The 57,671-nt window shown below is 61.6% G+C and carries 50 protein-coding genes, 1 tRNA gene and 2 pseudogenes (2 of these 53 only partly in view); 34 read left to right on the forward strand and 19 right to left on the reverse strand.

The genetic code is table 11. The features are described 5' to 3' along the window. Nucleotides 1-755, reverse strand: the 5' portion of a protein-coding gene (locus tag JT360_RS18535) for a hydrogen peroxide-inducible genes activator (protein WP_214473176.1). The gene continues 154 nt to the left of window position 1, outside the view; the window shows 755 of its 909 coding nt (coding positions 1-755); its start codon is at nucleotides 753-755; the stop codon falls past the left edge of the window. A 148-nt stretch (nucleotides 756-903) separates the two neighbouring features. Between JT360_RS18535 and katG the strand changes: the two genes are divergently transcribed. Further along, nucleotides 904-3,114, forward strand: coding sequence for a catalase/peroxidase HPI (katG, locus tag JT360_RS18540; protein ID WP_214473177.1), 2,211 nt, complete (start codon nucleotides 904-906; stop codon nucleotides 3,112-3,114). A gap of 67 nt (nucleotides 3,115-3,181) precedes the next feature. Here katG and JT360_RS18545 read toward each other — a convergent pair whose 3' ends face one another. After that, a complete protein-coding gene (locus JT360_RS18545; protein WP_214473178.1) occupies nucleotides 3,182-3,859 on the reverse strand; it encodes an MIP family channel protein in 678 nt (225 codons plus the stop codon). Nucleotides 3,860-4,179: 320 nt separating this feature from the next. Between JT360_RS18545 and JT360_RS18550 the strand changes: the two genes are divergently transcribed. The 3 genes from JT360_RS18550 to JT360_RS18560 all read left to right on the forward strand — a co-directional run bounded on the left by JT360_RS18550 (nucleotide 4,180) and on the right by JT360_RS18560 (nucleotide 6,860). Next, complete coding sequence (locus JT360_RS18550; protein ID WP_214473179.1) at nucleotides 4,180-5,469, forward strand: RsmB/NOP family class I SAM-dependent RNA methyltransferase; 1,290 nt, start codon at nucleotides 4,180-4,182, stop codon at nucleotides 5,467-5,469. A gap of 137 nt (nucleotides 5,470-5,606) precedes the next feature. After that, entirely contained in the window at nucleotides 5,607-6,065 is a 459-nt protein-coding gene (locus tag JT360_RS18555) for a PaaI family thioesterase (RefSeq protein WP_214473180.1), read from the forward strand. A 132-nt stretch (nucleotides 6,066-6,197) separates the two neighbouring features. Continuing rightward, on the forward strand, nucleotides 6,198-6,860 hold the full coding sequence (locus JT360_RS18560; RefSeq protein ID WP_214473181.1) for a 5'-methylthioadenosine/S-adenosylhomocysteine nucleosidase: 663 nt from the start codon (nucleotides 6,198-6,200) through the stop codon (nucleotides 6,858-6,860). Here the strand turns inward: JT360_RS18560 and JT360_RS18565 are convergent. Continuing rightward, nucleotides 6,832-7,158 (reverse strand): hypothetical protein, encoded by a 327-nt coding sequence (locus JT360_RS18565; protein WP_214473182.1) that lies wholly within the window; start codon nucleotides 7,156-7,158, stop codon nucleotides 6,832-6,834. The genes JT360_RS18560 and JT360_RS18565 overlap by 29 nt on opposite strands. Nucleotides 7,159-7,291: 133 nt before the next feature. Here JT360_RS18565 and JT360_RS18570 point away from each other — a divergent pair, with 133 nt between their 5' ends. Continuing rightward, the gene (locus tag JT360_RS18570) at nucleotides 7,292-7,738 is read left to right on the forward strand and encodes a MarR family winged helix-turn-helix transcriptional regulator (RefSeq protein ID WP_250888895.1); all 447 of its coding nucleotides are present in this window, start codon (nucleotides 7,292-7,294) and stop codon (nucleotides 7,736-7,738) included. Between the two features lie 58 nt (nucleotides 7,739-7,796). Next, nucleotides 7,797-9,359 (forward strand): glutamine-hydrolyzing GMP synthase, encoded by a 1,563-nt coding sequence (gene guaA, locus JT360_RS18575; RefSeq protein ID WP_214473184.1) that lies wholly within the window; start codon nucleotides 7,797-7,799, stop codon nucleotides 9,357-9,359. Nucleotides 9,360-9,833: 474 nt separating this feature from the next. Here the strand turns inward: guaA and JT360_RS18580 are convergent, their stop codons facing one another. Beyond that, a complete protein-coding gene (locus tag JT360_RS18580; RefSeq protein ID WP_214473185.1) occupies nucleotides 9,834-10,313 on the reverse strand; it encodes a VOC family protein in 480 nt (159 codons plus the stop codon). 471 nt (nucleotides 10,314-10,784) lie between these two features. Here JT360_RS18580 and JT360_RS18585 point away from each other — a divergent pair, with 471 nt between their 5' ends. Further along, entirely contained in the window at nucleotides 10,785-11,414 is a 630-nt protein-coding gene (locus JT360_RS18585; RefSeq protein ID WP_214473186.1) for a LysE family translocator, read from the forward strand. A 14-nt stretch (nucleotides 11,415-11,428) separates the two neighbouring features. On the opposite strand, the gene JT360_RS18590 is transcribed toward JT360_RS18585, so the two are convergent. Next, nucleotides 11,429-12,355 (reverse strand): LysR family transcriptional regulator, encoded by a 927-nt coding sequence (locus JT360_RS18590; protein ID WP_214473187.1) that lies wholly within the window; start codon nucleotides 12,353-12,355, stop codon nucleotides 11,429-11,431. Nucleotides 12,356-12,465: 110 nt separating this feature from the next. Here JT360_RS18590 and JT360_RS18595 point away from each other — a divergent pair, with 110 nt between their 5' ends. Further along, nucleotides 12,466-12,843: a hypothetical protein gene (locus tag JT360_RS18595; protein ID WP_214473188.1), complete on the forward strand. Its 378-nt coding sequence runs from the start codon at nucleotides 12,466-12,468 to the stop codon at nucleotides 12,841-12,843. A 1,033-nt stretch (nucleotides 12,844-13,876) separates the two neighbouring features. Here the strand turns inward: JT360_RS18595 and JT360_RS18600 are convergent. From JT360_RS18600 to fdnG, 9 genes and pseudogenes are all read right to left on the reverse strand, one after another. Beyond that, a complete protein-coding gene (locus JT360_RS18600; RefSeq protein ID WP_214473189.1) occupies nucleotides 13,877-14,317 on the reverse strand; it encodes a hypothetical protein in 441 nt (146 codons plus the stop codon). Nucleotides 14,318-14,372: 55 nt separating this feature from the next. Then, nucleotides 14,373-14,468: transfer RNA gene (locus tag JT360_RS18605), tRNA-Sec, on the reverse strand. Nucleotides 14,469-14,594: 126 nt separating this feature from the next. After that, nucleotides 14,595-16,421: pseudogene (gene selB, locus JT360_RS18610) on the reverse strand (selenocysteine-specific translation elongation factor); the annotation flags it as partial. Further along, nucleotides 16,418-17,206, reverse strand: a complete 789-nt coding sequence (locus JT360_RS18615; RefSeq protein ID WP_214473190.1) for a tetratricopeptide repeat protein — start codon at nucleotides 17,204-17,206, stop codon at nucleotides 16,418-16,420. The gene JT360_RS18615 and the pseudogene selB, both read right to left, overlap by 4 nt. Then, nucleotides 17,193-18,611: an L-seryl-tRNA(Sec) selenium transferase gene (gene selA / locus JT360_RS18620; protein ID WP_214473191.1), complete on the reverse strand. Its 1,419-nt coding sequence runs from the start codon at nucleotides 18,609-18,611 to the stop codon at nucleotides 17,193-17,195. Before selA ends, JT360_RS18615 begins: the two co-directional genes overlap by 14 nt. Nucleotides 18,612-18,618: 7 nt before the next feature. Continuing rightward, complete coding sequence (gene fdhE, locus JT360_RS18625) at nucleotides 18,619-19,536, reverse strand: formate dehydrogenase accessory protein FdhE (RefSeq protein WP_214473232.1); 918 nt, start codon at nucleotides 19,534-19,536, stop codon at nucleotides 18,619-18,621. 106 nt (nucleotides 19,537-19,642) lie between these two features. Then, nucleotides 19,643-20,347: a formate dehydrogenase subunit gamma gene (locus tag JT360_RS18630; RefSeq protein ID WP_214473192.1), complete on the reverse strand. Its 705-nt coding sequence runs from the start codon at nucleotides 20,345-20,347 to the stop codon at nucleotides 19,643-19,645. Then, nucleotides 20,334-21,284, reverse strand: coding sequence for a formate dehydrogenase subunit beta (gene fdxH / locus JT360_RS18635; RefSeq protein ID WP_214473193.1), 951 nt, complete (start codon nucleotides 21,282-21,284; stop codon nucleotides 20,334-20,336). The genes JT360_RS18630 and fdxH overlap by 14 nt, the downstream gene beginning before the upstream one ends. A gap of 13 nt (nucleotides 21,285-21,297) precedes the next feature. Beyond that, entirely contained in the window at nucleotides 21,298-24,384 is a 3,087-nt protein-coding gene (gene fdnG / locus JT360_RS18640; RefSeq protein WP_214473194.1) for a formate dehydrogenase-N subunit alpha, read from the reverse strand. Nucleotides 24,385-24,605: 221 nt separating this feature from the next. On the opposite strand from fdnG, the gene selD reads away from it, so the two are divergent. Further along, a complete protein-coding gene (selD, locus tag JT360_RS18645) occupies nucleotides 24,606-25,655 on the forward strand; it encodes a selenide, water dikinase SelD (RefSeq protein ID WP_214473233.1) in 1,050 nt (349 codons plus the stop codon). A gap of 744 nt (nucleotides 25,656-26,399) precedes the next feature. Here selD and JT360_RS18650 read toward each other — a convergent pair. Beyond that, nucleotides 26,400-27,359 carry a LysR family transcriptional regulator gene (locus JT360_RS18650; RefSeq protein ID WP_214473195.1) on the reverse strand — a complete coding sequence of 320 codons (960 nt, stop codon included), beginning with the start codon at nucleotides 27,357-27,359 and terminating at the stop codon, nucleotides 26,400-26,402. A gap of 137 nt (nucleotides 27,360-27,496) precedes the next feature. On the opposite strand from JT360_RS18650, the gene JT360_RS18655 reads away from it, so the two are divergent. After that, a complete protein-coding gene (locus tag JT360_RS18655; RefSeq protein ID WP_214473196.1) occupies nucleotides 27,497-28,147 on the forward strand; it encodes an FMN-dependent NADH-azoreductase in 651 nt (216 codons plus the stop codon). Nucleotides 28,148-28,558: 411 nt separating this feature from the next. Here the strand turns inward: JT360_RS18655 and JT360_RS18660 are convergent, their stop codons facing one another. Together JT360_RS18660 and JT360_RS18665 are read right to left on the reverse strand one after the other, a co-directional pair. Next, the gene (locus tag JT360_RS18660) at nucleotides 28,559-29,158 is read right to left on the reverse strand and encodes an NADPH-dependent F420 reductase (protein WP_214473197.1); all 600 of its coding nucleotides are present in this window, start codon (nucleotides 29,156-29,158) and stop codon (nucleotides 28,559-28,561) included. Nucleotides 29,159-29,311: 153 nt separating this feature from the next. Continuing rightward, nucleotides 29,312-30,046: an SDR family NAD(P)-dependent oxidoreductase gene (locus JT360_RS18665; protein ID WP_214473198.1), complete on the reverse strand. Its 735-nt coding sequence runs from the start codon at nucleotides 30,044-30,046 to the stop codon at nucleotides 29,312-29,314. 281 nt (nucleotides 30,047-30,327) lie between these two features. Between JT360_RS18665 and JT360_RS18670 the strand changes: the two genes are divergently transcribed. The 19 genes from JT360_RS18670 to JT360_RS18760 all read left to right on the forward strand — a co-directional run bounded on the left by JT360_RS18670 (nucleotide 30,328) and on the right by JT360_RS18760 (nucleotide 50,233). Further along, on the forward strand, nucleotides 30,328-31,224 hold the full coding sequence (locus tag JT360_RS18670) for a LysR family transcriptional regulator (protein WP_214473199.1): 897 nt from the start codon (nucleotides 30,328-30,330) through the stop codon (nucleotides 31,222-31,224). A gap of 278 nt (nucleotides 31,225-31,502) precedes the next feature. Then, nucleotides 31,503-32,924, forward strand: a complete 1,422-nt coding sequence (locus tag JT360_RS18675) for an LLM class flavin-dependent oxidoreductase (protein ID WP_214473200.1) — start codon at nucleotides 31,503-31,505, stop codon at nucleotides 32,922-32,924. Next, nucleotides 32,924-33,691: an ABC transporter ATP-binding protein gene (locus JT360_RS18680; protein ID WP_214473201.1), complete on the forward strand. Its 768-nt coding sequence runs from the start codon at nucleotides 32,924-32,926 to the stop codon at nucleotides 33,689-33,691. The genes JT360_RS18675 and JT360_RS18680 overlap by 1 nt, the downstream gene beginning before the upstream one ends. 7 nt (nucleotides 33,692-33,698) lie before the next feature. Continuing rightward, complete coding sequence (locus JT360_RS18685) at nucleotides 33,699-34,580, forward strand: branched-chain amino acid ABC transporter permease (protein WP_214473202.1); 882 nt, start codon at nucleotides 33,699-33,701, stop codon at nucleotides 34,578-34,580. Between the two features lie 11 nt (nucleotides 34,581-34,591). Further along, nucleotides 34,592-35,641 carry a branched-chain amino acid ABC transporter permease gene (locus JT360_RS18690; RefSeq protein ID WP_214473234.1) on the forward strand — a complete coding sequence of 350 codons (1,050 nt, stop codon included), beginning with the start codon at nucleotides 34,592-34,594 and terminating at the stop codon, nucleotides 35,639-35,641. Between the two features lie 97 nt (nucleotides 35,642-35,738). Further along, on the forward strand, nucleotides 35,739-37,076 hold the full coding sequence (locus tag JT360_RS18695; protein WP_214473203.1) for an ABC transporter substrate-binding protein: 1,338 nt from the start codon (nucleotides 35,739-35,741) through the stop codon (nucleotides 37,074-37,076). A 28-nt stretch (nucleotides 37,077-37,104) separates the two neighbouring features. Continuing rightward, the gene (locus tag JT360_RS18700; protein WP_214473204.1) at nucleotides 37,105-37,875 is read left to right on the forward strand and encodes an ABC transporter ATP-binding protein; all 771 of its coding nucleotides are present in this window, start codon (nucleotides 37,105-37,107) and stop codon (nucleotides 37,873-37,875) included. A 47-nt stretch (nucleotides 37,876-37,922) separates the two neighbouring features. Continuing rightward, a complete protein-coding gene (locus JT360_RS18705) occupies nucleotides 37,923-39,152 on the forward strand; it encodes an acyl-CoA dehydrogenase family protein (RefSeq protein ID WP_214473205.1) in 1,230 nt (409 codons plus the stop codon). A gap of 131 nt (nucleotides 39,153-39,283) precedes the next feature. Then, complete coding sequence (locus JT360_RS18710) at nucleotides 39,284-40,111, forward strand: transporter substrate-binding domain-containing protein (RefSeq protein ID WP_214473206.1); 828 nt, start codon at nucleotides 39,284-39,286, stop codon at nucleotides 40,109-40,111. Further along, nucleotides 40,101-40,949, forward strand: coding sequence for an amino acid ABC transporter permease (locus JT360_RS18715; RefSeq protein WP_214473207.1), 849 nt, complete (start codon nucleotides 40,101-40,103; stop codon nucleotides 40,947-40,949). Before JT360_RS18710 ends, JT360_RS18715 begins: the two co-directional genes overlap by 11 nt. Before the next feature lie 35 nt (nucleotides 40,950-40,984). Further along, nucleotides 40,985-41,911 carry a homocysteine S-methyltransferase family protein gene (locus JT360_RS18720; RefSeq protein ID WP_250888896.1) on the forward strand — a complete coding sequence of 309 codons (927 nt, stop codon included), beginning with the start codon at nucleotides 40,985-40,987 and terminating at the stop codon, nucleotides 41,909-41,911. A gap of 44 nt (nucleotides 41,912-41,955) precedes the next feature. Further along, complete coding sequence (locus JT360_RS18725; protein WP_214473208.1) at nucleotides 41,956-42,381, forward strand: OsmC family protein; 426 nt, start codon at nucleotides 41,956-41,958, stop codon at nucleotides 42,379-42,381. 331 nt (nucleotides 42,382-42,712) lie between these two features. Beyond that, nucleotides 42,713-44,305, forward strand: coding sequence for an ABC transporter substrate-binding protein (locus JT360_RS18730; protein WP_214473209.1), 1,593 nt, complete (start codon nucleotides 42,713-42,715; stop codon nucleotides 44,303-44,305). Between the two features lie 63 nt (nucleotides 44,306-44,368). After that, complete coding sequence (locus tag JT360_RS18735) at nucleotides 44,369-45,379, forward strand: ABC transporter permease (RefSeq protein WP_250888897.1); 1,011 nt, start codon at nucleotides 44,369-44,371, stop codon at nucleotides 45,377-45,379. Next, complete coding sequence (locus JT360_RS18740; protein ID WP_214473210.1) at nucleotides 45,376-46,236, forward strand: ABC transporter permease; 861 nt, start codon at nucleotides 45,376-45,378, stop codon at nucleotides 46,234-46,236. The genes JT360_RS18735 and JT360_RS18740 overlap by 4 nt, the downstream gene beginning before the upstream one ends. Further along, nucleotides 46,229-47,059, forward strand: coding sequence for an ABC transporter ATP-binding protein (locus JT360_RS18745; RefSeq protein ID WP_214473211.1), 831 nt, complete (start codon nucleotides 46,229-46,231; stop codon nucleotides 47,057-47,059). Before JT360_RS18740 ends, JT360_RS18745 begins: the two co-directional genes overlap by 8 nt. Further along, on the forward strand, nucleotides 47,056-47,775 hold the full coding sequence (locus JT360_RS18750; RefSeq protein ID WP_214473212.1) for an ABC transporter ATP-binding protein: 720 nt from the start codon (nucleotides 47,056-47,058) through the stop codon (nucleotides 47,773-47,775). The genes JT360_RS18745 and JT360_RS18750 overlap by 4 nt, the downstream gene beginning before the upstream one ends. A gap of 236 nt (nucleotides 47,776-48,011) precedes the next feature. After that, the gene (locus JT360_RS18755) at nucleotides 48,012-48,848 is read left to right on the forward strand and encodes an alpha/beta fold hydrolase (RefSeq protein WP_214473213.1); all 837 of its coding nucleotides are present in this window, start codon (nucleotides 48,012-48,014) and stop codon (nucleotides 48,846-48,848) included. 17 nt (nucleotides 48,849-48,865) lie between these two features. Further along, a complete protein-coding gene (locus JT360_RS18760; protein ID WP_214473214.1) occupies nucleotides 48,866-50,233 on the forward strand; it encodes a tetratricopeptide repeat protein in 1,368 nt (455 codons plus the stop codon). On the opposite strand, the gene JT360_RS18765 is transcribed toward JT360_RS18760, so the two are convergent. Together JT360_RS18765 and JT360_RS18770 are read right to left on the reverse strand one after the other, a co-directional pair. After that, nucleotides 50,194-50,955, reverse strand: a complete 762-nt coding sequence (locus JT360_RS18765; RefSeq protein ID WP_214473215.1) for an acyl-CoA dehydrogenase family protein — start codon at nucleotides 50,953-50,955, stop codon at nucleotides 50,194-50,196. The genes JT360_RS18760 and JT360_RS18765 overlap by 40 nt on opposite strands. Nucleotides 50,956-51,144: 189 nt before the next feature. Next, nucleotides 51,145-52,617: an APC family permease gene (locus JT360_RS18770; RefSeq protein ID WP_214473216.1), complete on the reverse strand. Its 1,473-nt coding sequence runs from the start codon at nucleotides 52,615-52,617 to the stop codon at nucleotides 51,145-51,147. A 403-nt stretch (nucleotides 52,618-53,020) separates the two neighbouring features. On the opposite strand from JT360_RS18770, the gene JT360_RS18775 reads away from it, so the two are divergent. The 5 genes and pseudogenes from JT360_RS18775 to JT360_RS18795 form a co-directional block, all read left to right on the forward strand. Further along, a complete protein-coding gene (locus JT360_RS18775) occupies nucleotides 53,021-54,070 on the forward strand; it encodes an isopenicillin N synthase family dioxygenase (RefSeq protein WP_214473217.1) in 1,050 nt (349 codons plus the stop codon). 31 nt (nucleotides 54,071-54,101) lie between these two features. Beyond that, entirely contained in the window at nucleotides 54,102-55,427 is a 1,326-nt protein-coding gene (locus JT360_RS18780) for an O-acetylhomoserine aminocarboxypropyltransferase/cysteine synthase family protein (RefSeq protein ID WP_214473218.1), read from the forward strand. Nucleotides 55,428-55,484: 57 nt separating this feature from the next. Continuing rightward, nucleotides 55,485-56,513, forward strand: coding sequence for an ABC transporter substrate-binding protein (locus tag JT360_RS18785; RefSeq protein WP_214473219.1), 1,029 nt, complete (start codon nucleotides 55,485-55,487; stop codon nucleotides 56,511-56,513). A 13-nt stretch (nucleotides 56,514-56,526) separates the two neighbouring features. Beyond that, the gene (locus tag JT360_RS34085; RefSeq protein WP_352127798.1) at nucleotides 56,527-57,528 is read left to right on the forward strand and encodes an ABC transporter permease; all 1,002 of its coding nucleotides are present in this window, start codon (nucleotides 56,527-56,529) and stop codon (nucleotides 57,526-57,528) included. Next, nucleotides 57,522-57,671, forward strand: a pseudogene (locus JT360_RS18795) (ABC transporter ATP-binding protein); it runs 642 nt beyond the window's last position. Before JT360_RS34085 ends, JT360_RS18795 begins: the two are co-directional and overlap by 7 nt.

Here is a 57,671-nt window from a genome sequence, read left to right on the forward strand (position 1 = left end):
CCGGCTGGCCCCGTGGCCATTTCGGGGATGAGCGTGACGCCGAGCCCATGCGCCACCATCTGTAGGAGCGTGGTCAGGCTGGTGGCGCCGTAGCTCGCCATCGCTACCGGACGCACATTGCCGCAGACGGCCAGCGCCTGTTCGCGCAGGCAATGCCCTTCCTCCAGCAGCATCAGCCTTTCCAGTGCCGGGCTTTCGGGCGGAACCGGCGGCGAGGCAAAGGCCGGATCGCCTGCCGGCACGGCGAGGAAGAACCTGTCGGGAAACAGCGCTTCGGTGATCAGCCCGGGATGATCGAGCGGAAGTGCGGCGATGAAGGCATCGAGCTTCCGCGATGCGACGTCCTCGACCAAGGAAGTGGTGACCGCCTCGCGCAGTTCGAGCAGCAAGGCCGGAAAATGCTTTTTCAGTTCGGGCAGGGCGCGCGGCAGAAGGTAGGGCGCGACGGTCGGGATGATACCCAGCCGGAAGCGGCCCTCCATGGCCGTGCGGCCGCGCCGGGCCGTCGTTTCGACATCGCGTATGTCGGCAAGGATGCGTTCGATGCGCGGCAGGAGCGCGACCGCATCGTCCGTCATGCGGACCGACTTGCCGCCGCGTTCGAACAGCCGGCAGTTCAGCCGTTGCTCCATTTCCGCGATTTGCGAGGACAGCGCCGGCTGGCTGACCCCGGCGAGCTTTGCCGCCCGCCCGAAATGCAGCGTCTGCGCCAGCGCGTCGAAGTAATGCATCTGCCGGACAGTCAAGCCTATCATAAGAAAATCCTATCGAAATGAACAGGAAAGGCAATTTGTTTTTATCGCGAATGCGGCCTAGTCTGGAACCATTCCAGATTGGTGCGGTCGCTTGGCCGCCCGCAAAAATCTCGGCAAAATCAAACCTCGGCAAAATCGGAGCAGTAAGATGGACGCGAAAACCGACGACAACAGCGCGGGCAAATGCCCTGTGGCGCATGGATCCGCCGGCAGGACCAACCGCGACTGGTGGCCGAACCAGCTCGATCTCGGTGTTCTCCACCAGCAGTCCAGCCTGTCGGACACTATGGGTGAGGACTTCGACTACGCCAAGGAATTCAGGAGTCTCGACCTCGATGCGGTGATCAAGGACCTCCACCAGGTGATGACGGATTCCCAGGATTGGTGGCCGGCCGATTTCGGCCATTACGGTCCTCTGTTCATCCGCATGGCCTGGCACAGCGCCGGCACCTATCGCATCGGCGACGGCCGCGGTGGCGCCGGAGCGGGCCAGCAGCGTTTCGCTCCGCTCAACAGCTGGCCGGATAATGCCAATCTCGACAAGGCGCGCCGCCTACTTTGGCCGGTCAAGCAGAAATATGGCCGTAAGATTTCCTGGGCCGACCTGCTGATCCTCACCGGCAACGTCGCGCTGGAATCGATGGGCTTCAAGACCTTCGGCTTCGCCGGCGGGCGCGCCGACGTCTGGGAGCCGGAACAGGACGTGGATTGGGGCTCCGAAACGAAATGGCTCGGCGACGAGCGTTACTCCGGCGACCGCGAACTTCAGGGCCATCTCGGCGCCGTGCAGATGGGCCTGATCTACGTCAATCCTGAGGGGCCGAACGGCAAGCCCGATCCGCTGGCCTCGGCGCGCGACATCCGGGAAACCTTCGGCCGCATGGCGATGAACGACGAGGAAACCGTGGCGCTGATCGCCGGCGGCCACACCTTCGGCAAGACCCACGGCGCCGGCGATGCCTCACTGGTGGGCGCCGAACCCGAAGGCGCCGGCATCGAGGCACAGGGTCTCGGCTGGTCAAGCAAGTACGCCACCGGCATTGCAGGCGACGCCATCACTTCGGGTCTCGAGGTGACCTGGACGACGACGCCGACCAAATGGAGCAACAACTTCTTCGACAATCTCTTCAACTACGAATGGGAGCTGACGAAGAGCCCGGCCGGCGCCCATCAGTGGACGCCCAAGGGCGGCGCCGGCGCCGGCACGGTGCCGGACGCGCATGATCCCTCGAAGCGCCGCGCGCCGGCCATGCTGACCACCGATCTCGCGCTGCGCTTCGACCCGGCCTATGAGAAGATCTCGCGACGGTTCCATCAGAATCCGGATCAGTTCGCCGACGCCTTCGCCCGCGCCTGGTTCAAGCTGACCCACCGTGACATGGGTCCGGTGGTGCGCTATCTCGGCCCGTTGGTGCCGAAGGAAGAGCTGATCTGGCAGGACCCGATCCCGGCGCTCGATCATGAACTGGTCAGCGAGCAGGATATCGCATCGCTGAAGGCGAAGATCCTGGCCTCGGGTCTGTCGGTCTCCGAACTGGTCTCGACCGCCTGGGCGTCGGCCTCGACGTTCCGCAATTCCGACAAGCGCGGCGGCGCCAACGGCGCCCGCATCCGCTTGGCGCCGCAGAAGGACTGGGAGGTCAACCAGCCGGCCGAGCTGTCGAAGGTGCTTGCCAAGCTCGAAGCCGTCCAGAAGGAGTTCAACGCGGCACATGCCGGCGACAAGAAGGTCTCGCTCGCCGACCTGATCGTTCTCGGCGGCGTTGCCGCGGTCGAGAGGGCAGCGAAGGACGGTGGCCATGAGGTGAAGGTGCCGTTCACGCCAGGCCGTATGGACGCTGCGCAGGAGCAGACGGACGTGCACTCCTTCGCGGCACTCGAGCCGAAAGTCGACGGCTTCCGCAACTATGTCAGGGGCAAGCAGCCCATGTCGGTCGAAGCGATGCTGGTCGACCGGGCACAGCTGCTGGCATTGACTGCCCCGGAGATGACGGTGCTGGTCGGCGGGTTGCGCGTTCTCGGCGCCAACACCGGCGGGTCAAAGCACGGCGTGTTCACCGACAGGCCGGGCACTTTGACCAACGACTTCTTCGTCAACCTGCTCTCGATGAGCACGGTCTGGGATCCGGCAGCCGGCTCTGTTCCAGGTTCGGAAGAGGTGTACGAGGCTCGGGACCGCAAGACCAAGGCCGTGAAGTGGACCGGTACCCGCGCCGATCTGATCTTCGGCTCGCATGCGCAGCTGCGCGCGCTTGCCGAAGTCTACGGATCCGGCGACGCCGGGCAGAAATTCGTCAAGGATTTCGTCGCGGCGTGGACCAAGGTGATGAACGCCGACCGCTTCGACATCGCCGGCTGATCCGAGCCAAGGACCAACAAAAAGGCGCGGACCCGTGGTCCGCGCCTTTTGCATTCGGGTTTTAGAATCAATCCTTTTCGAAGATGCGCGCCTTGGCGACGACGCCGGCAATGGCGCCGCCGATCAGCGGAGCGACGATGAACAGCCAGAGCTGGCTGAGTGCAGCACCGCCCGAAAACAGCGCCGGACCAATGGAGCGCGCCGGATTGACCGAGGTGCCGGTGACCGGGATCATGGCGAAGTGGATGCCGGCCAGCGTCAGGCCGATGACCAGCCCGGCAAACGCCGTCGAGTGCTTTTCAGCGGTAACGCCGAGGATCACCGTGACGAAGGTGAAGGTGCCGATCAGCTCCCACAGGAATGCCGAGCTCATGCCCCATTTCGTCACATCCCAGCCATTGGCGCCGAAGCCGCCAGTGTGGCCGCCGGCTTGACCGGAAACGATGATCCACAACGCCAGCGAAGCCAGGATGGCGCCGATGATCTGCGCGATCCAGTAGGGTATGACGTCCTTGGCCGGCAGCCGGCCGGCAAGGAAGACGCCGAGCGTCACCGCCGGATTGAGATGCGCGCCCGAAATCGGGCCGATCGCATAGGCCGCGGCGATAAGGCCGATGCCGAATGCCAGACCGATGCCTTCCTGGCCGAGCGGCAGCGCGCCGCCGAAGCCGCCCGTCACCACCGACGCCGTGCCTATGAACACCAACAGAAATGTGCCTAGAACTTCCGCCAGATAAGTTTTCATTGCCCTCTCCTCGTAGCGATCCGCCGGTCCGCGTTTTCCGCGCCGCGAATCATGGTGTGGAGAGTATTCCCAACGGAAAAACTTGGAAAGCAGAGCGGTTGCGTCACAAACCATGGTTGCAGTCGCCAGTTACGAACATTAGAGATCTTGCATCTATTTGCCGATCTGCTGTTAACCGGACAGAGAGATATTTAGTCGTCGGGTGGATTCGCTTGCCTCGGTCGGGATTGCCGTCGTGGGATGGAAGCGGGGTTCAATCCGGACGTGAAAGGCTCTAAGAGCAGCCGAGAGATGATGTGCTCGATTTGATGGAATGACGAATGCGACTGGGCGGACGGCTGGCTGCGGCCATCGAAGTGCTGGAGGACATTGGCAGGCGTCACCGGCCGGTGGCCGATGCGCTGAAGGATTGGGGCCTGTCACATCGCTTCGCCGGTGGCGGTGATCGCGCCGCGATCGGCAACATCGTCTACGACGCGCTGCGCCACAAGCGCTCCGCCGGCTGGTTGCTCGGCGACGACACACCACGCGCCGTCGGCTTCGGCGCTCTGCTGCTCGAATGGAGCCAGACGGCGCAGTCGCTCAACAACGCGCTTGATGGCGACAAATTCGCGCCGCCGCTGCTCAGTGCCACCGAGCTCCAGGCAATCGCCGGACGCCGGCTTGCCGACGCGCCGCCCGCGGTGCGGGCCGACATCCCCGACTGGTGCGAAAAGCTTTTCGAACGGGCTTTCGGCGAGACATGGGTCGAGGAGGGCGCGGCACTGGCGAAACGTCCTCCGCTCGACATCAGGGTCAACACGCTGCAGGCCAATCGCGACAAGGTGCTGGCCGAACTGGCGGATACCGGCGCGAAGGCGGCGCGAATCGCGCCAAATGGCATCCGCATTCCGCCCATCGATGGCGACGGCAGGCATCCGAATGTGCAGGCTGAGCCCGCCTTCCAGAAGGGCTGGTTCGAAGTCCAGGACGAAGGCTCGCAAATAGCGGCCGCCCTTGCCGGCGCCGAGGCTGGCATGCAGGTGCTCGACTTCTGCGCTGGCGCCGGCGGCAAGACGCTGGCGCTGTCGGCCGCGATGGACAATACAGGCCAGGTATTTGCCCATGACGCCGAAAAGGCGCGGCTGGCGCCGATCTTCGACCGCATCCGCCGCTCGGAAAATCGTAATGTGCAGGTGGTCACCAAGCCGGCCGAACTTGCCCCGCTGGCCAACCATATGGACGTGGTGTTGGTCGACGCACCCTGCACCGGCAGCGGCACCTGGCGCCGCCGCCCCGACGCCAAATGGCGGCTGACGCAGAGACAGCTCGACGCCCGCAAGGGCGAACAGTCGGCGATCCTTGATGCCGCACGAGCCTATGTCAAACCCGGCGGCCTGCTGGCCTACATCACCTGCTCTGTCTTCGACGAGGAGAATGGCGAGCAGGTCGCGGCGTTTCGCGAGCGCCACAGCAGCTATGTGCCCGTTGACCACCGCGCGTTGTGGAATGGCCATTTTCCAGGCCACGAGGCGGCCGCACGGATCGGCTCCGCCGGTGACATTTCACTGTCGCCATTGCTGAGCGGAACAGACGGTTTTTATTTCTGCGCGCTGCGCCGGACCAACTGAGCCCTGCCGGACCCCAGTAATCTCCGGCCCCCCAACCATGACTGCCGACGAGACGGATTGTTGCAGTGCAGCAAATGAGATTGCCTGCCGCCTATCCCTCTGCAATAAGCTTTGCCAGGCAAACGAAGGCAAAGGCGATGGCAGCAAAGATCGTACCGGCTCCGGATTATGAGGATCGCGTCAGGTCGTCTTTCGCGCGCCAGCAGGCGATGGCCACGATCGGCGCCGAACTGACATTGGTGACCCCCGGCATCATCGAGATCGAGATGCCTTATTCGGCCGCACTGACCCAGCAGCACGGCTTTCTGCATGCTGGCGTCATCTCGACGGCATTGGACTCGGCCTGCGGTTACGCGGCCTTTTCCTTGATGCCGGAAAATTCGGGCGTGCTGACCATCGAGTTCAAGGTCAACCTGCTGGCGCCGGGCCGCGGCGAGCGTTTCCTCTTCCGTGGATCGGTGACCAAGCCCGGCCGCACCATCATCGTCGCCGATGGCCAGGCCTATGCCTTCGCCGCCGACGGCGAGGCCAAGCTGATCGCCACAATGACCGGCACGATGATGACGGTGGTCGGCCGTGACGGGATCGCGGGGTGAGAGCCGGGTTCGCCGAAGGCGAATTGAAAGGTCCGGTGGACCTTTCAAAGGGCTCGAACCGGGGAGCTGCCGGAGGCAGCGGGTCCCCGGCTGCGCCGGTGGCAATAGCATAGGCAAGCAGGAGGGATCGTCGTGACCGGCAACGTTGTGCGAATCGGCGGCAAGGGCGTCCTCTTCGTCATGGCGGTGCAGGCCGAATACGGCCCGCATTTGCAGCGGCTGTTCTCGCCGCTGATGACGGGCGTCGGCCCGGTCGAGGCAGGTGTGCGGCTCGGCGCCGAACTCTCCCGGTTGAAGTCTGAAAAAGCCTTGCCGGATATCGTCGTATCGCTGGGCTCAGCCGGCAGCCGGATGCTCGAACAAACCGAAGTCTATCAGGCCGTCTCCGTCAGCTATCGCGACATCGATGCATCGCCGCTCGGCTTCGAGAAAGGCGCGACGCCGTTTCTCGACCTGCCGGTGACCGTGCCGCTGCCGTTCAGGATTCCGCGGATCAAGCAGGCCACCCTATCGACCGGCGGTGCGATCATCACAGGCGTGGCCTATGACACAATCGCGGCCGACATGGTCGACATGGAAACCTTCGCCTGCCTGCGCGCGTGCCAGCTGTTCGATGTGCCCCTGATCGGACTGCGCGGCATTTCCGACGGCGCGGCTGATCTCAGGCACGTCGGTGACTGGACCGAATATCTGCATATCATTGACGAGAAGCTGGCCGGGGCGGTCCAACTGCTGGAACAGTCGATCGCCTCCGGCGCAATCGATTTCAGACCCGCTGACGCGGCAGGTTTTTAGCGTTACCGAACAGCACCCCGATCATCTTGAAGCGAACGGCGTTGTCGCGGTTGACATAGGTGACGGATCCCGGCTCATGGTCCAAGGTCCAGCGCCCTGTCACACCCGTGTCCCAGTCTGTGACATAGCCATCATCGAGCATCCGCCATCGCCCGCTGCGCGCCTCGCCGTCATCGAGCAGCATGTGCGCGGCACCTTCATTTTCGAAATAGACGTAAGCCTCCTTGCCGTTTCGCTCCAACACGTGGGTCGTGCCCGGAATGAGGATTGCAAGATGTTCCTTTTGCAATGCCGTCATGTTTTTCTCCTGAGTGAAGTCGGCGATTGCCTCGACCGGCATCGCCGCGTAAGGTGGGTAAGTAGTCAAGATGCTTGACTACTTAGAGGGTGGATTGAATTTGGTCAAGCATCTTGACGAAAAATCCGAAGCGTTGCCCGATCACATCGGCTGGCGGCTGTGGCAGGCAAGCCGTGCCTGGCAGGCAGAGTTCGCCGCCGCCATGCGCGTCGCCGGCCACGGCTGGTTCACTGAAGCGCGCGCCGCCCTGCTTGGCCATATCCCGCGCGTCGGCACCCGCCAGTCGACCCTGATTGATCGCTCGGCAATCTCCAAACAAGCGGTTCAGCAATTGCTCGATGGGTTGGAGACGGAAGGCGTGCTGGAGCGTCTGCCCGACCCGAAGGACGGCCGCAGCAAACTTGTGCGCTACACGCACAAGGGGCTGGACGCGCTGCGCGACGGCGACCGCATCAAGCTCCAGATCGAACAGGATTACATTGCCCGTCTCGGCCAGCAGCGGTTCGCGGCACTGATGGATGCGCTGCGGGCGCTCGACGCGAGGCAGGCGGGGGCGATCGATCGAGAGGCGGGCGTTTAGTGGACGGCGAGCCTCGCAACCCATTGCGCCGACTCGTTTCTTTCTTTAAACGCTCGCCATGAAAACAGCCAATCATCCCGACACCGTCCTGATTGTCGATTTCGGCAGCCAGTTTACGCAGCTCATCGCCCGCCGCATCCGCGAAGCTGGCGTCTTTTCCGAGATCGTGCCGTTCCAGTCGGCCGAAGCGGCGTTCAAGCGCATCAACCCGAAAGCCGTGATCCTGTCCGGCGGTCCGGCCTCGACGTCTGAGATCGGCAGCCCGCGCGCACCGCAGATCGTCTTCGATGCCGGCGTGCCGGTGCTTGGCATCTGCTACGGCCAGATGGCCATGTGCGTGCAGATGGGCGGTGTCGCCGAAAGTTCCAACCATCGCGAGTTCGGCCGCGCCTTCGTCGAGATCGAAAAGGACAGCCCGCTGTTCGAGGGCCTGTGGGCGACCGGCCAGCGCCATCAGGTGTGGATGAGCCATGGCGACCGCGTCATCGCCTTGCCGCCGGGTTTTCAGGTGTTCGGCAAGTCGGAAAGCTCGCCTTTTGCCATTTTCGGCGATGTCGAACGCAAGATGTACGGCATCATGTTCCACCCAGAGGTGGTGCACACGCCTGACGGCGCCAGGCTGCTCAGGAACTTCGTCCACAACATCGCCGGCATCGAAGGCGACTGGACGATGCGTGCCTACCGCGAACACGCGGTCGAGGCCATCCGCAAGCAGGTCGGCAAGGGCAAGGTCATCTGCGCGCTGTCTGGCGGCGTGGACTCCTCGGTCGCGGCACTCCTGATCCACGAGGCGGTTGGCGACCAACTGACCTGCATCCTTGTCGACCACGGCCTGATGCGCAAGGACGAGGCCGCGGGCGTGGTGGCGATGTTCCGCCAGCACTACAATCTGCCGCTGATCCTGGTCGATGCCTCGGAAAAATTCATCTCGGCGCTGGAAGGCGAGGTGGATCCCGAGAAGAAGCGCAAGACCATCGGTCGGCTGTTCATCGAAGTGTTCGAGGAAGAAGCCAAGAAGCTCGGTGGCGCCGATTTCCTGGCGCAAGGCACGCTCTACCCCGACGTCATCGAAAGCGTCTCCTTCACCGGCGGCCCGTCGGTGACCATCAAGTCGCACCACAATGTCGGCGGTCTGCCCGAGCGCATGAACATGCAGTTGGTCGAGCCGCTGCGCGAACTGTTCAAGGATGAGGTGCGGGCGCTGGGCAAGGAACTCGGCCTGCCCGAAAGCTTCATCGGCCGCCACCCGTTCCCGGGCCCTGGTCTCGCCATCCGCTGCCCGGGCGGCATCACGCGGGAAAAGCTGGAGATCCTGCGCGAGGCCGACGCCATCTATCTCGACGAGATCCGCAAGGCAGGCCTCTACGACGCCATCTGGCAGGCCTTCGCCGTGCTTCTGCCGGTACAGACCGTCGGCGTGATGGGTGACGGCCGCACCTACGAATTCGTCTGCGCGCTGCGCGCCGTCACCTCGGTCGACGGCATGACGGCGGACTTCTATCACTACGACATGGCCTTCCTCGGCGCCGCCGCCACCCGCATCATCAACGAGGTCCGAGGCATCAACCGCGTCGTCTACGACGTGACGTCGAAGCCGCCTGGCACCATCGAGTGGGAATGATTTTTGCCCATCCGAGAGTATCCAAAACTACGCTACAGTTCGCCATAACACACTGATAAATAATAAAAATAGCCTCTGCATCTATCGATGACCAGAGATCAGGCTTGACGGTCCACGTGACGCAATAGAAAGCGATAGACGTACGAGGGGAAGACTTCGCTCGTGCCCGTGCGGGAATATCGCATCATAGCGCGCAAATCGGATGGGTTGCCATTCCGATGTTGGCGGGCGATTGGAAGATCGGGATGAGCCAAACGCACTAAACGTATGTGGTCGTGCCAGTCGACCGATACGAGTCGATATTGCCACGCAGCGCTCCCTATTGCCCGAGACTTTTCGGCGGCGGCCGTCACCAGGCATCCTCCCGCAAGGAGCTCGCTCCGATGCCATTGCAAACTGGGCGCGCTGTCGGAAAACAACTCATGTCTGCGATGATGCAAAACCATCCAGATATGAGCTGTCTAAATGTGCAGACTATAAACCGGCTTCCTTAGCGCGTTTGGTGAGCTCCTCCTCAGTCATGTCCGAGATGTGCGTGGCGAAGAACCATGAGTGACCGAATGGATCTTCAAGCTCGGCCATGAGATCTCCATGGAACTGTTCTTGGACAGGACGGATAACGGTTGCGCCCTCCGCAATGGCGCGATCTGTAAAGCTGACGACGTCATCGACATAGACGAAGAGATTCACTGCGGTACCGCCTAATGCGGTGGGACTGCGAAAATTGTAGGCTGGATATTCCTCCCGCACCATGAAGCGCGCACCGGCTACAACGACATCGGCATGCGCCAGCTTTCCTCCTTCTCTCTCGATAGTATTGCTCACGTGGGCGCCAAAAGCGCGCTTGTAGAAGTCGATTGCTTTCCAGCCGTCGTTAACATTCAGATATGGGATAACCATTTGGATTTGCGGCATGTTTTTCCTTTCCCATTGCGCTGAATCTACGTTGTACAACCTCAACTTCCCTTTAGGTCAAGCGCCCCTCGCGATGAAGAACATCGCACCGATCGACCAGCGCAAATATCTAGCCAGCTCGGTCATGAGCTGACCCGCGCCTGGAAGTCATCGCGCAGATGCCGTTTTCTGACCCGCGGGCCGAGAATATCGTGCTGCATCATTCGGGCGAGGAAGCCCCACCGCGGTGTACTGGCGGCGGTTCACGCGCCCGCGCGGTGTTCAAATGCTATTCGCGACGCAGCGCTCCGATCTGACAGACTCGCATTCCACGGTCGAGATCGGCAGTCGCGCCGCAGCGACGGAATAACAGCGGAAATCTCAGTCACGAATCTGACGGGTTCGATTGACAATCCTATGCGCACAGGTGAACTTCTGACGAGTTCATTCTCCTTACTGCCTTGTCCGCGTGACGGGGCGCGGTCGATGGAGCTATTCCATGTTTATTGCTCGGCACGCCAGAGGTGGCTTATGATAGATACCACAACGTTGTTGACTTATTGCGCGATCGTTCTCGGGTTCGTCTTCATACCTGGTCCGGCCACACTATTGACCGTCGCGCGAGCAATGACATCTGGAACGAAGGTCGGCGTCGCGACCGGAGTTGGGATCACGGCCGGCGATATCGTCCACACATTCTTCGCGGTCGTCGGCATTTCGGCAATTATCGCAACTTCGGCCTGGCTGTTCGGCCTCCTCAAATACGCTGGGGCGGCCTACCTAATTTATATGGGCATCAAAGCGATATTGGAGAAAACGCCGGCTTCGATTGGCGGTGACAAGAGCCCTGTCTCCGCCAAGCTGGCATTCCGGCAAGCCATTCTTACAGAAGTTCTGAACCCAAAAACGGCGCTGTTCTTTCTGGCCTTTCTGCCGCAATTTGTGCACCCTCAGAATGGAGCCGTTTTTTTACAGCTTACCATCCTAGGCGTCTTGTTCGCGGCCATCGGGTTCATTAGCACCTTCGTGTTTGCTACGATCGCCGGTCACCTCGGACAATTCCTACGACGGCATCCCTCAGTCCTGAAGTGGCAAGGGAAAGTTGTCGGAGGTATCTACTGCGCCCTTGGCGTCCGGTTGGCTTTGCAAGAACGCGCATAGTATCAAACGAGCTTCTAATCGGGGGCCCCGGCCTGGAACTGGGCTGTTTCGCGGGCCAGGCGGGGCACAGCCTTCAGCACAAAATCGAGGAAGGCTCTGGCAGCTGCGGTCATCTGAGGCGCTCCACCATGAACTGCATACATTATGCCTAACCCACATTCGTGCTGAGGCAAAATGCGGACGAGCCGACGCGCGGCAATATGCTCTCTCGCGAGGGCCGCAGGCGCGATAACTATGCCGAGACCGAGTACCGAAGCCGAGAACGCCGCTTGGAGGCTATCAACGGCAAAGCGTCCTTTGAGCAGCATCGTCCGCGTTTCGCTTGGACCCGTCACGGCTATTTCCACCTTATCCAGGGAGTTTCCCTGAATAATGAAAGTATGTCGATGTAGCTCTGTAACGCTGTTTGGCGCTGGGCATCGATACAAATAATCTGGACTTGCCAGAAAAACTTTCGGTGAACGCCAGAGCTTCCGGACAATCAAGTCTCGATTGTCCGGCAGCTCCGGTTGAAATGCCACGTCGATCCGCTGCCCGGCCAAGTCGGTCACACGCTCATTCAAGATCAATTCAATCTCGACGTCCTCGTAGATTGCAAGAAACTCAGTTATCCAGCGGCCCAACGATCGGTTTCCAAACTCTATCGGTGCCGCAACTCTGACGCGACCAACCGGGTTCGTTTTGGCTGCGGTGACGCGCTGTTGGGCCAGCGCTAGCTGCTCCAAACCGGGGCTCGCTGTTTCAAAGAAGATGAGGCCTAATCGTGTGATCTCGAGCCGTCGCGTGGTCCGGGTGAAGAGCAGCGCGCCAAGCGACGATTCGAGCTGTGCAACTTGGCGGCTCACAGTTGCCTTAGGCAGACCAAGGGCACGCGCGGCAGCCGAGAAGCTGCCTGCTTCCGCGACGGCGATGGCAAGTGCGACTTGGTTGAGATCGATCAATTATTGTCTCTCCCAGTGAGCCAATGGGTCCCGTTTATGCCAACTAGTTGGTACTCGCGTGTCATGTTATCAAGCGGAGAAGCAACGGAGCCGCTGTGGGAAGTGTAGCGATGACAAAGAATAGAATTCTCATCGTGGGTTTAGATCCGCACAAAATTGAGTTTGGATCAGAACGAGGGCTGACGGCTGAAGGCGTAAGTGCGACAGGCCAGGCGACGAACGATAGGCTCGAGGAGCTCGGGCACATCGTTGACACGTGGCTGATCGGGCCAGACGCAAACGAACAGCCTCTTCTTGATCTGCTTGCGGCGCGTGACTTTGATGTGATCTTGGTCGCGGCGGGGCTAAGGGGGCTTCCTGAGCACACGCTGCTTTTCGAAAGGATCATGAATGTGATCCACCAGAATGCTCGCTCGGCAACCCTGTGCTTTAACAGCAAACCAGACAACGCTCTCGACGCCATTTTGCGACATATAAGAGATGCTTGAGGAGGATTGACGTAGACAAGGTAGTTGCTCGCGTTGGCAACATATCGATGGAGAGTTCATTTTATTTTATCGCGCCGGGCCTCGTCTAACGCACTGCTTCACCAGCGATCGTCTCTGCGAGGTTGATGAGCTGTTGAAGCGCTGGGGTTGCATGCGCCCACACCACGCTAGTTGGTAGGACGTTTGTCTCTCCGACAATGGGCCGGAAGATCACGCCGTCTAAATCGGTTCGCACAGACGACGTGGTTGCGAGAGTGACGCCATAGTTCATGGCAATGAGATCGAATAAGCTACCCGAGAAACATCATGGACATCCACTCGGGGCTGAGAACTTTGCCGACGACCTCGCGATGTGGTTGTCTGGTCGCCAGAGGGAGGGATGGCGTTTGGCTGACGCTGCAGCTGCGGGTCGCGTCGCAGAGCGCACTAAGCTATGAACTTCGTGACGGTACTTTTTCGGTTCGCAGTGAATCCTCTCCGAGGCCCCCAAAATGAGTCCCGAGCGGCGATCGACCTCGATAGATACCGAAACCACTCAAAAATTTTTCGTGCGATTTTCCCTTTAAAATCAACACCGTAAGATTTTGACGGCCCGTGGGTCGGTTTTTGCGTCGAAGACAAGAAAAAAACCATATAGAACAATGAGATAGCTGGGTTGAGAACAATGGAGTGAGAGTGACGGGGAGACGGCAGCGATAGCGTAACTGCGCGGCGATTTTCGCTGTCGAAAATTGTTTTCGCGTCGGTATCTCACCTCTGCTGAGCTGGCATTCTCCATCTCCGATCTGGCAAGTCCGATCTGCGCCCATGTCCCCTATGAAGTAAAGATCTTTCAAAAAGGGAGAGGGCTACAGCGTAGAACGGCGTGCACAAAGGCGGGTCTGCTTTGCGCCCCGATCTGGGCCTTAGCGGCCAGCGGCACCCTAAAAGCAGACATTGTCGGTGCTATCGGGGAAGGTTTGTTTGCGCCACATGTAGTCATTCCATCGATCCTGGAAATCCTGATCTGCAGGTTTTCATGGATATGCATTCTTCAGAAATCGACAACAGGTGTGTCCGGTATCTGCTGCTCAAACAGGGCCCAGAAGCTAGAGCCGCGGGTTTCAGAATACCAATGCTCGAAATCCGCAAGAGCGGCATGAATGTCGGCGGATTGGTCTCCGCTTGAATCCCGGAACATCGCCAGCGCGACCGGGCCAAAATGCGAGATCACCTCCGAGCGTGCCTCGCTGTCGGCATTCCAGCCGAGGCTCGCGCGCAAGGCGGCGAAGGCGCGCGCCACGGCGATGTCCTCACTTTCCGCCAGGGCCATGGAATCAGCGATCACCTGCATGAGGTTGAGCCGTCTGAAGGCGAATGCGCGGTCCTGCTCCAGCGCCGCAATCCGCCGTGCCGCCTCGTGTCGGAAACTCGTCTCCGCAGCCTTGGCGACCTCCGCCGAAGTCCTCAGTTCAAGCAGAAAGGATGCTGGCATCGCGTCACCTCCTCGGAAGGGTTCGACACATTTCAGGGCCAGGGCTCTAAGATGGTGGCGGAAGAGAGTGGGAGTCGAACCCACCAAGGACCGGCTCGCGGCCCCTCCCGGATTTGAAGTCCGGACGCCCCACCGGGGACGATGCTCCTCCAGAGGCCTCTGCCGGTGGCCCATTGTCGTCCTGGCGGCGAAACAGGTCCAGCCGATGCTTGTTGATGCGCCGCAGGTCGCCGCGCCGCAAGGTAACGCCGTGCCGGTCGAGAAATTCGAGGATGTGAACGGCGACCTTGCGCCCGCTGCCCGTACTGTCGCGAAACTGTGCGGCGCTGAACTGCCCGTCATGCTCGGCCGCCAGATTGCAGACGATCCCAACGATCTCAGCCAGCGCCGGGCGAAGGAAGAAGTGATCATGCGCAACCTCATGCACCGTGCCGATACGCCCGGTAAGCTTCAGAAGTTTGCGAATTTCCGCTTCCGGCCTGGCAAGCTCCCTTGCGATGTCGCGCACCCTTGGGGGGTGGAATCTCACCGAGCCGGCTATCCGCGGCTCGATCTCCCGCCAAAGAGCTTCCTCCCTTGCCGCGAGACGGACCCCATGGCCGCGAAGCCGTACCCATGCGCCGTCGACCTCAATCTGGCCGACGCGGACGAGACTTCGCATTGCAGCAGCGAAGGCCGGCGCAGGAAGACAGGGATCGAGATGAAGGCGCAGTTTCTCCGTTCCGATGCCCGGCAAATCCGGGTTGCCGGTATGGAAGGCCTCCAGGAAAGCGTTCAGGTCGCGCTTGAAGCGAGCCCAACGCATTGACGAAACCACGAACTGCGTCTGGCTGACAGAAAAGGAGACAAGGCCGAGACGATCGATCAGGCCTGCGACCTCGTCGGCACCGAGCGCCCGGTCACGGGCGAAGGCGCCAAGGTCGAGATAGCGGGGCGGCACGTCGGTAAGCGCCGCGACGGCCTTCTCCGGCGCCGGGACGGCGTATGCTTGAAGCCTGGCCAGCCGTTCTGGCGAGCGGCGCTTGCGGCTCGGTCCCCTGAGGTCGATGAAGCGCCCGCCGCCTATGGTTCGCTGCGCAGAGCTGTCGCGGATCACGTAGGCGTCGCCGGCAGCGGCGGCGATCGGGCTCTCCAAAACAATCTGCACCTTGGCCGTGGCGCCTGGCGCTATAGGCTCATCGCCGAGAAGAACGATCCTCGCCCCGACCTCGGCCGCGGCGTTATGGAGCCGCACCGGGAACCACTGCCCGATCGGCTTTCGCTCGCCTCGCAGCACATGCAGTTCGGCGTCGATCCTATCTGCCGGCGCGTGAAGCGCAGGATCAAGGATCACATCCCCGCGCCGAATAGCCTCTTTGTTGACGCCGTCGCCGGCCAGATTGAGTGCGCAACGGCTTCCGGCGCGGCCGCGCTCGGCTACCCGGTTCTGGGCGTGGATCGAGCGAATGCGCGCGGCGAGCCCTGAGGGGCTCACCACCACGCTGTCGCCGACACCGACAGAGCCCGAAAGGACGGTGCCGGTGACGACCGTGCCGATGCCGCGCAAGGTAAAGCAGCGGTCGACCGCCAATCGAAAGCGGCCCGAGGATGAGCGTCCGGCAAAGTGCAACGCCTCTTCGAACAGCAGGCGTTGGAGGTCATCGATGCCTTCGCCCGTGACGGTGGAGACAGGGAGAGCCTCAGCCTCTTCCAGGATGGTGCCCGCAAGAGCGGATCGGATATCCGCAGCAACAGCGGCGCGTCGTGCGGGATCGGCCAGATCGCACTTCGAAAGCACGATCAACCCGCGCCTGACGCCAAGGAGGTCTATGATCGCCAGATGTTCACGCGTCTGCGGCATGACGCCGTCGTCGGCCGCCACGACCAGCAGCACGAAATCGATGCCGCTGGCGCCAGCGACCATGGTATGCACAAAGCTCTCATGGCCGGGAACATCGATGAAACCGACGACGTCCCCGCTCGGCGTCGGAAGATAGGCGAAGCCAAGATCGATCGTCATGCCTCGCTCCTTCTCTTCCTGGAGCCGATCCGTGTCGACGCCAGTCAGCGCCTGCACCAGCGCCGTCTTGCCGTGGTCGACATGTCCGGCCGTCCCGATGATCATGGCGCAGGCTCCTCGATCGGCGAGATAGCGCGGCGCTCGGCCTCGGCGATATCGTTCGCGGTGAGCGCAGCGCGCGCCGCGTCCATGTACCGGCCCGCGCGAACACTACCGCCTGCTTGCGCACGCAGGAGCCAGGCATAGGCCTCGACGGCGTCGGCGGGAACGCCAGCCCCGAGATGGTAGGCGGCGCCGAGCATAGCTTGACCGTCGGTATCGCCGAGCAACGCGGCCTTGCGCCACCAGCGGACCGCCTCGACAGGATCGCGCGATACGCCGAGTGCATTGTGATAGAGCATGCCGACACGGGTCATCGCCGATGCAATTCCTTGTTTGGCGGCGGCCAGCGCCCAGCGTCGCGCTTCGGCAATGTCGGGCTCGATCACCTCACCCTCGAGCAACATCCAGCTCAACATGTCCTGCGCCGGTCCGTCGCCTTGTTCGGCCGCGGCCCGATAGAGTTCGGCCGCGCGGCGGTAACTCTGTTCGACGCCTTCGCCACGGAAACACAGCGAGGCGAGGTTCCGCTGCCCGACTGGATCGCCGGCTTCCGCGGCAAGCGCCAGCCAGCGGAAGGCGAGATTGCCGTCGCGCTCGACGCCGAGTCCGTCGGCGAAACAAGCGCCGATATTATTTTGGGCACGAGCCGATCCAGACCGCGCCAGCGGCTCCCAGATGCCGAGCGCCGTGGCGTAGTTGCCCCGTTTGGCAGCGTCGATGGCGACGGCCAACTGGTCAGCCACGGATGTCCGGGCCGGCTTGCGCGCGAGACGATCAAGCCACCGCACTGCCGCCTCCTGGAGAGAAGCTCGCAAGATTGGCCGCCAAGCCGGCCTCGTCTTCGAGGCAGCGCAGATCGAGCATGAGCGCCTGCTTTTCGATGCGCCCGATCACCGGAACGGGCAGCGCCCGCAATGCCGCCGCGAGCGCTTCCAGGGTCCGACCGCTTCCTGATTGGTGGCCGACGGCAAGGCCGGCGCTCGGCACGGTGTCGAGCGGCATTGCGCCCGATCCGACCTGGCTGCAGCACTCCACCACGTCCACTACAAATTCATCCCCGAGAACACTGGAAAGGACAGGAGCGAGGCGCTGGGCCTGCGCGGCAATATCGACAGCGGGGCGCGCGAGCAGCCTCAGCGTCGGCAGACGTTCAACCAGGCGATCCGGATCGCGGTAGAGCTTCAGCGTCGCCTCCACCGCGGCCAGCCGGAGCTTGTCGAGACGAAGCGCCCTCTTCATCGGGTTTCGGTTGACCTCGGCAAGAAGATCCTTCCGGCCGACGATGAAACCTGCCTGGGGTCCTCCGAGCAGCTTGTCGCCCGAGAAAGTGACCAGATCGGCGCCGTCCGCAATCGCCTCGCCCACGGTAGGCTCGTGCGTGAGTCCGTATTGGGCGAGATCGATGAGCGTGCCGGAGCCGAGATCGTGGATGAGAGGCACACCGCGTTCCTTGGCGATCGCCGAAAGCTCGCGCGCCGAGACCTCCGCCGTGAATCCATCGATCCGGTAGTTGGACGTGTGCACCTTGAAAAGAAGTCCGGTCGCCGGACCGATGGCCGATAGGTAATCCTTGGGATGCGTACGGTTGGTGGTGCCGACCTCAACGAGTTTCGCGCCGGCGCGGGTCATGATGTCCGGCATGCGGAAAGAGCCACCGATCTCGATCAGCTCGCCACGCGACACGACGGCCTCGCGGCTAAGCGACAACGTGTTGAGGACGAGAAGGACCGCGGCCGCGTTGTTGTTGACGACGGTTGCGTCCTCGGCCCCGGTGAGTTCGCATATAAGGGTCCGCAGATGATCGTCACGTTCGCCGCGTCTGCCCGTCCCGATGTTGAATTCGAGCGCCACTGCTTCGCCCATGGCAGCGCGCATCGCCTCTAAAGCTTCGCCCGCGATGAGCGCGCGGCCAAGATTGGTGTGCAGCACAGTGCCGGTCAGGTTGAAGACCGGGCGCAGCGATGAGCGCTGCGCGGCCTTGAGGCGGACAAGCGCGTCGGCGGCGAGGTCGCTCGGCTTGGGCACTGCAGCTCCGGTACGACAAGCCGCCCGTGCTTCTTCGAGCGCATCCCGGATGGCGCGCGTCGTGGACTGCTGCCCGAAGCGCTCGACCGCCGCGGCCGCGAGCGGCGTCCTCAGCACTCGATCGACTGACGGGAGATCGCGCAGGTGGCTCGTGGGCAGACCGGTCATCGCGCCCTCAATAGCCGATCAGGAAAGGGTTGAAGGATCCGCGGCGATAGCCACCTTCGCGGACGAGGATGTCTAGCCCAAGCGTCGCCACGTCGTCGGCAACCGGGTCGAGACCGGGATCCTTGTGCTGATGAAGTATCTTCACATAGCAGCCGCAGGAATCGCAGGTCTCAGCCTTCACCGTGCCCGGTCCGCCTTCGATCTGCTGGTAGCCGATGCCCTCGGTCGAGCCACACAGCGTGCATTTGATGCGCACGTAGTTCCACAGAGTGCCGCACAGTGAGCATGCGCAGAACCGCGCCCCGTGAGCGCCCTGCCAGCCGACGATGATCGAGGATGCCGGCGGGCTGCCGCAGGCGGGGCATGCACCGTCGCCTACCGGCACCAGCGCGCGAGCATCAAGGCGGGCGGCGAGACGAGCGAAGTGAACCTGCAGCGCGGCCGCGACATAGACGTGCTCGGCGAGCGCCTCCATCGGAATCGCGTCAGCAAGCACATTGCGTACCATGCCACCTCGCTCCGCCGGAGTGGCCTGCTTCAAACGGTCCAGCGCATCGGCCGCGGCGACCGTCTTCTTGATCTCCGACGCCGCTTCGACCAGGCGGTCGAGCGTCTCGGCGCCAGTGTCAGGCGCGAGGTTGTTGCGGTCGAGCGGCGGCATTCCGAAGCTGCGCGCACGTTCGCGTGCTACGGCATCAGGCATCTCCGGCTCCGTTAAGCCTTCCTGAACGCGGCACTGCACGCCGGCCAGAGCGGCAAGGAAGCGGAGATAGGGACCCAGGTCATGGCCTGCCGCCAGCGCGGTCCACCGCTCGGCGCGGCGAGAGAACAGAAGCGCAGGTTCAGGAACGCGGGCAAAAGGAGGAGCGGAGACTTCGCCGATGGCGGTGGGGTCGGAACCGGCCGGAATGATCTGTCTTGGCATTCGAACCTCACGAACCGCACGGGCCACGTGGTTGCCTGAACCGGCGCACAAAATCATGCGCAAACACAAAAGCTAGGGCGGAAAAGTCATCCCGCCAGCACCCGCTCTATTCGGCGGGCTTCGATCCCGACGGTCCTGTTCCCTTGCTCGATTTGGCGACGAGCTCCCGCAGCCATTTGCGGTGATGCCGCCAGGCCCAGCCGCCGGTCACCCGTCCACGCGTCATGGCGGGAATGGTGCCTCGCACCCAGATGGCCGAGTAGAAATGGACGATCCAGACGCCGATGATCGCGACTGCGGCAATGGAGTGGACAAGTATTGCCACGCGCTTCTGATCGATTGTCGTATACTGGGAGAAATATTGATCCCATGCCACCAATCCGCTGGAGATGAGGATCACGATCAGCACAGACATTGACCAGAAGACGAGCTTCTGGCCGGCATTGTACTTGCCGACCTCAGGAACGTTGTCCTCCTGATTGGCCAACACGTCACGGAAACGGGCGAGCCACGTTCCGTCCTCGCGTCTCCACAAATTGGCCTTCCAGAACCGAAGGAAAAGGCCGAGGAAGCTGAAGAAGAGCACGACGCCGACCCACGGATGGATGAAGCGCGTGAACTGACCGCCGCCGAAAAGGCCGGACAGGAAGAACAGGCTCGGGTGAAACATCGCGAGGCCGGACAAGGCGAGCAGGATCAAGCTCGCCGCCGTGATCCAGTGGTTGATCCGCGCCCCGACCGTATAGCGGTCCACGATAACTGGCTTGCCGGGATGTATCTGTTCGTTTGGCTTCACGTCATCGGCGGCCATGGCTGTCGCCTTCCGTCAACTCTTCGGCGTGCTCCTCATCCGCCTCGGTTACCCTGTTCGGTCCCATGATCAGATGGTGGAGCAAGCCGACGCCGGCTGCCACACCCAAGACCGTGAGGCCTGCATATTTGGTCACACCTTTCCACACCTCCACGAGCGGACTGATCCTCGGCTCCTTCGGCAGGCCCGAGTAGAGTTCCGGCTGGTCGGCATGGTGCAGCACATACATCACATGCGTTCCTCCGACACCTGGCGGATCGTAAAGGCCGGCATTCGCGAAGCCGCGCGACTTCAAGTCCTCCACACGCTTGGCGGCCCAGCCCTTCATCTCGTCCTTGGTGCCGAAGACGATGGCCTGAGTTGGGCAGGCCTTGGCACAGGCCGGGCCTTGGCCAACCGCCACGCGGTCGGAGCAGAGCGTGCATTTGTAGGCTGTGTGGTCGACCTTGGAGATGCGCGGGATGTTGAACGGGCAACCCTTGATGCAGTAGCCGCAGCCGATGCAGTTCTCGTGGACGAAATCGACGATGCCGTTCGAGTACTGCACGATCGCGCCCGGCGCCGGGCAGGCTTTGAGGCAGCCGGGATCGGCGCAGTGCATGCAGCCATCCTTGCGGATCAACCATTCGAGCTCGTTGGTCTCGGGATTGTCCCATTCGCTGTAGCGCATCAGCGTGAACATGTCGGGCGTCAGGTCGGGAGGATTCTCGAAGGCGCCGGCGAAGACGCCGACCTCCGGGTGCGTATCGTTCCACTCGATGCAGGCTGTCTGGCATGCCTTGCAGCCGATGCATTTCGAAACATCGATGAGCTTGGCGACTTCCGTCAGGTGCTGCTCGGGAGCAGGCACCGTCGACGCCGACCGGCGGATGAGGTCTTTCTCGGAAAAACGCGGCGTCGTCTCCGTCGTCGAAGGATTGGGAAGAGGAGGAAACATCGCTTGCTCTCTCCTATGCCGCTGGGCCCGGTGCGGGCTCGATATTGACCAGGAACGCCTTGTACTCGGGCGTCTCGATATTGGCGTCGCCGACAAAGGGAGTGAGCATGTTCGGGCCGAAGCCTTTCTTCGCCGCCCCGGTGAAGCCCCAGTGCAGCGGAATGCCTACGATGTGAATGGTCTTGCCATCGCAGATAAGCGGCTTGATCCGCTTGGTCACCATTGCCTTCGCTACAACCGAACCGCGCTTCGACCAGACGCGCACCCAGCCGCCCTTGGTGATGCCCTTCTCGGCCGCAAGCTGTTCCGAAATCTCCACGAAGAACTCCGGCTGCATCACCGCATTGACGATGACGTGCTTGGTCCAGAAGTGGAAATGCTCGGTCAGGCGGTAGGAAGTCGCCGCATAGGGGAACTCCTTGGAACCCGCTTCGGCGAACTGGGCCATGTCGCCCTCGAATACGCGAGCGGCCGGATTGCCGCGGACTTTGGGCGCGAGCGGATTGACGATCGGCGACTCGAACGGCTCGTAGTGCGCCGGGAACGGTCCGTCGCGCATCATACCCCTGGTAAAGAGACGCGAGACGCCTTCCGGGTTCATGATGAACGGGCCGACCTGATCGGGCTTCGCGGTCGGCGCAATATCAGGCACGTCGTAACCCGACCATTTTTGGCCGTCCCATTCGATCACTTTGCGGCTCGGATCCCATGGTTTTCCGGTGAGGTCAGCCGACGCCCTGTTATACAGAATGCGGCGGTTGGCGGGCCATGAGAACGCCCATTTCGAATAGAAGCCGGCGTCGTCCGGATCGGTTGTATCCCGCCGGGCCATGTTGTTGCCGTTCTCGTTGAAGCAGCCGGAATAGATCCAGCAGCCGCAGGCGGTCGAGCCGTCGTCACGCAGCGCGGCAAAGGCCGGCAGCAGCTTGCCGGCCTCGGCCAGCACCTTCGTCGGATCGGCCGTGTCGGTCACCTTGGCGAGCGCCCTTCCGTTGATCTCCTGGGCAAGCTCCTCGGCCTTCGGATCACCGGCATTGGCATAAGGCCAGTTGAGCTTGACGATCGGATCGGCGAAGGCACCGCCTTCCTTGGTGTAGAGCTCCTTCAGGCGCAGGTAGAGCTGCGCCATGATCCACGTATCGCGCTTGGCTTCGCCGGGGGGCGTGCCGCCGGCCCAATGCCACTGCAGCCAGCGCCCGGAATTGACCAGTGAGCCGTCGTCCTCGGCGAAGCAGGTGGAGGGCAGCTGGTAGACTTCAGTCTGGATCTGCGACGGATCGACATCGTTATATGGTCCATGGTTTTCCCAGAATCGCCCCGTCTCGGTGTCCAACGGATCCATGATGACGAGGAATTTGAGCTTCGAGAGGGACTCGATCACCTTCTTCTTGTTCGGAGCCGCCTGCAGCGGGTTGAAGCCTTGGCAGAAATAACCGTTCATCTTGCCCTGATGCATCAGCTCGAAAGCACGCAGCAGATCGTAGCCCGGCAGGTCGAGCTTCGGCAGGTAGTCATAGGCGAAGTCATTCTCCGGCGTTGCCGCGTCGCCCCACATAGACTTCTGGAAGCTGACAAAGAACTTCCTGTAGTTCTGCCAATAGCTCATCTGGTTCGGCCGGAGCGGTTTGAAAACGCGCGTCGACATGTAGGTGGCGAGGTCCGGCTCCTTCTGTGTCGGCAACGTCAGGTAGCCGGGCAGCAAGTTCGACATCAGCCCGATGTCGGTCAGCCCCTGGATGTTGGAGTGCCCGCGAAGCGCGTTCATGCCGCCGCCGCGTATGCCGATATTGCCGAGAACAAGCTGCAGCATCGCCATGGCGCGGATGTTCTGCGAGCCCTTCGAGTGCTGGGTCCAGCCGAGCGCATACATCGAGGTCATCGCCTTGATCGGCGAAGAGGTTTCCGCGACCATCGCGGCTACCTTCAGGAACCGGTCCTTGGGCGTGCCGCAGATGCGCTCGACCATCTCAGGCGTGTAGACCGCGACATGCTTCTTGAGCAGATTCCAGACGCAGCGGGGATTTGCCAGTGTCTCGTCGACAACGGCAAAGCCGTCCGGACCTATGTCATAGTCCCAACTGGACTTGTCGTAGTCCCGCTTCGCCTCGTCATAGCCGGAGAAGAGGCCGTCCTGATACGTGAAGCCCTGCTTGACGACATAGGTCGCGTTGGTGAAGGCCTTCACATAGTCCCATTGCACCTTGTCGTTTTGGATACAGTAGTTGATCAGCCCGAGCAGGAACGCGATATCCGTTCCCTGGCGGATCGGCGCATAAACGTCGGACACTGAGGCCGAGCGCGTGAAGCGCGGGTCGATGACGATAAGCTTGGCGCCGCGGTTTGCCTTGGCCTCTGTAACCCATTTGAAGCCGCACGGATGCGCTTCCGCGGCATTGCCGCCCATGATCACAACAAGATCCGTATTCCTGATGTCCGTCCAGGAATTGGTCATTGCGCCGCGGCCGAATGTTGGGGCGAGACTCGCCACCGTGGGGCCGTGTCAGACACGCGCCTGGTTGTCGAACACCAGCATTCCCGTGCTGCGCACCACCTTGTAGGTCGCGAACGCGGTCTCATTGGTCGAAGCCGAGGCGGCGAGAAAGCCTGTGGTGATCCACCGGTTGACCGTCACGCCGTCATTGTTCCTTGCGACGAAGTTCTTGTCGCGATCGGCCTTCATCAAGCGGGCGATACGGCCGAGCGCGTCTTCCCAGCTTATCGGCTCGAACTTGTCGGTCCCGGGTTTGCGGACCATCGGATGCTGCAGGCGGGTCGGAGATTTCACGAAGCCGAGCAGAGCCGACCCCTTGGGGCACAAGGTGCCGCGATTGGTCGGGTGGTCGGTATCGCCCTCGATATGGGTGATGTCGGCCTTCTCGCCCTTTCTAAGATCGCCTTTCGAATACAGGATTATGCCGCAGGCTACCGAACAGTACGGGCAAGTGTTGCGCGTCTCGGTCGTGTTGGCGAGCTTGAAAGACCGTATCGCTGCCGCATGCGCGGACTCGATGTCGGCGAAGCCGAAAGCGCCCAACGTCGTGCCGGCGAGACCCGCGCCTGCCGTCTGCAGGAACGCGCGCCGTGATAGCTCAACATTCATCTGGATTTCCTCCCGCATTCCATGCCCATAGAGGCATCCAGAACCAAGAGATACGGACGCCATTTTTGAGCCGAATTGGCGTAATGTCAAACTGCTGAGGATCTAGGGCACAGATCGCAGTTGGCAAATGGTTCGCGCAAGAAAATGCGATTGACGCTTTTCGGAATGTGACACTAAAGTATGGCGTGGTGTTGGAAACGGCTCCCGCGTCGCGGGGCGATATAACCGAGGCACCTCCGCGTCTGACCAGCCTTGCCCATGGCGGCGGTTGCGGCTGCAAGCTGGCGCCCTCCGTTCTTCAGCAGCTTCTAGCCGAAAAGGCGGAACCCAGCCTCTTTCGGCAACTCCTTGTCGGCACCGAAACTGGAGATGATGCTGCCGTCTGGCAGATCGACGACACGACCTGCGTGATTGCAACCACCGATTTCTTCATGCCGATGGTGGATGATCCGTACGACTTCGGCCGGATCGCCGCGGCCAACGCGCTCTCCGACGTTTACGCGATGGGCGGCCGGCCGATCATGGCGCTGGCCATCCTAGGAATGCCTATCGAGAAGCTGCCGACGCAGGTGATACGGGAAATCCTGAAGGGCGGCCACGACGTCTGTGCCGCAGCCGGAATACCAGTCGCGGGTGGCCATTCGATCGACTCGCTGGAACCGATCTATGGGCTCGCCGTGATCGGCACCTGCCGGCCAGCAGACATCCGGCGTAATTCGGGAGCCAGGCCGGGAGATGCGCTGATCCTCACCAAGGGACTCGGCGTCGGAATCTATTCCGCGGCCATCAAGAAGAAAGCGTTGTCGCCTGGCGGCTATCAAGAGATGATTGCGTCGACGACCCTTCTCAACCGGATCGGGTCGGAGCTCTCCAAGGACCCAAACGTGCATGCGATGACCGATGTGACCGGCTTTGGTCTGCTCGGACATGCTCTTGAGATGGCGCGCGGCTCGATCTGCGCACTCGTGATCCACGACCATGACGTTCCGGTCTTTGCACAGGCGGCATCGCTTGCGGAACAAGGCTTCGTCACCGGTGCATCGCGGCGTAATTGGGCGAGCTACAGCGAAGCGGTGCGACTGCATGAAGGCGTGCCGGAGTGGCGACGCGATCTTCTTACCGATCCACAAACCTCGGGCGGACTGCTGATTGCCTGCGAACCCGGCAGCGCCGATGCCCTGACCGAGACAATCGTCGCAAGCGGCTATCCGTCGGCGAGTGTGATCGGATGTGTCGAAGCCGGCCAACCTACCGTAGCGATCGAGGAATGACCGTCGCTTCTGATCGGTGGCTGTCGTGGCTGTCAGCATACCCCTCGAGCGAGGCTTCACGACCCTCCCGGCAGTGCTAAGTGAAAGCACACCTTGTTGCTGGGCGTGTAACCATGCGGAACAATGCGGGAGGCTTTGCAATTCTGGCCCATGAAAAAGCCAACAAAATCAATGGTTCTGCCACATCCTCCCGGCCTCACCACAATCATTGATTTTGCAACGAAAGAATTCGGCAATTGGAACGGTGACGGTACTTTTGATGGCGGTGTGGGCACGCCGTCGAACGCTGCAAAGTGCAAAAAATCGTCCGATTGTTCTCGATAATTGGTGAAACCTCAAAATATTTTTTGCGGCGATTTTCCCTTTAAAATCAACAACGTAACTTTTCGACGGACCATGCGTCGGCTTTCGGTGCCGCAAGCAAAAAACCCAGCTGGATCAATAACCTAGCTTGGTCAAAAACAATTGAGTGGGAGTGACGGGGAGTACTGTGGAGTAAAGCAGGCTAAAGCGTCGTACTATAGGCGATGTTGTCTCGGCAATAGTAGTCGATCGTTCTCGCGTTGCCATGCAGGATGTACCGTCTCACCAGATGAATGGAATCAAGCGCCGGCGCACGCGGCGCGCATAATCATCATAGCCCTTGAGACCCCCGTGCGCAGCGTCTGCTCCTCTGGAAGCGGCCTTGCAGGCGGAACACATCCGTATCGCTTCGGTGACAGGCCGAACGATGGCGCGCCCTAATCAAATATGCCGGCGATCGGCGGACATTTCTCTGACTGCTTCTGCGCCAGGATGCGCTGGAATCGGAATGAACCGGGCTTGGAGATTGTCGAGGAGCCATGCGCCTGCGCGTCCCAGAGGCCGGTCTCGCAGATGCGCGGCGTAGATTGTCAGCGGGCCGTGAACACTGGCGGGATCGTCTTCGATTTGCAACGGTACGAGACGTTCTTCGGCCAGAAACGGCATCACCAGATGTTCGGGCATTCGGCACCAGCCAAGTCCTGCTACGAGGAAATCCAGTCGGCGACCAAGCTCGACAAACCGCCATACCTTGGAGCCGATAACACCGTAGCCCGGACTATCCGGCGTGGACGGATCAGATAGCACGAGCTGAACATGCTCATCCAGGTCCGCGCGCGTGACAGGACGGCCGAGCCGGGCCAGTGGATGGATTGGCGCCACGACCGGAACCAGGCGCACCCCGAGCAACGGCAAAGCTACGATATCCTCAGGCACGTCAGGCAGAAGCACGCAGAAAGCGAGCGCGGCATCTCCCCGGCGCAATCGCCGCTCGGCGCCTCCGAGCCCCTCCGTCGAGAAGCTCACCGGCAGGTGAGGAAATGCGTCGCGGAGCGCATGGAGGCTATCGATAAACGGCGCGGTGGGCACCAAGGGATCAATTGCGACCGCAAGCTCGGGCTCCAGCCCATTCCGCGTTGCGGCAGCCATCGCCTCGAAACGTGCCGTGCTTGAGAGGATGATGCGCGCTTGGTTAAGCAACGCACGGCCTGCATCGGTCAGATGCGGGCGATAGTTGCTGCGATCGAACAGGGTAACCCCCTGCGCATCTTCCAGCGTTGCGATGGCCTGGCTGATCGCGGATTGGGCGCGGCGGAGTTTGCGACTAGCAGCCGAGAAGCTGCCGGTTTCAGCGATCGCCACCAGCACACGTAGCTGGTCGAGGGTCAGGCTACCCAGCATCCATCATCCAAACAGATAGAGATGATCGGATCATTATCTCTTTTAATAGAGAGGGTCCAGTGCGCAAGCTGCACTCATGCAACGGCAGCCGATCTCCGGCTTCCGCTTCGGCTGACCTAAATCCAAGGAGACCATTCATGCCCCACCTTCTCGTCGTCGAGACCAGCCCGCGCGGTGATTACTCGATCTCGCGCAATCTCACCCGTCGCTTCGTCGCTGAATGGCAGGCGGCGCGGCCCGATGGGCAGGTGATTACCCGCGATCTGATGGAAACGGGCCTGTCGTTCGTGAACGCGCCGTGGCTTCAGGCTTATTTCACGCCGCCCGAGCAGCATTCAACCGAGATGACAGAAGTGCTTCGGCTGTCGGACGAACTTGTCGCGGAGCTGCTGACGGCCGAACATCTCGTCATATCCACACCCGTGTACAACTACAACATCCCGGCGGTACTCAAGGCTTGGGTCGATCACATCGTGCGCAAGGGGCTGACGCTCGGGATGGATGGGAAAGGTCTTGTCATAGGCAAGAAGGCGACCGTGCTGATGGCTTCTGGTGGCGTCTACACCGAGGGTTCCCCAATCCGCCATCGAGATATCGCGACCCAGTATCTGCGCGTGATTCTGGACGCCATCGGCATTGCCGACGTGACTTTCGTTGCGGCAGGTGGAGCGAAGGCTGTCGATATGGGCGAGATCGGGCGCGAGGACTTCTTGGACAAGTTCCAGGGAGAAATCAGGGCAGCTGCCGCTAGCCCTGCTTTCGGGACGGGCTCGGCGCGTGCCGCTTAACCAATCGCGTGAGATCGGGCGTGAGAGCCCAGCGGGCTGGAACAAGGACGACGCGAAATCACACTGTTCAAGAATTCCGGCGGCGCCCATCTCGATCTCTTCACGGCGCAGGAACTGCTGAAACGGATCCGCCGGGAAATGGAGTACAGTTGATCGAAACCGGCCTCGATGAAGGCACCCATCTCGTCGCTGGCGGCCTCGGCAGACCCGACGGTTTTGAGCGCGGGTATTTTGTCCCGCAGATCTGCCGCTCTGTCGGGCGTCTCCCCGCTCTTCGAACGGCGCCCAGACGCCGTCAGGCCCACCCCAACCTTCGCGACTTTGTGGCCTTCAAATATTCGGTCGCGCGCTGCTCGAAGAAGTTAGCGCGCGCGACCAGTTCCCGGCGTCGATCACACGGTCGTAGATCGATTACTGCTCCTTCTTGAACAAATCCTGGAAGATGAGCTGGCCCCAAGTGCGGCCGCGTGCGTGCACCAGCGCGCCACCCTCGTTGAGCTTTCCCAGCTTGACGGGTGCGAACCCGAGTTGTTTGGCCAAATCCGCCACGGGAGCGATCGCGTCCTCGTCGTCGCTCGACAGAAAGACGACCCGGTGGCCGCCCTCGACGACCGGATCGGCAGCCAGGGTAGCTGCAATCAAGTGATTGAAACCTTTCACGAACTTGGCGCCGGTGAACGACTTCGCAACGAAGGCGGACGACGGGAGACCGTCCAGCTCCTCAAGGGGAACTAACGCGTTCATCGCGTCGATGACCGTCTTGCCTTTCCAGCTCGGCAGGGCCTTCGCAACCTCGCGATGTTCCCCGAACGGGATCGCCAAGATGATTGTGTCTGCCTCGAGCGCATCCCGCAGCGACTTGGCGACGACCGTGGGTCCAATCGCCCGAGCCTGCGGCGCCAACGCCTCGGGCGGCCGGCGGCTCGCGACGGCCACCTTGATGTTCTTACGGGCGAAGGCGTGGGCGAGGGCCTGGCCTATCTTGCCGAATCCTACAATTGCATAGCTCATAATGCTTCTCCGATCCGTGTTGATATTGATTCCCCGGCCTTCAACGGCGCTGGGTTACCCGTTTCGCTGCATGGCGACCTTCGCGTAGACGTCCCGCCGTGAACGACTTCGGCGCGGCCGGACGGTCAGCCGCTCCCGCGATCCGGCGCGATTTCAGATGGCCGAGAAGCCGCCGTCGACATTCAACTCCATCCCATTCACGAAGCTCGAATCGTCTGAAGCAAGAAACAGCGCGACCGCCGCAATTTCCTCAGGACGGCCCATCTTTCCCCGCGGGATCAGGGATTCGAACATCTGCTTCGCCTCCTCGGTGAGAACCTGGTCCTGCATCGGCGTGGCGATCGGCCCCGGGTGCAGCACGTTCACCCGGATATTCCTGACCTTGAGTTCGTTGAGCCAACCGCGTGCGAATGCGTGCAACGTCGCCTTGCTCGCCGCATACACGCTGTAGCCAGGAAAACCTTTGATCGAAGCAACTGACCCGGTCATGAAGATCGATCCGCCATCGTTGAACAGCGGCAACGCCTTCTGAACCGTAAACAGCGTGCCGCGCGCATTCAGGTTGAAGGCCGCATCGAAGTGCTGCTCGGTAATCTCGCCCAGTGGGACGGCTTCGCCCATGCCGGCGCTCGCGTACAGGATGTCGATCTTGCCCTTTTCCCGCTTGACCGTGTCGAACAGACGGTCGAGGTCGTCGAGATTGGCCGCGTCGCCGCGCACGCCGGTCACGTTTCGGCCAATCAGCTTGACGGCCTCGTCGAGCGCCTCCTGCCTCCGGCCCGTGATGAAAACATAGGCGCCTTCTTCAACGAACCGCTTGGCGCTCGCCAGCGCCATGCCGCTCGATCCACCCGTGATGACTGCAACCTTACCGTCTAGCTTTCCCATGACTTTTCCTTCCAGGCTCTGCCTTTGGTCGTTCGGGAAGAACCCCGAGAGCCTGGAAATAAGTCTGCCGGGGTCAGGCGTTGAGTGCGGAAGCGTGCACATCGGTGGTGCGAAATCGATCCGGCTGGACGACTGACGCCAGCCGCGACGATCGGTGTCCGCCGTTCGGAATTGGGCCGCGCTCGTCGACATAAGCTATGATGACCGCCCGTACTGCGTTAGATACAGGCTTTGGAAGGCGCACCGCGCGGTGCCGGATTGCACCATGATCGACTGGCACCATGATCGACTGGGATGACATTCGCTACTTTCTTGCCGTGGCGCGGGGAGGCTCGGTGCGGGCTGCCGCCGAGGGCCTCGGGGTGTATCACTCGACCGTGCTGCGACGCATCGCACAGCTCGAGGAACGCCTCGGGGCGCATATGTTCGAAAAGCTGCCTTCGGGCTACCGCCTGACGGCTGCGGGCGAGGAGGTCCTCGAGCTCGCGAACCAGATGGAAGCGTCGTCGCACCAGCTGGAGACGCGCGTCTTCGGGCGCGACCAGAGCGTGCGCGGGCTTCTGCGGGTGACGTTGGCTCCGAGCCTCGCGACACACCTGCTCATGCCGGACTTCGCCGATTTCGGGCGTCTGCATCCAGACATCGAGATGGAAATCTTGTCGTCCGGCGAGTTGGCAAATCTGACCAACCGAGAGGCCGACGTGGCGATCCGCGTCGTCTATGACCGCAAAACCCTGCCGCTCAATCTTCACGGCCTGAAGGGACCGGAGCTGTTCGGCGCCGTCTACATGTCCTGCGATCGACTAGCCGCATGGCGTGCGGGCGCGCCTGATCCCATCCGGTGGATCGTCATAAGCATTCATGGAATTCCGGATTGGGCCAGCGAGGGTGAGGTTCGCACCACGGGGGTTCCATTCAGGACCACGGACGCCGAGGCGCAGATCGTTGCTGTACGGCAAGGGCTCGGGATCACGACACTGCCGTGCTTCGTCGGAGATGCCGACCCCCTGCTGGTGAGGGTGCCGGGCACCGACCTGCACATGTACGGAACGCTCTGGCTTCTCACACAGGGGGAGACACGCAAGACGAAACGCGTGCGGCTCTTCACGGAGTTCGTATCCCGCAGGCTCGCCGCGTACGCTCCGCTTCTCGCGGGGCTGTCCATATCGCGCGACTGACGCCCGGCAGGTCGCCGGCGACCTGCTTCGGATTTTCGAAGGCGGTGGTGCCAGCGCCCGCCGGAGTGCTGCCAGAGTAGGTAAGCACCAACGAACGCCTGATGCAGATCCATCGGACGTTCAAAGGTGACCTGTCCAAGCGTGCCATGATCTCGGCTCAAGGCGGAATAATAATTCTCTATATAATCCATAGACATTATATTCTGTCTTCGTTGACGACTGCCTTGTCGGTAGTTTCCTCCCGCAGTCGCCCAACAGGGCTATCAAAGGAGTGACGGATGGGTCGGCATATTCGCTTCAACGCTTTCGACATGAATTGCGTTGGCCACCAATCCCCAGGCCTGTGGAAGCACCCACGCGATAAGTCCTGGAAGTACAAGGATCTGGACTACTGGCAGGATCTGGCTCGGACGCTCGAACGCGGTATTTTCGACGGCATATTCATCGCCGACGTCATCGGCTATTACGACGTCTACAAGGGCTCGAACTACCACGCGATCGAGCAGGCGGCGCAGATTCCAGTCAATGATCCCCTGCAGCTGGCGGCGCCGATCGCGCTTGCCACCGAACATCTCGGCATCGGCATTACCGCCTCGACCTCGTTCGAACACCCTTACACATTCGCCCGCCGTCTTTCGACCGCCGACCATCACACCAAGGGCCGCGTCGGCTGGAATATCGTTACCTCGTATCTGGAAAGCGGCGCCAAGAATGTTGGCCAGGCCGGCCTGAAAAGCCATGACAATCGCTACGAGGTCGCCGCCGAATATGTCGAGGTGCTCTACAAGCTGTTCGAAGGCAGTTGGGAAGAGGGCGCGGTGCAGCGTGATCCGGTTCGCGGTATCTTCACCGACCCCAGCAAGGTCCACGAGATCGGCCACAAGGGTAAATTCTTCGAAGTGCCTGGCTACCATCTGTCGGAGCCGTCGCCGCAGCGCACCCCGGTTCTCTATCAGGCGGGCGCCTCAGGCCCAGGCAAAGCCTTCGCCGCTGCGCATGCCGAGTGCGTCTTCGTCGGTGCGCCGACCAAATCGCTGCTCAGGGCCTATGTTTCCGAAATCCGCCAAAAAGCCGCCGCCGCCGGCCGTGATCCGAAGAACGTTCTGATCTACAACCTCACCACGCTGATCATCGATGAAACGGATGAAAAGGCCCAGAAGCGTTTCGAGGAGTATCAGAGCTATACGTCCTATGACGGCTCGCTGGTGTTCATGTCAGGCTGGAGTGGCATCGACTTCGGCCAGTATGCGCCGACCGACGCGCTCAAGAAGGTCGAGACCAATGCGATCGTTTCGATGGTCGAACATTTTGCCGGCAAGGACAAGGCCTGGACCGTCGAAGAACTGGCGAAATGGGGCGGCATCGGCGGTGTCGGACCGGTCTTCGTCGGTTCGCCCGGCACCATTGCCGATATCCTGCAGGAATGGGTCGATGAAACAGGTGTCGACGGCTTCAACCTTGCTTATGCGGTAACACCCGAAAGCTTCGAGGCCGCCGTCGATCTGCTGGTGCCGGAACTGCAGAAGCGAGGCGTCTACCCCACCGCCTATAAGCCCGGCACGTTGCGCGAAAAGCTGTTCGGCGAAGGCCCCTATCTCCCCAGGACGCATCCAGCCGACGGCTACCGCGACATCGAGACCGTCAAGCGTCGCGAAGCCCAACTTGCCTCGGCGTCCCACCTGAAATCCGTGAATGCGTGATGACCAATCTGCTGGATCTTCACGATGTCTCGCTATCCTTCAAGGGGGTGCGAGCCCTGAATGCGCTGAGTTTCAGCGTCGCCAAGGGTGAAATCTGTGCTTTGATCGGCCCGAATGGCGCTGGCAAAAGCTCGCTTCTTAATGTCATCAACGGCGTCTATCGCGCCGACGCCGGTGACATTGTCTTCGATGGGTTGCGCTTCGAGGCGATCCATCCGCAAAAGGCAGCCCGTCTCGGCATCGGCCGGACCTTCCAGCACAATGCGTTGTTTCGCCGCCTGACGGTGCGTGAGAACGTGCTGGTTGGTCTTTCTCGTCATGGCACCGCCAGCTTTTTCGAAAACATCTTTCGGCTGGGCAGGGACGGCGCCGAGCGCCACGGCTTCGTCGCCCGCGCTGAGCGCACAATGTCCTTCCTCGGGCTCGCCCGCCATGCCGAAAGCATAGTTTCGACACTTCCCTACGGGCTGCAAAAACGCGTTGATCTCGCCCGCGCCTTGGTCTCTGGCCCCAAGCTGCTGCTGCTCGACGAACCGATGGCCGGCATGAACCAGGAAGAGAAGGAGGAGATGAGCCGCGTGATCCGCGAGGTCAATCGTGTCTTCGGCTCGACCGTGGTGCTGATCGAACACGATGTCGGCATCGTGCTCAACCTCGCCAGCCATGTGGTGGTGCTCGACTACGGCCGCAAGCTCGCGGACGGGGCACCCGACGCGGTGCGCAAAAACCCCGACGTGATAGCCGCCTATCTCGGCACGATTCACTGAGGAACTCATGTCTTACTTCTTTGAAACATTGGTCAGCGGCCTGTTTGCCGGAGTGATGTACTCGCTCGTCGCGATCGGCTTTGTGCTCATTTACAAGGCATCCGGAGTCTTCAATTTCGCGCAAGGGGCGATGCTGCTTTTCTCGGCGCTGACCTTCGTCACCCTGACCGAGAAAGGCATGCCATTCGCCTTGGCCTTCATCGTCACGTCGCTTGTCATGGTGGTGATTGCGATACTGATCGAGTGGCTGGTGCTGCGGCCCCTGCGAAACCGCGACCCGTTGACCCTGTTCATGGCCACTCTGGGATTGAGCTATGTCATCGAGGGCTTTGCCCAACTGCTGATGGGCATGGATGTTCACATGCTCGATCTCGGTATCCCCGATGTCGCCGTGCAGGTCGGCGGCATCTATGTCAGCCAGTTCGACATCATTGCCTCGTTGATCGCGCTGACACTGGTCGCCACACTGGCCATCGCTTTCAACAAGACGCGCATGGGCATCTCGCTTCGCGCCGTGGCCGCCGACACGCTCGCCGCGCAGTCAATCGGCATCCGCCTGCCTGTGATCTGGCGCATCGTCTGGAGCGTCGCCGGCATCGTAGCCCTGGTTGCCGGCCTTGTCTGGGGATCGCGCCAAGGGGTGCAATATTCGCTGTCGCTGGTGACGCTTAAGGCGCTGCCGGTGCTGATCATCGGCGGCTTCTCCTCCATCCCGGGCGCCATCGCTGGCGGCCTGCTTGTCGGCGCGACCGAGGCCTTGGCCGACATCTATGTCGGCCCATTGGTCAACGGCAGCGTTTCCACCTGGTTTGCCTACATCCTCGCTGTCGGCTTCCTGCTGATACGCCCAGCCGGCCTGTTCGGCGACCGTGAAATCGAAAGGGTCTGATCGTGACCACGCTGCAGGAATCTGCCCCGTCCAAGCCGCTCCGCCAGCCTGTATTTGGGATTGGCACTATCGCCGTCGTCGCTGGCCTGATCGCAGCCTTTGCGGTGCCGGTTCTTGCCGACGATTACTGGCTAAGCTCGATCATCATCCCGATGGTGATCATGGGGCTTGCCGGGATCGGCCTGAACCTGCTGATGGGTTATACCGGGCTGGTGTCGATTGGTTCGGCTGCCTTCATGTCGATCGGCGCCTTCTCGACCTACAATCTGCTGCTGCGTGCGCCGTTCTTGCCGCTGCCGGTGGTTCTGATCCTTGCCGGCCTGATCGCGGCGATTGCCGGCGTGATATTCGGGTTGCCGGCGCTGCGCATCAAGGGCTTCTATCTCAGCGCCTCGACCCTCGGCGCACAGTTCTTCTTCGAATGGTTGTTCACCAATTTCAGCTGGTTTTCGAACGACAGCCAGTCGCTGACCATCTCGGCGCCTCGACTGCAGATCCTCGACTACGATCTTCAGTCGGCCACCGGCCGCTACTATCTGGTCATTGCGACCACGGCGCTGCTCATCGCGCTGGCCTTCGCTATCGTCAAAAGCCGGGTCGGCCGCGAATGGATGGCGATCCGCGATATGGATGTGGCTGCCTCGGTCATCGGCATCCGCGTCGCGCACCGCAAACTGCTGTCCTTCGGCATAAGCTCGTTTTTCCTTGGTATCGCCGGCGCGCTCTGGGCGTTCGGATATCTCGGTACCGCGGATGCGCATGCGTTCAATCTCGATAAATCGTTCCAGATCCTGTTCATCGTCATCATCGGCGGTGTGGCGACCATCTTCGGCAATTTTCTCGGTGCCGCCTTCATCGTGCTGACGCCGATCCTGCTCGACCGGCTGTCGCTGGTCATCGATTTGTCATTTCTCGGCGATCAGGGCGCGCTGGCAAACCTGCAGCACATCATCTTCGGCACGATCATCATCGTGCTGCTGATCAAGGAACCGGACGGATTGTCGAGCCTCATAAAGCGCGGCGTGGCAGCACTGCGCCCACAGGCCAGATCTTCGGGCTGAAACCTCAGACAAGGCGAAACACCACGGCGCCGGGTGTTTCGCCTCCTCCCAAGCATCAGGCGTCATTTCCTCAAACCACTCACACAAGGGTCGCACAATGTCATTGTTTACCAAGGCCATGTCGTTGGCCACTGCCGCGATGGCTGTCACGCTGATGAGCAGCGCGTCCTTCGCCGAAGATGGCAGTGGCCAACAGCTCTATCCGCTGTTTACCTACCGCACCGGGCCCTATGCCCCATCGTTCATTCCCTTCGGTGCCGGCAATATCGATTATCTCCGCTACATCAATGAGGTCGAGGGCGGTGTCGATGGCGTCAAGATACTGGTCCAGGAATGCGAGACGGCCTACACGATCGAGCGCGGCATCGAATGCTACGAGCGCTACAAGAACGGCTATAACGGCGCGCTGACGGCGGCAATCTATCCGCATTCGAGCGGCCTCGACGTGGCCCTCACCGACAAGGCCCGCATCGACAAGATTCCGATCGTCAGCCCTGGCGGCGGCCAGAACATCGCCACGGACGGTCGCGTCTTTCCCTACCAGTATCCGCTGGTGTTCGACTACTGGAGCGAAGCCCAGATCATCGTCGATTACATCGCCCAGCAGGCTGGCGGTTATGACAAGCTCAAGGGGCTGAAGATCGCGACGCTCTATCACGACTCCGGCTATGGCCGCGATACGATCGAGCCGCTCGGCATCCTGGCCAAGAAATACGGCTTCGAAGATATCCAGATCCCCGTTCCGCATCCCGGCGAACAGCAGCAGACACAGTGGCAGCAGATCCGCCGTGCAAACGCGGACTGGGTCTTTCTGCGCGGCTGGGGCGTCATGACGCCGGTGGCGATCAAGACGGCGGCCCGCGTCGGCTTCCCCGCCGATCGGATCATCGGCGACATCTGGAGCGGTTCGGAAGACGACGCCCGTCCGGCGGGCGCTGCCGCCAAGGGTTATCTCGCCGTCTCCGTCTTCCCGCCGGGCACCGACTACGGCATCTTGAAGACGCTCAAGAAAGATATCCTCGACAAGGGCGAGTCGGACTTGAAGGACAATTCGAAGTTCGGCACGGTTTACTACAATTACGGCGTGATCGAAGCCATCACCTTCGTCGAGGCGCTGCGCACAGGCCATAAGAAATTCGGTAACAGGCCATTGACCGCCGCCGAAGGCCAGTGGGCGCTCGAAAACCTCGACATCGATCAGAAGCGGATCGCCGAGCTTGGCGCGGAAGGCCTCATCAGTCCGCTGAAAACTTCCATCGACAACCACAAGGGCGAAACCATCGCCGCCAAGATCATCCAATGGAACGGTCAGTCCTGGGACACCAGGACCGACTGGATTAAGGCCGATGCCTCGCTGTTTGCCGACGTCATCAAGGCAAAGGCTGCCGCCTACGCCAAGGAAAAGGGCATCCAGCCTCGCGTTGCAACGAACTGACACCAACCCACACTGACAGGATCGATCTATGATCATTGCAGCGAAAAGCTTCCTCGAGATCCAGAATATGGAAGCGCTCTATGGTCAGGCGGTCCTTGCTGTGCGCGACGTGTCGCTCAAGGTCGAGCAGGGCAAGATCGTTGCCCTGCTCGGCGCCAATGGCGCGGGCAAGACAACGACGCTGAAGGCGGTGTCCAATCTGCTTGGACCTGAGCGCGGCAAAGTCAGCCGCGGCAGCATCCTCTGGCAGGGCGAGCCGGTCAGCGGCCTGTCGGCGTCTCGGCTCGTCGCCAAAGGCGTGGTGCAAGTGCTGGAAGGCCGCCATTGCTTTGCACAGCTGACGGTCGAAGAAAACATCCTCTCGGGCGGCTTCGTCCGCAAGCTAAGCAGGGCAGACCTGCAGCGCGATGTCGAACGGATCTACACATGGTTTCCGCGCCTCAAGGATAAGCGCAAAGTCAAGGCTGGCCTGACCTCCGGTGGCGAACAGCAGATGCTAGCCATCGGCCGCGCGCTGATGACCAAGCCAAGCCTTGTACTGCTGGACGAGCCATCGATGGGGCTCGCGCCGATCATCGTGCAGGAAATCTTCGAGATAATCCGCGTCCTGAACAGTGAACAGGGCGTCAGCTTCCTGCTTGCCGAACAGAACGCCAATCTCGCGCTTCGCTATGCCGATTACGGCTACATCCTTGAAAACGGTCGCGTCGTTTTGTCGGGAACGGCAGAGGAACTGCGAGCCCGTGAGGATGTCCAGGACTTTTATCTGGGCGGTGCCAATGCCTCCAAACCACACTGACCGCCTCGCCCGCACCGGGTGGGAAGGCCAACTCCAGGAAAATGCAAATGACACAGATTGATGCGGCCTGGGGTGCAGGCCCCGGCGCTCGCTATGAGAGACTGGCCGGACGGTTCCGGCCGATATTTGGGCAGATCGCTGCCGGCGCGGTCGAGCGGGAGCTTAACCGCGAACTGCCGGTGGCGGAGATTGCGAAGTTGAAGCAGGCGGGCCTGGGCGCGCTGCGCATACCCGAAGCCGAAGGTGGTCTTGGCGCGACGCTGCCCGAACTCGCCAACATCCTGATCGAACTGTCGGAGGCCGATTCCAATATCACCCAGGCGCTACGCGGCCATTTTGGGTTCGTCGAGGATGTGGTCAACAAGACGGCCGGCGAGAGCCGCAAGCGCTGGGCAGAGCGGATTGCCCGCGGCGAGATCGCCGGCAATGCCTGGACCGAGATCGGCGATGCCAAACAGGACGTCTTCTCGACCCGCATCTCGAAGGAGGGCGACCGGCTGGTGCTCAACGGCACCAAATACTACACCACCGGCTCGCTGTTCGCCGACTGGATTGATGTCGGTGCGACGGGGCTCGACGGGGAAGGCATCGTCTTGCAGGTGCGTCGCGACGATCCGGGCGTCGATGTCATCGACGACTGGGACGGTTTTGGCCAGACGCTCACGGCCAGCGGCACCACGATCTTTACCGATGCCACGGTCGATCCGGACGACGTCGTCGTCGACGACGACAAGTTCCGCTATGGCGCTGCCTTCTACCAACTGGTGCATCTTGCTACGCTGGCCGGGATTGGCCGGGCGATGGCCAACGAGACCGCTGCCGCCGTCGCCGCGCGCAAGCGCTCATACTCCAATGCTGCCGGCTCGCGCTCAAGCCAGGATCCGCAGGTGCTTCAGGTCGTCGGCCGTATTCGCAGCAACGCCTATGCGGCCGGCGCCATCGTTTTGCAGGTCGCACAGGCCATCGAACGCGCTTACCAGGCACATTTTGCCGGCCATGCCGATTTGGAGGAAAAGGCCAATGCGGTCGCCGAACTCGAGACATCGCAGGCGGTGACGGTGGTCACGAACCTGGTTCTTGAGGCGTCGACGATTATCTTCGATGCGCTGGGTGCATCCTCGACCAGGAAGCCGATCGGCCTCGATCGCCATTGGCGCAATGCCCGTACCCTGTCGTCCCATAACCCACGCATCTACAAGGATCGCATCGTTGGCGACTACGCAGTGAACGGCACGCCACCACCCTATCAATGGCGGATCGGGCGCAGCCCGTTGTAAGCCAGCGTGGGGAGCCACTGAAGCAACGCGGATGGTTTTTCGTCGTTGCTGAAATTAAATGAAAAATCCGACCTTTAGGACGCGCGTGAAGTGCTGCAAATCTCAGTTTGAACAAGGAGATTTGACCAGTCATGCAGATATCGGTTTCGGGAATCGCGGCTTTCGCGTTGACGCTGACCCTGGCGGCCTCGGCAGCCCAGGCCGGAGAGACGCTCGATCGGGTTCACAAGACCGGCGTCGTCGTCGATACCCTGGTCAATGACTATCCGCCCTTTGCCTTCATCAACGACAAGAACGAACTGGACGGTTTCGATGTCGATGTGGCGAAAGCCTTTGCAGAAAAGCTCGGCGTCAAGCTGAAGCTGGAATCGCCTGGTTGGGAGACCATTGTCGGCGGCAAGTGGGCCGGCCGCTGGGACGTCGGCATCACATCGACGACGCCGACCGAAGACCGAGCCAAGGTGCTGAACTTTCCGGTGATCTACTACAGCGTTCCGGCCGTGCTTGTGGTCAATTCGCAGGAGCAGACCATCAAGTCCGTGGCGGACATTTCCGGCAAGCGCGTCGGCGTCGGGTCGGGCTCGTCATACGAAGCCTACGTCAATCGCAACTTCACCATTCCCGGCCAACCGGCGATCGAGTTTCCCTTCCATGACGTGCAGGTCGTACCTGGCGACGAGACCGTGAATTTCCGGAACCTGGCGCTCGGGCCAGGCGTGCGTCTTGACGCCATCGTCGCTTCGCTTGGCACCGCCAAGGGCCAGATAGACGCAACGGGCACGCTGAAGGTGTTGGGCGACCCCTTGTTTGCCGAGCCGAACGCCATCGTCACCGACAAGGGCGATCCGGAATGGGACGCGGAGGTCAAGCGCGTCATCGGGGAACTGAAGACGGAAGGAAAGCTGGCCCTCATTTCGAACAAATGGTTCGGCGTGGACATCACGAAAAATGCCGACTGAACCCGGCTCGGCGGGTCTCGCTGCGGAACTCGTCGCGGTCACGCGGGGTGTTCAACCGATCACGCAGAAATGGAGTTTCCGGTTCAAGGTCTGGCTGACCTGGGCGACGCTGTTGCTGGTGCTCTGCGTGGGCCTCGGCAGCCTCGGTCTCGACTTCGGTCTCATCCGCCAGAAGCTGCCGTTCATGCTTGGCTTGCGCCTGTCTCCCGACGGCTTCGTCCAGGGCGTCGCGCTCACGCTGCTGGTGACGGCCTTGTCCATGATTTTTGCCGTCACCGCGGGTGTCCTGACCGCGCTCGGACGCCTGTCGTCCAACCCTGTCGCCTTTGGCGTGGCGACATTCTACGCGTCGTTCTTTCGCGGCACGCCGCTGCTGGTGCAGGTCTTGCTGATCTACCTGGCGCTGCCGCAGTTCGGCATCATTCTGTCGGCGTTCACCTCCGGTATTCTGGCGCTGTCGCTGAACTATGCGGCCTATCTTGCCGAGACGATCCGGGCAGGCATTTCCTCGGTCGATCGCGGACAACGCGAAGCAGCCTTGGCGCTGGGGCTCTCCCGGCAAGTGATCGCCTGGAAGATCATCGCTCCGCAGGCCATGCGCCTTATCATGCCGCCCGGCGGAGCCCATTTCATTTCGATGCTGAAAGACTCCTCGCTGGTGTCGATCATGGGTCTGTGGGAACTGAATTTCCTTGCCCAATCCTATGGCCGGGCAACCTTCCACTACATGGAAATGCTGCTGACCGCGGCCGTACTCTATTGGGCGCTCTCGATCGGGCTCGAGCTCGTCCAGCACCGGCTTGAGGTGAAATTCGGCCGCGGCTACCGGGGCACCTAAGCTCCTCCATCACTGATATCAAACGGACCTTGAACATGACTGAACAATTGAACGACTTCACCATTCTGGACGGCGGCATGGGGCGTCTCCTCGAGCGCCTTGGCGCGCCGTTCCGCTTGCCGGAATGGTCGGCGCTGTCGCTGATCGAGGCGCCGGATTTCGTGACAAGGGCGCACACTGCATTCGCCGATAGTGGTGCGGATATCATCACCACCAATTCCTACGGGCTGGTGCCGCACATGATTGGCAGGGATCGCTTCGAAAAGGAGGGGCGTGCACTCGCCGACCGAGCCGGGCGTATCGCCCGCGAGGTCGCCGATCGGGCACCTGGCGACATCAGGGTCGCGGGGTCGCTGCCGCCGCTTTTCGAAAGCTACCGGCCCGGCAATTTCAAGCCCGACGAAGCGCCGCGCATCCTTGAAAGCCTGGTTGCGGGACTCGCTCCTTACATCGACCTTTGGCTCATCGAGACGCAAAGCTCCACCGCAGAAGCACTGACGGCACTCGCGGCGGTCAAGCAATTTCATTTGCCGGCATTTGTCTCCTACACCCTCAAGGACGAAGACGGACGAGCCGGTCCTCCGGAGCTCAGGTCAGGCGAGCCGGTCGCCGACGCGGTCGCAGCGACGATTGAGGCCGGTGCATCGGGCATCTTGTTCAATTGCAGCCAGCCCGAGGTCATGGGCGAGGCGGTCGTGGCGGCCCGCAAGGCGATCGCCGCCTCGAGCAATCACAAGATAGAACTTGGCGTCTACGCTAATGCCTTTCTGCCCGAACCGCCCTCCGACACGCCCTATGCGGGAATTTCCGAGATCAGGAAGGATCTGGACCCGGAGAACTATCTCAAATGGGTGAGCCTCTGGGTGGAGCAGGGAGCGACGATCGTCGGCGGTTGCTGCGGCATCGGTCCCGAACACATCTCTGCAATCAAGGCAAGCCGCGATCTCGTGCTGGCCGGCTAAGACATCGGTGGGCGCCAGCTCCCGGATCAGAAAGGACGATTTGAATGAGCGGGTTGAAGGTCAGAACGCGGGAAACCGGCGCCACTGCAGTGTTGCGCCCCGGGCAACCGCCGACGATAACCACGCCGACGAAAGGGAGTATCGATGTCGTGACAGCCGTCGACCAGCCAGGCTTCAATCCGCTTGACCTGCTCTATGCTTCCGTAGCGGCTTGCATGGTGTTGAGCGCCCGCATCGCGGCTGGCAGGCTCGGCGTCGTGGACAGACTGCGCGACGTGCGCGCGGATGTCTCGGGCAGCAAGGCGGAAGGCGACATATCGCGCATCGGCCAGTTCAGAATTGTCCTTGCAATCGAAGGCGATATCGACGCGGCCACAAAGCGGCAGATCGCCGAAGATGCGGAAACGATCTGCACGGTAAGCAACACGCTGCGCGGCAAGCCCGAACTCGTCACGGTGTTCGAAGAATAGGCTTCAATTTCAGAAGTTGGCATGAATACCGCAGACAATGCGCGCAACGGCAATTTGCCTGTGTGATGCCCGGAAATCCATCTCAATTCCATCTCGGAAAGCCAATCCGGCCATTCGACCAAAATAGGCACATATTTCCGATTTGACGGCAAATGGTGGATGTTTGGAGCCAGTCACAGGGTCGGCCACCTTGTAAGAATGGCGCGGTATCAACCGGTCCGAAAATGACGTGGCAACCGATCTCGATCCAAACTTGGGGACCCGGCTGAGAGCGCACCGAGGCGCAATCAAATTCAAACCGACTTCATCACAGTCAACAGGAGATTTCTCGATGAGCCTTGCGCAAACGCGATCCAGGTTGTTGGGCGCGATATTCGGCGCTTCATTGGCGTTGGGGGCCGTCGCCGCCCACGCGGACACGCCACCCAATGTCCTGGTCGTCGCCCAGTCGATCGATGACGCGGTAAGCTTCGACCCCGCCGAGGGTTTTGAACTCACCACCGTGCAATCGTTCAACAACCTCTATCAGCGCCTCGTCCAGACGAACCGCGACGATGCGACGAAGATCGAACCGGCTCTGGCAAGCGCGTGGGAGGCTGGCGCGGACGGCAAGAGCCTCACGCTCGCGCTCGATGGCAAGGCAGCCTTTGCCTCCGGCAATCCGGTGCGCCCGGAAGATGTGATCTTCTCGCTGTCGCGCGCCGTCAAACTCAACAAAGCGCCAGCCTTCATCCTCAACGAACTGGGCTGGACCGCCGAGACCGTCGACAAGGCGATCGAGAAGATCGATGACAGCCACGTCAAACTCACCTGGAGCGCGGATGTCGGCCCGGCCTTCGCCCTGGCCATTCTGACCGCGCCTATCGCCTCGGTGGTCGACGAGAAGGTGGTTGCCGCTGCGGTTAAGGACGGCGATTTCGGCAATGATTGGCTCAAAACCCATTCGGCGGGCAGCGGTGCTTTCGTCATCGCCACCTATACGGCGCATGAGGCGCTGGTCCTTCAGGCCAACAAGCGCGCGCCAGGCGGTGCTCCCAAGCTCGAAAACGTCATCATCCGCAACGTGCCCGATGTCGGCGCGCGGCGCCTTCTGATCGAGCAAGGCGATGCCGATATCGCCCGTGGCCTTTCCGCCGACCAGATCGACGCGTTGACCAAAGTCAAGGGTGTCAAGGTGCTCGCGGTTCCTTCGGCCCGCACCGACTATCTCCTGATCAATTCCAAGGCGAACGCCACGCTCGGCAACCCGGCTTTCTGGGAGGCGGCACGCTACCTCGTCGACTACGAGGGCATTGCAAAGGACCTATTGCGCGGCCAGTCGCAAGTCCATCAGGCGTTCCTGCCGGTCGGCTTTCCCGGTGCCCTGACCGACACGCCTTTCAAGCTCGATGTCGAAAAGGCCAAGAAGATTCTTGCCGACGCCAAAATCGCTGTGCCGGTGAAGGTCGAGTTCCCGGTCTTCAATGATCAGCCCTTCCTGTCTATTGCGCAGTCTCTGCAATCGACCTTTGCCAAGGCAGGCATCGATCTCGACATTCAGCCAGGGGTGGCGAGCGACATCTACGCCAAGGGTCGTTCGGGCAACTACCAGGTGACGCTGCGCTACTGGATTCCCGACTATTTCGACCCGCACTCCAATGCCAGCGCCTTCGCGATCAACAAGGACAACTCGGCCAACACGGTGGCCAAGCAGGCGGGTTGGGTGATCCCAAAATTGACCGATGAAACCCTTGCCGCTGTCAAGGAACAGGATCCCGCCAAGCGCGCCACGCTCTACCAGGACCTGCAGCGTGAAGTCCAGAAAAGCTCACCCTACGTCTTCATCCTGCAAGGCAGCGACCAGGTGGTTTTGCGCGACAATCTGAAAGGCTATAAGCAGGGCCTCAACGCGGATCAGGTCTACTACGACAGGGTCGAAAAATAGTTGGCTTCCGGCAGTCCGGTTCAAAACATTGACAATTCCCGCCAGACCATAGGCTGGCGGGAATTGCATTTTGTATGGGTTGCCCTGCGCTGGCTGATCTCGCTGGCGTTGACGCTTCTTGGCCTTGTCGTGGTCACCTTCGCCATGACGAGGCTGTCTCCGGTCGATCCGGCCACGCAGATGGTCGGCAGCCATGCCAGTGCATCAAGCTATCAGGCCGCCAGGGAGGCGCTTGGGCTGGACCAGCCGCTGCCGATACAATTCCTGCATTATTTGCGAATGGCGGCTTCCGGCGATTTTGGCCAGTCGATCTCGACGGGTCAGCCCGTTGCCAGCGACATTGCACGCACCTTTCCGGCAACGCTGGAACTTGCCACGGTGGCCATCATCATGGGCGCGGCACTCGGGCTTTGCCTCGGCATCTTCGCGGCAATGCGGCCTGGCGGTGTTTTCGACGCGGTGGCCAGGCTGATTTCGTTGGTCGGCTATTCCGTGCCGATCTTCTGGCTGGGGCTGCTCATGCTTCTGCTGTTCTACGCGCGCCTGCATTGGGCGCCGGGGCCTGGCCGTCTTGACGTCCTGTTCCAATACACGGTGCCCGCGCGCACCGGCTTCGTGTTGTTGGACACCTGGCTTTCGGGCAAGCCTGGCGCATTTCGCGATGCGCTGGCGCACCTTGCCCTGCCGGCGACGGTCCTGATGTTCTATGCGCTGGCCGGCATCGCGCGGTTGACGCGGGCTCTGGTTCTGACCGAACTCGGACAGGAATATGCGCTCACCGCCTATGCCAAGGGGGCGGCGGTCCATCGCGTGGTTTTCGTGCATGTGCTGCCTAATATCGCCGGGCAATTGATCACGATTTGCGCACTCGCCTATGCGAGCCTTCTCGAAGGTGCGGTGCTGACCGAGACCGTCTTTGCCTGGCCTGGAATCGGGCGCTACCTGACGACTGCGATGTTTGCTGGCGACATGCCGGCCATTCTCGGCGGCACCATCGTCATCGGCGCTTCGTTCGTCCTTCTCAACACGCTCACCGATCTTGCTGTCGGCAGGACAGCCCGAGGCAGAGCATGATTGTTGCAGGAGCAGGTGGCCGTCTCGGTGACGTTTCTTTTCTCGCGCGTCTGGCGCGCTCGCCCTCGGCCGCCGCAGGCGCCGTTGGCGTTGCGCTCGTCGTGCTTGTCGCCCTGCTTGCGCCGCTGATCGCGCCCTACGATCCCAACCTGCAGGAGACCGCAAACAGGCTGGCCGCGCCCCAGGGCGCCCATTGGCTGGGGACCGATGCTTTTGGCCGGGACCTGCTGTCGCGCCTGATCTACGGCACGCGGCCGACGCTCCTCCTTCTGATGTTCGTCGTTCTTCTGATGGCCCCGCTTGGCATCCTGGTCGGCATCCTGGCCGGGTTCTTCGGTGGCATCGTCGAACGCGTGTTGATGCGCATCACCGATATCGTCATGGCCTTTCCGCGCCTTGTCCTGGCCTTCGCTTTCGTCGCCTTGATCGGTCCCGGACTCGTCAACGGTGCGCTGGCGCTGGCGCTGACGAGCTGGCCTGCTTATGCGCGCCAGGCACGTGTGGAAACGGCTGCGTTGCGCCGCAACGACTATCTCTCGGCGGCTGAAATGGTCGGCATCCGCGGTTTCAGGTTACTGTGGGGCCATGTGCTGCCGATGCTGCTGCCTTCCGCCATCATCCGCATCGCCCTCGATATGAGCGGCGTCATCCTTGCCGCCGCAGGCCTCGGCTTTCTTGGTCTCGGCGTACGGCCGCCAACAGCGGAGTGGGGGTCGATGGTGGCCGACGGCACCCAGGTCATTTTCGACCAGTGGTGGATCGCCGCCGCCCCGGGCTTTGCGATCTTTCTGACCAGCTTGGCCTTCAACCTGCTTGCCGACGGCCTGCGCGATATCCTGGATCCGCGCCATGGCTGAGCCGCTTCTGCGTATCGAAGATCTGACCATTTCCTTTCCATCGCGACAGGGGCAGGGCGCCGTTGTCCGTTCTGTTTCCTTCGAAGTAGGGGCGGAAATTGTCGCTGTGGTCGGCGAATCCGGGTCCGGCAAGTCGCTGACCGGCCGGGCCATCATGGGACTGCTGCCGCCTCGCGCCGAAACAACCGCAAAGACCTTGTCGTTTGAGGGCAGGGACCTCACTCGCCTCGCTGCCGCCCATTGGCGTGCCTTGCGCGGCAGCGCCATCGCTCTCATTCTTCAGGACCCGAAATATTCACTCAATCCTTCGATGCGGGTCGGCCGGCAGGTGGAGGAGACGCTGCTTCTGCACACTTCGCTTTCGGCGCGTGAGCGGCGTGAGAAGGCGCTGGCCATGCTGTCGCGTGTCGGCTTCGATGACCCGCAGCGCGTCCATGCCAGCTACCCCCGCGAACTGTCGGGCGGCATGGGCCAGCGCGCCATGATCGCGGCGATGCTGATCAACAAGCCCTCCCTGCTGATCGCCGACGAAGCGACATCGGCGCTCGACCACGATCTCCAGGTTCAGATCCTGGAGCTGCTCGGTGGCCTGACGCGGGAGCTGGGCATGGGCCTGCTGCTGATCAGCCATGATCTCCAGCAGGTGGCCCGTTTTGCCGACCGGGTTCTGGTAATGCGCCAGGGAACCATCGTCGACCGGCTCGCCGCAAGCGAGCTCGCCGACGCGACGCATCCCTATACGCTGGCGCTGTGGAACGCCCGTCCATCCGGCGTCACATACGGGACAAGACTGCCCACCGTTGCCGACGAGATGGAGCCATGACGGCCGCTCTTGCCGTCGAGGGCCTGTCGGTGTCGTTCGGCGATCGTTCCCGCGGAGATGCAGGCCGGCGTGCCGTCGTTCACGATGTCAGCTTCACGGTGACCGCCGGTGAGACATTCGGGCTGATCGGTCCCTCCGGTTGCGGCAAGACAACCGTTCTTCGCACGATTGCCGGGCTCAACACCGACTGGCAAGGCGCCATCTGCGTTGGCGACATTGCGCTTGTTCCCGGGCGCAAGATCGAGGGGAGGCTACGCGATGATGTGCAGATGGTGTTCCAGGACCCTCACTCATCGCTGCACCCGCGTCATCGCGTCGAGCACATTCTTGGCGAGCCGCTTGCCATTCGCGGCATTTCCGGTGTCGCTTCGAAGGTGACGGAGTTGCTGGAGCAGGTAGGACTTGCGGCCCACATGGTCAGCCGTTTCCCGCATCAGCTTTCTGGCGGCCAACGCCAACGTGTCGCAATCGCGCGTGCGTTGCTCCTCAAACCCAAGCTTCTGCTGCTGGACGAGCCGACCTCAGCGCTCGATGTGTCGGCCCAGGCAGGGATTCTCAATCTGCTGGCCGATTTGAAGCGAGATCATGGCACGACCCTGGTGCTGGTTAGTCATGACCCTGGCGTTGTCGGCCATCTCTGCGACCGCGCAGCGCGGATGGCAAAGGGTAGGCTGGAGACCATCCTCGACCGCAGCGCGCTTTCACGATTGTCTTGACTTTGAAGGAAGTCTTGCGATCGGCCATTCTATAATCGCAATAAGGTCGGCGCCTGCCCTGGAGAATTGTTCTCTCGCTACGCTCTCGGCTGGAATGGACTTTCATAAGCTTGGTCAACAACAGGCAAAGGGCATGTTGGCTCTTGGCCAAAATGATCCCACATTGACGGCGTGACATTGGCGAGACGTTGTGGGCGTCGCTGGCACCACGCGAAGGACACAGGACCTGACCAGCGATGACCCACACCACCAAAGCATTGTCGAATGTCGCCGGTCTGCGGGTGCGCCTCAAGAGCGGGTTGCGGCATCACTACGTCAGGACCGGGTCATCAGGACCGACCGTCGTCCTTCTGCACGGATTTCTCGATTCGTGGCGAAGCTTTCACGCTCTGTTTGAAGGGCTTGGAAGACGCTTTCAGCTCTTTGCCTATGACCAGCGCGGTCACGGCGACAGTGAGCCCGCGAAAGACTACGCGATCTCGGATTTCGCGGACGATGCAATCGATTTTCTCGAAAATGTCGTTGGGGCCCCGGCATACCTCGTTGGCCATTCGCTCGGTAGCATTGTTGCGCAGAGGGTTGCTGCAAAGCGTCCAGATCTGGTCGCTAAGCTGGTGCTGATCGGCGGTGCGCTGACGGCAGCGGATCACCCCGGACTGAGAGAGCTGCAGACCGGCCTTGAGGCTTTCACAGATGCCGTTCCAGACGAGTTCGTCGACGCATTCCAGAGAAGCACTGTCTTTGCGCCGATCTCCGAGGACGCGATCGGGGTCTACATCGCCGAGAGCTCCAAGGTTGGCATCGGGGCGTGGCGCGGCGCGCTTCGCGGTCTCGTCGACGAGCCCGCCGAAGCTGGAGCGAGCGTGATCGCCATACCCACCTTGATTCTCTGGGGCGAGGAAGACGGTGTCTTCGACCGCGAAGCCCAGCGTGCTCTGGCCGGGAATTTTCCCGATCATGTCGCCATCAATTACCCACAGGTCGGCCACGCACCACAATGGGAAATCCCGGATCGCGTCGCCACTGATATCGAGAATTTCCTGCTTGCTTCGCCTGCCAGAACGGCAAGCTAGCGCCAACGGAGCGTCGAATGCCTAGAGATCAACAGGGACTTCCGGTAACCGGATCACAGGGATCGATCGGTGCGCTGGATACGGCGATCACGGATTATTTTGCCTGGCGCGGAGATCCCGTCGCGGTTCTCCAGGATGCTGTGCAACATGATCCCGCTTTCACTCTCGGCCACACGGCCTTGGCAGCGCTCTTCGCCCTGAACGGTCTGCGCGGCGACAATCCTGCTGTCGTCTCTGCAATCAACGCGGCGGAAGCCTCGATCGGCGGCGCGACGTCTCGCGAGCGCGGACACCTGGCGGCCGCGAAGGCATGGGCAGCGGGCGAGATCATTGCTGCGACCGACATTTGGGAAAGCATCCTTGTCGATCATCCGACCGACGCGCTGGCGCTTCGTTTCGCCCATGACAGCTACTTCTATCTCGGCCACTCGGCGAGCATCCGGGACTCGGTGGCGCGCGTGCTGCCGAACTGGGATTCGAGCAATCCGAACTACGGGTTCGTTCTCGGCCAGTATGCTTTCGGGCTGGAGGAGACGGGCGAGCTGCGCCGCGCCGAGGAATTTGGCCGCCGTGCAATCGAGAGGAATGCCGAAGACGCCTGGGCGGTGCATGCGGTCGCCCATGTCCTCGAAACCGAAAGCCGCCAGCAGGAAGGCATCGAATTCCTGAAAGGTTCCCGCCCGGCCTGGGGCAAGGCCCATGCGCTTTCGGTGCACAATGGCTGGCATCTCGCGCTCTACCTCATCGAAGAGGGGCGGTTTGCAGAAGTGCTTGCCGATTACGACCGCTACATCCAGCCGAAGCTGGCCGCGGATTCGCTTCTTGACCTGGTCGACGCCTCGGCTCTCCTCTGGCGGGTCGAACTGGCAGGCGGCGACGTGGGCGATCGCTGGAGTGCGGTTGCCGATCAATGGCTGACCCACGTCGACGACCATGTTCTCGTGTTCAACGATCTGCATATCGCCCTGGCCTTGTCGCGTGCCGGCAAGAGCGACGGGCTCGACCGATTGCTCCACTCGCTCGACGATTATGCGGCCAATGGCAAGGGCGACAATCGAGAGGTTACCCTCGATGTCGGGCGGCGCATCGTCGACGGGGTGGTGGCGTTCGCCGACGGCGACTTTGAGCGCACGGTAGAGCTTATCCTGCCGGTTCGCTACAAGGTGACACGTATCGGCGGGAGCCATGCGCAGCGCGACTTGGTCACCCAAACGCTGATTGCCGCGGCGGAGCGGTCCAGAAATTTCAACCTCGCGCGCGCCCTGCTTGCCGAACGCCTGGCGGTGCGCCCGACGGAGAGGACGCGGCAGGCTTACACCCGGGCCGAGGCAAACGCTGCCGCCCATCAGCGGATCGAACGGCGAAGTGACCACCTCGCCAGGTAGGCAGGAAGGACGCGTTCGGCGGGCGCCGCAACGTCACGGTTGATGACGGTTCCGCTCGCCGTCGTGCGTTGTCCGAAACTCGACCAGTCGTCGATGACCTCGAGGCCGGGCGTCTGGCGGTCGACAATGGCGACGCGAACCTTGCCGTCTTCGTCGATGGCAACGATGGGAACGAGATGGGCGAAGAGGGCGCCGGTCGAATAGAATTTCTCGCCATTGACGATGTAGTCCCCTCCCTGACGTACGATGCGTGTCTCGAAATCCTCAACGTTCTTGCCTTTGAACTCGGAGAAGGCGTTGCCGAGGCGAAGCCCCCAAAGGACAAGGCCGAACAGCGCCTGCTTCTGCGCGTCGGACCCGGTCGCTCGGATCAGGTCGGTGATCTCGAAATGGTTCTGCGGAATCTGGGCCAGGGATGAATCGGCCGCCGCGATGATCTTGAAGACTTCCGCCACTGTCGCCTGCGACACACTGGCACCGCCGAACGCCCGCGGTACCGTGATCCCCCAAAGTCCGCTTTGCGAGAATATATCCAGTTCCGCGATGGGCAGGCGGCGGTCGCGATCGCGCTCGGCGGCACCTTCGGCGAACTGTCCCGCCAGTTTCGTTGCAACCGCAATTGCCTCTTCATCCGTGTGAATAATGTGTGCCGGAGACGCCGGTCGCTTCGACGCGGGAAAGGCATCGCCGCGCGGCTCCACTTTCTTGGCCGGCACACTCATCGTCTGGCTCTCCCTTGGCATCTCTTGTTTTGTTTCAGGCTTGAGAACGGCTCAGATCCAGGAGTGGCGCGGCAGCCTGATGTCGTGCAGTCGCCCACCGCATGGAATTTCCACCGCACCGCTGAACACACTTGCCGACAGCTGTGGAGCGCGGTGGTGACCGCGCTCCACAGACCGCTCTGTCTTGGCTCAGTTCGCCGGCTCAACCGGGCTTGCCGCGGAGCCGATGAGGTCGGCTTCGATTTGCGCGAGCCGCGCCGGCGCGAGCTGACGCAGCGCCAGGAAATAGGCGACGCCGATCGCCAGGAACACGAGGAACACATAGGGCAGGATGTTGTATGGCCAGGCGGGCACCGGATAGACGGTTCCGACGAGCGTGACGACCAGGAGGATCAACGCGATCGCCGCCGAGACGATGTGCCAGGGCCGCAATTCGCCACGGCGGCGAAGAAAAACCGGCGCGCCGATCGTCACGAGTCCATACGCCACCAGGAAGCCATAGGTGGCGATCGATCCGAGTATGCCGTAGGCGTCAAGGATCCCGTATCCCGCGATCGTCAGCGCCAGCGCAAAGATCAGCGCCACGATGCCGACCACGGTTACGGCGATATGCGGCGAGGCATGCGCCAGATGCGTCGCCCGTGCCGAATTGTGAAAGAGACCATGGTGCGACAGCGTATAGAGCACGCGCGCGCCGGCATTGATACTGCCGAGAATGCAGGCAAAGAAACTGAGGGCTACACCTGCGGAAATCAGGATGCCGATGAAGCCGCCACCAAAGGATTGCGCCAGCACGGTGAGCGGGGCATCGGATTTGTCGAGGCCCGGGTCGATGCCATGGAAGCCGGCCACAAGGCCGTATGAGCTGATGATGAAGATCAGGCCGACGCCGATGACGCTGGTGATCACGGCGCGCGGAATATAGCGCTGCGGCTGCTGGGATTCTGTTCCGAGCACGGTCGCGCTTTCGAAGCCGACAAAGCTGAAGAAGGCGAGGACGAGGCCAAGTCGCAATTCTTCAAAATGAACGTCCTGAAGTCCGGTTTGCGCCTGATCTGCAATCGATCCCCGGTGCGCGAAGAAGATGACGACGGTGAGCAGGATAAGGACGAGCGTGGTGAATTCGATGCCGAGGGTAACGCGGGTCGAAAGTTTGATATCGCGGTAGGCGAACCACCAGGCAATAACCAAAGCGACAACGCTGAGCGCAAGCACGACGCCGACGGCGCTCGCCTCGATGCCGATCTGGTGGGCGAAGGCCAGCGTCGTGCTCACCGTCCCAAGTATCACGGCCGACGCGGTGAAGACATAGCCGACAAGAAGCGCCCAGCCGGCGATGACGCCGACCAATGGACCAAGTCCATGAGTCACGTAGATGTAGAGAGAGCCGGGCGTGGCGATCCGCTTGGAAAAGACATTGATCTGCAGCCCGACGATCAGCAGCGCGATCGTCGCGAAGACATAGGCGAGCCAGGTGCCGTTGCCGGCAGTGGCGAACACAACAGGGATGACAAGGCCAGGCGTTCCAGAAGGAGCGATGGTGCCGATGGATTGGGCTACGACTTCGGGAAAACTCAGATAGTTTCGACGCAAACCCGCACCCAGTGACGAGTCTGTCGCGACGCTTAATCCTGAATCCGACGGTGCTGAAATGGTGCTCATGACCAACCCCCAAACGGCGCGATTGCCGCCTGATGGTGGTACGAAAGTCCACTAAGTCGGTAAACAAAGGAGATTTTAAAGAATCAGCGCTTATTGTAACGGCGTTGCGTCTTTTGACGCTTTGCCGAAATGCGCGCCGACTATGCGCGCGCGCTGGCTGCTGTTCCAGGCCTCTCCTGGGAGCGCGGCCGCGAGCAGGTCAACCGGACGGCCGCGGAATAGGCGTCGGCCTGGTACCGGTCACAAATCAAAATCTACTAATTTTATAGAATTAACAAAAAACGTCTGTCGAGCTAGCACGGACGATACGTGAATTTCCTCACCTGTCGCGGAAAGGGATGGTGTTTTCTTTGTTTCCGCGGTCGGCGGTGCGACGCTTCGACTACCAAACGAGAGGGTCGAAATGAGCAGTACTGCCGACAAGAGAACAATCCCGGTGCTGGATTTTTCTCGTTACGAAGCCGATCCGGCTTCCCGCAAGGAGTTCATCGAGGGGCTGCGGCGCGCCGCACGCGACGTCGGCTTCTTCTACCTGACTGGACATGGCATTCCGCAATCGCTCATCGACGATGTGCTTCACGCGTCGCGGCGTTTCTTTGCTCTGCCTGACAAGGACAAGCTCCAGATCGAAATGGTCAACTCGCCGCATTTCCGTGGCTACAACCGTGTCGGCCAGGAGCTGACAAAGGGCCAGAGGGACTGGCGCGAACAGGTCGACATTGGCTCGGAAGCGCCGGCGCTGCCGCGCAATGGCAAACTGCCGGCATGGACGCGCTTGCAGGGGCCCAACCAATGGCCAAGCGCCTTGCCGGAATTGAAGCCGCTGCTGCTCGAGTGGCAGGATCGCCTCACCGACCTTTCGACGCGGCTGCTGAAGGCATTCGCTATTGTCCTGGAGCAGGACGAGAACGCGTTCGAGACCATCTATGCCGGCACGCCGAACCACCTCATCAAGATCATCCGCTATCCCGGCCGTGACGCGACTGAAAGCGAGCAGGGCGTCGGCGCCCACAAGGACAGCGGCTTCCTCACGCTTCTGCTGCAGGAAAAGCAGAAAGGCTTGCAGGTCGAAGCCGATGGCGACTGGATCGACGCCGAGCCGCGCGTCGGCACCTTTGTCGTCAACATCGGCGAGCTCCTGGAGATGGCGACCGATGGCTGTCTGAAGGCTACCGTGCATCGGGTCGTCACGCCACCCGCCGGCACCGACCGGCTGTCGGTCGCCTTCTTCCTTGGCGCTCCTTTCGATGCCGAGATACCCCTGCTTGATCTGGCTCCGCACCTGAAGGCGCAGGCGAACGGGGTCACCCGCGACCCCCAGAATCCGCTCTACCGCAACTCCGGGCAGAACGCGCTGAAAAGCCGGCTGCGCTCGCATCCCGATGTCGCGCGGCGCCATCACGCCGATCTCATAGCCACCCAGGCCCGCGCTGAGGTCGCGCCGTTTGCCTGATGGCACCAACAAACACAGGAGGAACGACCCCATGACGCTCGAAAATCTCTCTCCCGAGACCCTCGCTCTCCACGGCGGCTCCTGGCGGGCCGATCCCACCAACGGCGCGGTCGCAGTGCCCATCTACCAGACGACGTCCTATCAGTTCCAGGATACCGGCCATGCCGACCGGCTGTTTGCGCTCGACGAGATCGGCCACATCTACACGCGGGTCTCGAACCCGACGCAGGATGCGCTGGAGACCCGCATCGCGGCACTGGAAGGCGGTGCTGCTGCCCTGCTGCTCTCCTCCGGCCAGGCGGCCTCGGCCTATTCGGTGCTGAACCTTGCCGGCGCGGGCGACAACATCGTCTCAGCCACCGATCTCTATGGCGGCACCTGGGCCTTGTTTGCCGCCACGCTGAAGCATCTCGGCGTGGAAGTGCGGTTCGTCGATCCGTCCGATCCGGAGAATTTCCGCCGCGCCACCGACGCACGCACGCGCGCCTACTATGCTGAGTCGCTGCCCAACCCGAAGCTGCAGGTATTCCCGATCAAGGAAGTCGCAGACATCGGCCGGTCGCTCGGCGTGCCGCTGATCGTCGACAACACCGCGGCACCTCTCAGCATCAGGCCATTCGATCATGGCGCCGCGGTCGTGGTCTATTCGGCGACCAAATACATTGGCGGCCATGGCACCTCGATCGGCGGCATCGTCATCGACGGCGGCAACTTCCCGTGGGAAGACCATGCTGAGCGCTTCCCGACGCTGAACCAGCCCGATCCAAGCTATCATGGCAAGGTCTGGGTCGAAGCCGCCAAGCCGCTCGGGCCGGTGGCCTACGTGCTGCGCATCCGCACTGTGCTTTTGCGCGACGTCGGTGCGGCGATCAGCCCGTTCAATGCCTTCCAGCTGCTGCAGGGGTTGGAGACCCTGCCATTGCGCATCCGCCAGCACAATGAGAACGCCATCAAGGTGGCGGAGTATCTGCGCGGGCATCCGAAGATCAGCAATGTTATCTTCCCGCGCTACCAGACAGGCGAGAGCAAGCGTCGGGCCGACGCCTATTTCCGGCAAGGCAACTACGGTGCACTGGTTGGCTTTGAATTGAAGGATGGCCGCGAGGCGGGACGGTCCTTCATCAACGGACTGAAGTTGCTCTACCACGTCGCCAATATCGGCGATGCTCGCTCGCTGGCGATCCATCCATCGACCACGACCCATTCGCAGCTGTCGCCCGAAGAGCAACTCGCGACCGGAGTGACGCCTGGCTATGTCAGGCTTTCCATCGGTATCGAACATCCAGACGACATCATCCGCGATCTCGATCAGGCGCTCGATCAGGCCGTTGGCGATCACGAGTTGAAGGCCGCATAGGCATCTGCCGGCGAACGGATTGCCGGCGACAATTTCACCAGATGACAGGAGGGGATTATGACCACAAGCAGAAGAACCACATCGAAGATTTCACGGCGCGGCATACTGCGCGCTGCAGGCGCACTCGGGGTTGGCGCCGCTGCTGTCGGCTTGCTCGCCAGGCCGACAAGCTACGCGATTGCCGGCAATGCCACCAAGGTGCGGCTGTCGTGGACTGAATTCGCGGCCTGCCATTCGCCGATCGCCTTCGCTTTGTCGAAGGGCATCTATGCCAAGCATGATCTCGATATCGATCTCTACTACCAGGGCGCCAGCGGCCAGACGCTGATCCAGTCGATTGCCACCAACAAGACTGACGCCGGTGCCGGCCTGCTCTACGACTGGGTTAAGCCGCTGGAGCAGGGGCTGGACGTCAAGCTCTTCGTCGGCTCGCATGGTGGTTGCACAAGGCTATTGGCGTCGACGGCCTCCGGCGTCACCACGCTCGAAGGCCTGAAGGGCAAGACCATCGTCTCCTACGACGTCGCCAGCCCGCCAAAGCATTCCTTCCAGGTTGCTTTGGCCAAAGCCGGTCTCGACCCGAACAACGACGTCAACTGGACCAACGTGCCCTTCGATCTCGTCGGCGAGACGGTCGGCAAAGGCCAGGCGGATGCGCTGGCACATCTCGATCCGTGGGCCTATGCCCACAAGAAGAAGTTCGACCTGGTGGAAGTCGCCAACACGCAAACCGGCTCCTTCGAGGGGGCGGTCTGCTGTGTGCTCGGCGTCAATTCGGCTTTCCTCGACGCCAACAAGGATGCCATACGGCGGTTGGCCGAGGCCGATATCGAGATACACGAATATGCCTCGGCGCATCCCGACGAGGTGGCAAAATGGTTCGTCGACAATCTCAACCCCGGTTTCCCCTTCGAGGATATCCGCGACGAGATTTCCTCATGGGTGCTGCACTACCATCCGGTCGGCAAGGACCTGCAGGATCAGGTGAAGCATGCCGCCGCGGATCTGGCCTTGATCAAGGTCCTCGATCCCACCACCGACCCGGCGGAACTGGCGCAGCGGGTGACGGTCGACATTCTCGCCTGACGGGACTCGCCTGGTGAGTGCAGCGGTCGACAAGGATACAGAAGGCAAAGGCGTTTCGTCCGCTTTTGCCAGTTCGGTGTGGAAGCACGGGTTTTACGCGGCCGCTGCCTGGTTGCTTGCGGCCGTCGTGACGGTGGCATTTCCCGATGTCGTGCCTTGGGGCAGCCGCGACGTCTTTGTCGCGCTCTTGGTCGCCGGTGCCGTCGTGTTGGCAGGCCTCGCCTTCGGCGTCGAAAAGCTCGGCGGCTTCGGTCGTGGGCTGATCCACTACGGCCCCTGGCTGGTTGCGCTAGGCTTGTGGTTCGCGCTGTGGGAGTTGATCACGGCCAAGTTTGGCTGGATGCCGAAGCCGTTCTTCTCGCCACCGCACGGCCTGATGCATGTCTACATCGTCGACTGGCAACGCATCCTCATCTGTATTGCCTATACAGCGCGGCTCTGGTCGATCGGTTTTTTCAGCGGCATCATTGTCGGCTTCATCGGCGGCGTGGCACTCGGCTGGTCGAAGACCTTCGCCTATTGGGGCATGCCCATCCTGAAGCTGATCGGCCCGGTGCCGGCGAGCGCCTGGATCCCGGCGACGTTCTTCCTGTTCCCGACCACGTTCCAGGCCAGCCTGTTCCTGGTCGCGCTTGCGTCGGGCATACCGGTGGCGATCCTGACCGCCTCGGGCGTCAACTCGGTCAACCGCTCCTTCTACGACGTGGCACGCACGCTTGGCGCCAGCAGCCGCTATCTGGTGCTGCGCGTCGCGATACCTGCCACTCTGCCGCACGTCTTCGTCGGCCTGTTCATGGGGCTTTACTATTCCTTCGCCGTTCTGGTGGTCGCCGAAATGCTCGGCGCCAAATACGGCATGGGCTGGTACCTGCAGTTCCAGACTGCCTATTCGGCCTATGCCAACGTCTATGCCATGCTGATCGTCATGGCGCTGCTTTGCTCCGGTCTGGTCAAGCTGCTTTTCGTCGTGCGCGACCGGTTGCTCGGCTGGCAGAAGGGGGTCGTGCAATGGTAGCCACCGTCGCCGTTCGCGCCGTATCCGAAAACGCGGCCGGTCTCGCCGTCGATTTCCGAGGCGTCTCGCATCAATACGATCTGGATGGACAGCCCTTGCCGGTTCTGCGGCAGATCGATCTGGCCGTTGCGCCAGGCGAGTTC

It is taken from the genome of Mesorhizobium sp. dw_380, assembly GCF_018588885.1.
Lineage (GTDB): Bacteria > Pseudomonadota > Alphaproteobacteria > Rhizobiales > Rhizobiaceae > Mesorhizobium.

Coding starts and splice junctions, on each gene's coding strand:
- katG (WP_214473177.1), top strand. CDS start 904: ATGGACGCGAAAACCGACGACAACAGCGCGGGCAAATGCCCTGTGGCG.
- JT360_RS18545 (WP_214473178.1), bottom strand. CDS start 3,859: ATGAAAACTTATCTGGCGGAAGTTCTAGGCACATTTCTGTTGGTGTTC.
- JT360_RS18550 (WP_214473179.1), top strand. CDS start 4,180: ATGCGACTGGGCGGACGGCTGGCTGCGGCCATCGAAGTGCTGGAGGAC.
- JT360_RS18555 (WP_214473180.1), top strand. CDS start 5,607: ATGGCAGCAAAGATCGTACCGGCTCCGGATTATGAGGATCGCGTCAGG.
- JT360_RS18565 (WP_214473182.1), bottom strand. CDS start 7,158: ATGACGGCATTGCAAAAGGAACATCTTGCAATCCTCATTCCGGGCACG.
- guaA (WP_214473184.1), top strand. CDS start 7,797: ATGAAAACAGCCAATCATCCCGACACCGTCCTGATTGTCGATTTCGGC.
- JT360_RS18585 (WP_214473186.1), top strand. CDS start 10,785: ATGATAGATACCACAACGTTGTTGACTTATTGCGCGATCGTTCTCGGG.
- JT360_RS18595 (WP_214473188.1), top strand. CDS start 12,466: ATGACAAAGAATAGAATTCTCATCGTGGGTTTAGATCCGCACAAAATT.
- JT360_RS18600 (WP_214473189.1), bottom strand. CDS start 14,317: ATGCCAGCATCCTTTCTGCTTGAACTGAGGACTTCGGCGGAGGTCGCC.
- selA (WP_214473191.1), bottom strand. CDS start 18,611: ATGACCGGTCTGCCCACGAGCCACCTGCGCGATCTCCCGTCAGTCGAT.
- fdhE (WP_214473232.1), bottom strand. CDS start 19,536: ATGCCAAGACAGATCATTCCGGCCGGTTCCGACCCCACCGCCATCGGC.
- JT360_RS18630 (WP_214473192.1), bottom strand. CDS start 20,347: ATGGCCGCCGATGACGTGAAGCCAAACGAACAGATACATCCCGGCAAG.
- fdxH (WP_214473193.1), bottom strand. CDS start 21,284: ATGTTTCCTCCTCTTCCCAATCCTTCGACGACGGAGACGACGCCGCGT.
- JT360_RS18650 (WP_214473195.1), bottom strand. CDS start 27,359: ATGCTGGGTAGCCTGACCCTCGACCAGCTACGTGTGCTGGTGGCGATC.
- JT360_RS18655 (WP_214473196.1), top strand. CDS start 27,497: ATGCCCCACCTTCTCGTCGTCGAGACCAGCCCGCGCGGTGATTACTCG.
- JT360_RS18660 (WP_214473197.1), bottom strand. CDS start 29,158: ATGAGCTATGCAATTGTAGGATTCGGCAAGATAGGCCAGGCCCTCGCC.
- JT360_RS18665 (WP_214473198.1), bottom strand. CDS start 30,046: ATGGGAAAGCTAGACGGTAAGGTTGCAGTCATCACGGGTGGATCGAGC.
- JT360_RS18670 (WP_214473199.1), top strand. CDS start 30,328: ATGATCGACTGGGATGACATTCGCTACTTTCTTGCCGTGGCGCGGGGA.
- JT360_RS18675 (WP_214473200.1), top strand. CDS start 31,503: ATGGGTCGGCATATTCGCTTCAACGCTTTCGACATGAATTGCGTTGGC.
- JT360_RS18680 (WP_214473201.1), top strand. CDS start 32,924: ATGACCAATCTGCTGGATCTTCACGATGTCTCGCTATCCTTCAAGGGG.
- JT360_RS18685 (WP_214473202.1), top strand. CDS start 33,699: ATGTCTTACTTCTTTGAAACATTGGTCAGCGGCCTGTTTGCCGGAGTG.
- JT360_RS18695 (WP_214473203.1), top strand. CDS start 35,739: ATGTCATTGTTTACCAAGGCCATGTCGTTGGCCACTGCCGCGATGGCT.
- JT360_RS18700 (WP_214473204.1), top strand. CDS start 37,105: ATGATCATTGCAGCGAAAAGCTTCCTCGAGATCCAGAATATGGAAGCG.
- JT360_RS18705 (WP_214473205.1), top strand. CDS start 37,923: ATGACACAGATTGATGCGGCCTGGGGTGCAGGCCCCGGCGCTCGCTAT.
- JT360_RS18710 (WP_214473206.1), top strand. CDS start 39,284: ATGCAGATATCGGTTTCGGGAATCGCGGCTTTCGCGTTGACGCTGACC.
- JT360_RS18715 (WP_214473207.1), top strand. CDS start 40,101: ATGCCGACTGAACCCGGCTCGGCGGGTCTCGCTGCGGAACTCGTCGCG.
- JT360_RS18720 (WP_250888896.1), top strand. CDS start 40,985: ATGACTGAACAATTGAACGACTTCACCATTCTGGACGGCGGCATGGGG.
- JT360_RS18725 (WP_214473208.1), top strand. CDS start 41,956: ATGAGCGGGTTGAAGGTCAGAACGCGGGAAACCGGCGCCACTGCAGTG.
- JT360_RS18730 (WP_214473209.1), top strand. CDS start 42,713: ATGAGCCTTGCGCAAACGCGATCCAGGTTGTTGGGCGCGATATTCGGC.
- JT360_RS18740 (WP_214473210.1), top strand. CDS start 45,376: ATGATTGTTGCAGGAGCAGGTGGCCGTCTCGGTGACGTTTCTTTTCTC.
- JT360_RS18745 (WP_214473211.1), top strand. CDS start 46,229: ATGGCTGAGCCGCTTCTGCGTATCGAAGATCTGACCATTTCCTTTCCA.
- JT360_RS18750 (WP_214473212.1), top strand. CDS start 47,056: ATGACGGCCGCTCTTGCCGTCGAGGGCCTGTCGGTGTCGTTCGGCGAT.
- JT360_RS18755 (WP_214473213.1), top strand. CDS start 48,012: ATGACCCACACCACCAAAGCATTGTCGAATGTCGCCGGTCTGCGGGTG.
- JT360_RS18760 (WP_214473214.1), top strand. CDS start 48,866: ATGCCTAGAGATCAACAGGGACTTCCGGTAACCGGATCACAGGGATCG.
- JT360_RS18765 (WP_214473215.1), bottom strand. CDS start 50,955: ATGAGTGTGCCGGCCAAGAAAGTGGAGCCGCGCGGCGATGCCTTTCCC.
- JT360_RS18770 (WP_214473216.1), bottom strand. CDS start 52,617: ATGAGCACCATTTCAGCACCGTCGGATTCAGGATTAAGCGTCGCGACA.
- JT360_RS18775 (WP_214473217.1), top strand. CDS start 53,021: ATGAGCAGTACTGCCGACAAGAGAACAATCCCGGTGCTGGATTTTTCT.
- JT360_RS18780 (WP_214473218.1), top strand. CDS start 54,102: ATGACGCTCGAAAATCTCTCTCCCGAGACCCTCGCTCTCCACGGCGGC.
- JT360_RS18785 (WP_214473219.1), top strand. CDS start 55,485: ATGACCACAAGCAGAAGAACCACATCGAAGATTTCACGGCGCGGCATA.